Consider the following 55,455-nt stretch of genomic DNA (forward strand, 5'->3'; position numbering starts at 1 on the left):
ACCATCACGAGACCGGTCGGGGACGCCTGGAGCCACGCTGATCCCGGCTCTGTCATCCGGCGTCCCACTATCCGCTGTCCACCGTGCCACGCCATGTGCTCTTCCAGCTCCACGACCGTGCTCTTGCGGGTCTGCAAATAGCGGCGTCCATAGCGCAGCATGACGGCGAACGCCAGCCCGGAAACGAACCCGATCACCGTGATGACCGCTCCGACACCCCGGGCCACTTCCCGTGACCGCGCGCCCTCCTTGCCGAGGGTAAACGCCAAGGTGGCCGCGAGGCCGGCGGTGATGTAGAGGAAATTGTTGAGCTTGTTCCAGTTGAGGAGGTCCTCATGTTTGTATAAGTCGACCGCGATCTCGTACTGGGTCTGCAACATCGACTCCCGCGGCTTGCGCGAGACCCACACCACGCGCAGTCGGCCGTCCGGCGGTCGTAACCGTGTCAGTTCCTCGAAGCCCATCTTCCGGTGGAACTGGCTCGACGCCTCATTGAGCGGCTCATTGACCACCGCGGCGATCACCGGGTTGGCCGTCCAGCGCTCCAGCACATGGTGGTACAGCCGTGACGCGACGCCCTGCCGCGACGCGTCACGGGCCACGCACACCTGCTTGATCACCAGGAAGCTGCCGAGCGTGGTCTTGATCCGATGGTTCAGCCACTCGTCAGGTTCGATCTGGGCGTCGCTGTAGGCCAGGAGGAATCCCAGGACGTCGGTTCCCTTGACGGCCACGTAGAAGTGCTCGGCGCTCACCAATCGCCTTTGGTACATCTCGTCGGTGTACTCCGACACCAGGAATCCGTCCCGGCTGGCCTCAACCGGATCGATTCCGTCCAGATTCCTGGACTGTGCCAACGCGAAGATCATAGGGACATGCGCCGGAGTCGCTCGCACGATCTCGATCCCCACTTGAGCAGGCGCGGTCACGCGCTCACCTCCACTGAACAGGCGTTCACAGGGCTCCGCGCAAAGCGTGTCCTGACAGCCCGTCGGATGCAAGAGCGCATGAAGCGGCGTCATGGCGAAGGTGTGCAGCACCCGTCAGCGGGCCAGCTCGATCCCGGCGCTGCGCAGCAGCCGGGCGAGGGTGTTCGCGTGCTCCTGGGCCAGGGGGAGGGTGGGGAGCCTGGGAGGTCCGCCGGGGACGCCGACCAGGTCGACGCCGGTCTTGATCGCGCTCGTGTACGGGTGCGCCTCAAGGAATTCGCAGATCGGAAAGATCTTGTCCCCTGCTCCCGCGCCTCGGCGATGGCGCCGCGGACCGCGAGGGTCTCGTAGAAGTCCGCGCACAGGTGGGGGATGAGGCTCGCCGCTCCCCGGACTCCCGCCCGCGCGCCGGCGGCGATGCCGGAGAACGTGAGGGTGTCGTAGCCGTTGAGCGGCTGGATGACGTCCGCGTAGTGGTGAAGGACCGTGGCGAACTTCACCGCGTCACCCCCGGTGTCCTTGAACGACGTCACGCGGGTGCTCCGAGCGACCTCGGCCAACTGCCGAGCTCGTCGGTCGGCTTTCCCCCGCGGAGCGCGACGACTCCGTTGATGATCACGTGCCGCATCCCGTCGGCGTACTGGTGTGGGTGGGAGTAGGTGGCGAGGTCCCGGACCTTGTCGGGCTCGAAGCTCGCGTGATCCGCGAAGGCGCCTTCGCGGATCACGCCGCGGTCGGTGTGACGCAGCGTCCGCGCGGGCAAGCTCGTCATCCGTCGGACGGCGTCCTCGATCCGCAGGACGCCGTCCCTGACGTACGGACCGAGAACCCGGCGAAGGACCCGTAGGGCGCGGGCTTGCCGCGCAACACGTCCGGGCCGCCGTCGTGGAATCGCGGGGGGATGCAGGCGTCCAGGCCGGTAGCGACCGCCTCGTACGGATAGACGTTGGCCGTGACGGCGAGGCCGCTGGCCCTGGCTTCCTCGATGCGCTGGATCGCGGAGGCCATCAAGGGCCAGTTGTCCCGGCCGGCCGCCTTCAGGTGGTAGACCTCGACCCGGGCACCCGACCTCTCGGCGATGCCGATGAGCTCCTCCAGGATCGTCGATGTCGCGCTCAGCCTGACCGGCCGCCGAGCCGGCGACTCCTCTGGGCGGACGGCTGCCAGCGGGCTGATTTTCAGAAGGACTTGAGAAGTTGGCGTGGAAGGCTGCGATCTCCTTCCGAGCAGCGGCGGCCGGGTTGCCCGGCGGGCCCGCTGCGCACGCCCTCGTCTGTGGAGAAGCCCCCCATGAGTCTTACGCATATCAACGGCCTTCCGGCGCACGTCCTGTTCGTGCACTTCGTGGTGGTGCTGGTGCCGCTGACGGCCCTGGCCGCGGTGGTCTGCGCGGTCCAGCCCCGGTATGCCCGGCGCATGGGCCTGTCGCTTCCGCTGCTGGGGCTGGTGACCCTGGCGCTGGTGCCGGTCACGACGCATGCCGGGGAGTGGCTCAAGGCCCGTGTGGGCAACGATCCTCTGGTGCGTAAGCACGCGGAGTTGGGCGACGGTCTGCTGCCGTGGGCGATAGGGCTGTTCCTCGTGACGCTCGGGGTCTGGTGGCTGGGGCGCCGGACCGCACGGTCCGGGGAGTCGGCCGCCGAGAGCGTTCCGTCCGCAGGCACGCGGCGGAGTCTGCCGACGGCTCTGCGTGCGACCGCCGCCGTACTGGCGGTGGTCGTGTCCGCCGGTGCGGTCGTCGACGTGTACCGCATCGGTGATTCCGGCGCGAAGGCGTCCTGGAACGACAACTACGACAAGCACCCGTCGGGACACAACGGCTGACGGGCTCTCCGCACCTCGGCGCCGAAGGACTCCGATCGGCTGATGTCCACGGACCTCCCTGTTAGGTCAATTGGACGCCGTCGCGGCCCTTCGGTCACCCGCGCGAGTGAGGGTCGGCGTGGGGCGGTTCGCCCGGGTAATGGGGCGGGGCGCCGGTGCGTAACGTGGTGCCGCGGCCCGCCGTCGGCGCGTCGATGTCACCACATCCCCCCAGGTCAAGGGGCCTGTCATGAAGCGCTTCATCACCCTCGCCGTTGGCATGGCCGCCGTTGTGGCCACTGCCTCCGGATGCGGCAGCTCCAGTTCCACGACTTCCCTCACCCCCCATTCCAGCGCCGGCGCCACCACCGCGAGTGCCAGTGCCTCCGCGTCGACCGGCAGCGCCGCCACGGTGAAGACAGCGAGCTCGCCGCTCGGTCAGATCCTGGTCGACGCCTCCGGCAGGACCCTGTACCTGTTCAAGGCCGACACCGGGAAGACGTCGACCTGCAACGGATCCTGCACGCAGGCCTGGCCCCCGCAGACCACGACCGGAAAGCCCAACAACAGCGGCGTGACCGCCTCATTGGTCGGAACGAGCACCCGGTCGGACCACTCGACCCAAGTGACCTACAACGGCCACCCGCTGTACTACTTCGCCAAGGACACAAAGCCCGGAGAGACCAACGGCCAGGGCCTCACCGCATTCGGCGCGCTGTGGTACGTGGTCAGCCCCAGCGGCAACGCGGTCACCACCGCGGCCTCCACGTCGGCCTCACCGTCGACCGGCTCCACCACCGGCGGAGGCGGGTACTGAGGCGCGCTCCCGCCCATCACGCCGCTCACGAGATCCAGGTCGCCATCGGCTACTGCGCGGGTCCGCTTCCCGCGCACGGAGATGCCCCGGTGGGCGAATCCGGCGTCGAGCGGCCGGGCAAACGCAACGCGTCCGGGCCTTCCGGGGAAGCCGACGGCGGAGGGGAAGGGCGTGGTCACCAGCGCAGCAGGTCTGCGGCGGCGAGACTGAGCACGCCGTCGTGCCAGGCGAGGCCGCGCAGGTCGCGGACGACGACGGGGGCGTGGGTGGCCAGTCCTCGCCGCCCGACCCCGACGACAACCGCGCCTGCCGCGGCTCCGGCCGCCGCCCCCGCGGCGCTGTCCTCGAAGACGACCGTCCGGGCCGGGGCGAAGCCCAGCTTCCGGGCCGCGGCGCGGTAGCCGTCAGGGGCAGGTTTGCCGTGGCTGACGTCGTCCGCGGCGATGAGCACGGGCGGAGTGGGCAGTCCCGCCGCCGCGAGGCGCGCCCTGGCCAGGACGGTGACTCCGGAGGTGACCACCGCCCACCGGTCGCGCGGCAGGCTCGTGAGGAGGCCGAGGGCACCGGGGAGCGCTGTGGTGGTGGCTGCGGCCTCGACCTCCATACGGTCGATCGCGGCGAGTGCCGCCGGCCGCTCGTCCGGGTCGGTCACCAGGAGGGCTACGGTGTCGGCCGACCGGCGGCCGTGCACCATGGCGGTCACCTGTTCCGGCGGCAGGCCGCGGTCACGGGCCCACTGGCTCCATGCCCGGTCGACGCCGTGATCGGAGTCGACCAGGACTCCGTCGTTGTCGAAGAGCAGGCCGTCGCAGGGGATGTCGAGCGCGGAGGGCGGGTGGGGCTGTGCGGTCATGGACGGTCCCTCAGGTCACGGGGCGGTTGCGGTAGCGGCCGACCAGTTCACGGGCGGCGGTCTGCATCCGGGCGGGCGGAAGTCCCTGGGCGATGAGGGTGAGGTCGTCGAGAACCATGTCGCCGATGGTCTCGAAGGCCGCCGGGATGCCGCCCGCGCGGTGTGCGGACAGCACCAGACCGTCAAGGGAGCGGGCCGGGTCGTCGGGGGCGACAGGTTCGTCCGGCCAGACGTCGATGCCGGCCATGAGGCGTCCGCGCGCGACGTGGGAGAGGAGCGCCGGGTAGTCGACGACCGGGGCGCGGCTGACCAGGACGAGTCGGGCACCGTCCGGCAGCAGGTGGAGTTCGCGCTCACCGATGAGGTGGCGGCTTTCGTCGGTGACGGTGGCCAGCACGAATACGAAGCGGCTGCGGGACAGGGTCTCGTCCAACGAGGCGGGCAGCACACCGTGTTCACGCAGGACGCCGGGCGGCAGCCAGGGATCGTACACGCGGATGGTGGGCCGGAAGGGGGCGAGGAGCCGGTTGAGGCCGCGGCCCAGGTTGCCGAAACCGACCAGGCCCACGTCGGAGCCTTGCAGCAGTACGGCGTCGGCGTTGCCGTCGGAGACGTACCGCTCCTGTCCCGCGCGGAAGGCGCGGTCCTCCCGGCTGATGCCCCGGGCGAGGTCGAGCGCGAGGGCGAGCGCGTACTCGGCGACCGCCTGGGCGTAGGCGGGGCCGCAGCCCAGGACGTGGATGCCGCGCTCGAAGCAGGTCGCGTAGTCGACGTTGGGGAAGAAGTTGCCTTCGACATTCAGCAGAGCCCGCAAGCTGCCCGCGCGGGCGAGCCGTTGGGCCGGTAGGTCGGGCTGTCCGACGATCGCGAAGGCGTCGGGCAGAATCTCCTCCAGCGCTTCCTCGGAGGGGTCCTTCTCCAGGTCCACCACGGTGAAGCGGTCGCGGAGCGACCCCAGGGCGGCGGGGGTGAAGATGCGGTCCGTGCGCTGCGGGGCCGGGCGCAGAACCACAACTGGCTTGGTCGGCGCGGGGGTTGGGGCAGGGGCGGGGGTTGGGGCAGGGGCGGGGGTGCTCATAGGGCTCCTCGCGTACGTACGTCGGGACTTCGGACGACCAGGTCACGGCCCGCCGCCCCTGGCTTGGCGCCAGTGACCAGGAGGCTGTGACCAGCGGCGGCGACCTTGTCGGCACGGCCACACCCGCCAGCCTGCCATCGCGGGCGTCATCATGCGTCCGGGAGCGGGGACGGGGCTCAGGGGGGCGAGACGCGGCCTGTCGCTGATTTCCGACTCATGGCCGCCTGGTGAGGCCACCGACTGATCGGCCCGAGCCTCGAAGGGAGTTGCCCGCTCCCCCTTACGTGCTGGACCGTGACACCTCGCCAGGGCGCGCACAGCCGACTCTGGCGGCCGTCGTGCGGATCAGGCCGTGGGTGGTCGGCGGGCGCGGAGCTGACGGACGCCCTTCGCGGTCATGGCGGGGGCGGCAACCGCGAGGCCGACGAGGGTGAGCCAGAACCAGGATTCCGCGAGCAGGCTCAGCGGCAGACTGCCGAGGATCAGCAGGCCGCCGACGCTGTCCAGCAGGTCGCGACGCGCCTCGGAACGCACTGCGGAGTCGGTGCTGCGCAGCCGGCGGATGACGGGAACGAGGGCGAGGGCCGGTGTCAGGTGGCGCTGGCGATGAGAGCGGGAGGCGGTCGCTACGGGTGGACAACTCGCCGCTCAGGTCGCTCAGTTCGCGGTTGCAGGGGTCCCTTCCCGCTTCGGTGCGGAGCAGGGCCGCGGCGGAGGCGCGCTGTATGTCGAGTTCGGTCATGTACTGGTCGGCGCCCGGATTGAGGACGATCCGGACGCCGCGACCGCGTTCGAGACGCGCAACGTTCTCTACCACTACGGTCCCGAGCGGCTCGTCATCGGCAAGTACTGCGCGCTGGGGACGGGCACCCGGTTCATCATGAACGGCGCCAACCACCGTATGGACGGCCCTTCCACCTTCCCGTTCCCCACCATGGGGGGCTCCTGGGCGGAGCACTTCGACCTGATCACCGACCTGCCCGGCCGGGGCGACACGGTCGTCGGCAACGACGTGTGGTTCGGGCGCGGCGCCACGGTGATGCCCGGCGTACGCATCGGTCACGGCGCGATCGTCGCCGCCGGCTCCGTGGTCACCCGCGACGTCCCCGACTACGGCATCGTCGGCGGCAACCCCGCCCGGCTCATCCGCACCCGCCACGACGACGCCGACATCGCCCGGCTCCTCGCCATGGCGTGGTGGGACTGGCCGGTGCGGCACATCACCAGGCAGGTACGGACGATCATGTCGGGGACCGTCGCCGACCTGGAGGCCGCCGCGCCGACCGACCAGCCCTGACACCGCGCACACAGGTCACCTACGACGACGATCCGGCCGACCGTCCAGCAGCGGCAGGCCGATCCGGTCGGTGAGGGCGTGCGAGGGCGCCATCAGGTACTCCCCAGTGCCCGTCGAGGCCCTCGAGCGGTGAATCACCGGCGCGCTGTAGCCGATCTCGGCGGCGATCCGCCGGATGGTCACCGCCCGCCGGCCCTCGGTCTCGGCCATCCGGCCCGCCGTCTCGAGGATCTCGGCGAAGGTCCGCCGACGTGCCTCTTCCCTCCCGAACCTGTCAAGCCGGCGCGGCAGCCCGGCGGCGACCCGACCGCGATACGCAGACGCGCCGCGGCCTCACCCGGTGCCACTGAACCCGCCGACCGAGGGCAGACGAACTCGTACGCGTCACGTACGACGTCGCCACCGGGAGACAGGGGAGAACGTGTTCGGGAACGTCGCTCTGCCGATCGCGGCCGTCAACCGACCAGGACCCGGCCGACTGGCCCGCGCGCTGCCCGAGGCGGCCCTGCTGGCGGCGGTGTACGCGGGCTACAAATACGGCCGCAAAATCGCCAACGGCCATACGGACGACGCGTTTCCCCACGCGCACTCGGTGTGGGGCCTGGAACGCGCCCTGCATCTGCCGAGCGAACGGCTCGTCCAACGCGCCGTCATGCACTGGGAAACGGTGATCCACGCCGCCAACTACCTCTACGCGACGGTGCACTTCCCGGCGATGGCGCTCTTCCTCGGCTACATGTTCCTGCGCCGCCCGACGCATTACGTGTGGATCCGCCGCGCGATCGTCGTCCAGACCGCGCTGGCGCTCGTGGGCCACCTGCTCTACCCGCTCGCCCCGCCCCGGCTGCTCACCGGCTCGGGCATGGTCGACACCGCGGCCCGCTACGGTCCCGCCGTCTACCACGGCACCCCGCAGAACCACTCCATGTCCAACCAGTTCGCGGCGATGCCGTCCCTGCACGTCGGCTGGGCACTGGCCATCGCGGTCGGCATGATCGCCGCTCACCGCTCCAGGGCGCGCTGGCTGTGGTTGCTCCACCCCCTGATCACTCTCCTGGTGGTGGTCAGCACGGCCAACCACTACTGGCTCGACTGCGCCGTGGGCTGCGCTCTGCTGGGTCTGGCGATCCTGATCATCCCTTCGGCCACCCCGCGCCCGCGCGGAGTCGCGCTCCCCGCACCGGGTAGACGCCCCCGTATGACGCAGCCTGCCGACAACACGAGCCCTTCCCCGCTCTCCCCCGCCCCCTTCACGCCCGCCGCCGAGCCCGACCGCGGCACCCGCCGATGGGGCCAGCGCCTGTACGTGCTGGGCGCCCTCGTCTACGTCGCGGGAATCACCATCGCCCTCCTGACGGCCCACCCCACGGCCCGCGCCGCCGTGTGGACCGTCGCCTGGGCCGCCCTCGTCCTGGGCGCCGGCGGCGCGGGACTCCTCTGGATCCGCCGCCGCAAGGCGACGAAAGCCCGGGCCGAAGCGCTCAGCGAACCGCTGATGGAAGCACCGGCGGCAGAGCGGACCGAACTCCGGACGGAAGTCCGCCACGTCGACTGAGCCCCGCGCGCCGCGCCGCTGGCTCGCTTCTCCAGCGGCGCGGCTCCGTGCAGATCTCTGTGGGGCCGAACAGCCGAACCCCGGTCCTGCGCCCGCCTACGCACGCTTGCGCAGGACCAGCCAGGAGGAGCCGAGGACCCCGATCCCGGCCGCCGCGCCGAGGACAAGCAGCGTGGTCCGAGGGGTGAGGTACTGGAGCGCGATGCCGCCCGCCACCGCCGGTAGCGAGAGCCCGACGTAGCCGGCGAGGAAGAACCCGGAAAGGCTCTCGCCGAGCTTGTCGGGAGGCGAGATGGCGACGACGCTGCCGAGGGTCCCCTTGTACAGGATCGCGGCCCCGGCACCGATCACGCCGCCGCCGGCCAGGAACAGACCGAGGCTGGGAGTGGGCAGCCAGGCCGCCACGACGACCATCGCCAGGCCGGCGAGGTCGATCGGGAGGCCGACGACGAGCAGTCGCCTGACGGGCCACGTGCCGGTGGCGACCAGGGCCACGATGCCGACGGCGCACGCGATGAAGATCGCCAGCCCGGCCATCGCCAGCGAGGTGTCGCCGATCACCGTGGCCAGGAACGTCCCGGCCAGGCCCAGGAAGATGGCGACTCCGGCGTAGGCCACGAACACCTCGACCAGCAGCCCGAAGTACTGGGGCCTGGCATGGATCGGGACCGAGACCCGCTGGGGGCGGTACGGCGGCAGGGGCCGCGGCCGGTGGCGGGTCTCGGGGGACGCGATCAGGGCGATCGCCCCGATGACCAGAGCGGCGAGCAGCACCAGGTAGGGCAGTACGAGCGGGTGCGGCGCGTACTGGGCCAGCAGGCCCGCGCACAGGCCGCCGAGGCCGAGCCCGCCGAAGTTGGCCCCTGCTGCGGCCAGTTGGGGTCGCCGGATGGTCTCGGTCCCGGGGCGGTGTCCCGTGTGCAATTCGCTGAGGTAGGCGGTGGCGGTGGAGACGGTGAGGCCCACGGCCACCCCGGTCAGGACGCGCGCGACGAACAGCCCCGCCAGGCCGGGCCAGAAGATGAACACCACCGCGCTGACGCTCGACAAGCACACGGCGGCGAGCAGGTGGACGCGGCGGCCGTGGACGTCGGAGAGGTGACTGGCGAGGGACAGGCTCGCGACCACGCCCACCGCGTAGGCGGCGAACACGATCGTCACCATCAGCGACGAGAAGTGATCCCGGTCGGCGTAGAGCACGTAGAGCGGGCTCGGCGCGGTGGAGAAGGCGAGCACCGCCAGGAAGACCCAGGTCGCGGCCCAGAAGCCGAAATGGTGATGGCGCGGAGAGGGCACCGGTCGTAGAGAGGCGACGGGTTGCCCGGTTGTGGAAACGGTCATGAGTCCAAGATCGTCATTCCTGGCTCGACCTACCACCGGTATAGTGCCATGCGATGCCGGAAAGTAGCCACATCGTCGACAACGCGCTGGAGATGGGCAGCCTGCCGCTCCTGCACGGCGACCATGTCCCGTCGCACCGCCACGGGCAGGGCCATCTCGTGTACCCCGCCACCGGTGTGCTGTCGGTCACGACCAGGGAAGGCACCTGGATCGCTCCCGCGACCCGGCTGGCCTGGACGCCCGGCGGCTTCGAGCACCATCACCGGGCCTACGGGTTCACCGACATGCGCGTCATCTTCCTCCCGGCCGCCCTCGCCGCCCGCCTCCCCGACCGCCCCGCGGTGTTCGCCGTCTCTGCCTTGGTCCGCGAGGTCCTGCTCGCCCTGACCGACGACACCGACACGCCCCGGTCACCGACGGCTCGCGACCGGTTGCGAGCCGTCGTCATCGACGAACTCGTGCCCGCCTCCGAGGAACCGTTGCACCTGCCCGAGCCACGCGACGACCGGCTCCGCGCGCTGAGCCGCCTGCTGCACGACGATCCCGCCGACAACGCCACCTTGACCGAACTCGGCACGCGGGTCGGCGCCGGCCAACGGACCCTGACCCGGCTCTTCCACGACGAGCTCGGCATGAGCTTCCGGCAGTGGCGTACCCAACTGCGCCTCCACCACGCCCTCACCCTCCTCGCCGCCGGACACACGGTCACCCACACCGCGGCGGCCTGCGGATGGGCCAACCCGACCAGCTTCATCGAGGCCTTCACCGCCGCCCTCGGAGCGACCCCCGCCCGCTACCGCCACGATCCCGACGCCCGGCGGCCGATCGCCTCACCGCACCGGAGTCGAGGGTGAGGAACTGTCCGTAGTACCGGGTGACGTGCCATCCGTGGGTGCGTCGCCCGGTGTGTTGCGGAGCTCGGCGAGGGCCTGCTGGTCGGCGAGGGCAATGGCCAGTTCACCGGCGGCTGTGGGGTGCAGCGGGGCCTGGTCGGCGGCGTTCTGGACGAAGGGCTGCTTGCTGCACAGCCGGTGGCCTTCGAAGTCCGGCTGGGCGGTGGCGAAGTGGAAGGCGTCCGCGCCCTGCTGGAGCACGGCGTTGAGGTTGGCCAAACGGGATTTGAGGACCTTCACCTTCGCCTCGGTGAGGCCGTCCTTTTCGAGGCACCTGATGTCGGCGCCGAAGGGCTCGTAGTACTGGTTGATGAGCACGTCGGGTTGGTGAGGGAGGTCGGAGAGCTGCTGGAGCAGATCGAGGTAGTTCTGCGAGAATGTCGAGAGCTGCTCCTTGAAGTACGCCGTGGACGCCTTGTCGTCGCAGACGGGCGCCTTGGCGCACAGGCCCGTCAGCACGGCCCAGTTCATGTCATTGGCCCCGACGCTGACGATGATCACCGACGCGCTCGACGCGCGCTGCGCCACCGCGAGCTGCGGCGGTACGGCCTGGTCGCCGCGGAGCTGTACGCCGAGGAGGCCGTCGGTCACGGTCGCGCCCTGGCAGGCGAGGTTCAGCACGTTCCAGTCGTTGACCCGGCCGAGAACGGCGGCGAACGCGTCGGAACTGCGCCCGCAGGTCTTGTCCAGCGCGCTGGGGTCCTTGACCGGCTGGTTGCCGATTCCGGCGGCGGTGGAGTCGCCCAGCACCACGGCGTGCACGCCGGTCAGCTTCGGTCCCTTGGCCGGGGCGACCGGCTCCGTCGGCGCGCGCCCCACCAGGTCGTCGAGCGTACGCACCTGCCGGAGCGCCTGAGGAGTGCCGGAGGCCATGAGGTACACGCCGAGCGCGTTGACGGCGCTCACGGTCAGGACGCACACGCCGACCATCATCAGCGTGGTACGGCGCGGGGCGCGCCGGATTCCGGCCACAGCCACCGCGACGACGGCCGCGCAGCCGGCCGCGATGAGGAGCTCCCAGACGCAGTAGCGGATCCACCCGGCGGCCAGCTGCCGGCTGAGGGTCAGCTGGAGTGTGTCGTGGTCGTCGGACCGGACGATCTGGTTGACCTGCGAGTTGATGCTGATGTCCGCGAGCTTCAGGCGCGGCCGGATCGGTCCCTGGAAGTGCGGCTCGGTCGCCAGCGCTTCTCCGAACAGGTCGAGTTCGCCGGGTCCTGACAGGCTGAGGTCGGGCGCGACGGCGCCCACTTCGACGGTCTGGCCCGCCGCGGTGACGGACTGCATCGGGGTGAGACGTACCGCCAGCCAGATGGACGCGACGCAGACCGCGAGCAGCGCGACGACGGCCAGGAGGCTGTTCCGGCCGCGCCGGATCCATCGGCCTTTCGCGCTGCCGCGCCGGGGGCGGGCCACCGCCTCGTCGTCCCGGCGTTCTTGGAGGATCGGCAGTTCTGCTTTCGGCATGTCCCTCGCTCTCCGGCGGCGCCGGCCACTGATCGCACATCATCCGTTATATGGACGATACGACGTCCACCGCCCGGGATGTCGCGTCGGCGGGGCCCGCAGGGGGTGATCCGTTCCGCCGTCAGCGGGCCGATTCGGCGTCAGCGGGCCGATCCGCCGTCGTGCCCCCGGACGCCGCCCTGACGGTCCGGGGCCTCGGGCGCCCCTCCCATCATGCGGAGCATGGGGATCCCGCCGGTCCGCCAGAAGCGGATCACCAGTGCGGCGCCGACCAGGAGGAAGACGATGTTGAGCCAGGTCGTGCAGTCCCAGGAGATCCCGGCGGTGGGAATCCTCGCGTCGGCCTGATCGGGAACCAGGCCGAGCCCGCGGAAGACGAACTCGGCGGCGTACCCGGCGACGACCATGGCCGCGTAGAAGGCGCCGAGCAGGTACAGCGTCATGCGGGCGGCTGGGGCCTGTCGTGTGGATGTTCAGGACGGGCAGGATCAGCAGGTCGGCGAAGAGGAAGGCCACGACCCCGCCGAAGCTGTTGCCGCCCTTCCACAGCACCACCGCCAGCGGCACGTTCCCGATCGAGCAGACGAAGGACAGCACCGCCACCACGGGACCGATCAGCGGGCCCACAGCTTGGACGCCAGCGGGTGGCCTCGAAGAAGAACGCGCCCCAGACGGCGTCGGGTACCCAGGCCGCGGCGGCCCCCGCGACGAACAGACCGATCGCCAGGTCGCGCGCGATCGCCGCCCATTCCATGACGAAGACGTGCGCCACGGAGGTGAGGGCCTCGCCGGACATCAGCCGCCGGGCGAAGGAGCCCTGCCGCCGCACGGACATGTCCATCGCCGCGTGACCCGCCATCGAACCCGCCAGCCCGCGCCCGGCCTGTTCACGGGCCTGCCGCACCAGCCGCTCGCGCGGGTGAGCCGGAAGACGACCGCGAGTACCAGGATCATGACCGGGCCGCCGGTGAATTCGGCGGCGGTGAACTGCCAGCCCGTCAAGAGGGCGAGGATCACGCCGAGCTCGACCACCAGATTCGTGGAGGCGATCTCGAAGGCCATGGCCGCGGTGACGTCCGCGCCCTTGCGGAAGAGCGAGCGTGCCGGCGCGACGGCCGCGTACGAACACGACGAGGACGCCGCCCCGAGCGCCGAGGCCCGCAGGAGCGTACGCGACCGGTCGTCACCGAGCAGTCGTACGACCGTGGACTCGCGCACGACTGCCTGGGCCACCGCGGACAACGCGAATCCCAGGATCAGCGCCCACGTGATCTCCCACGTCATCGACCCGGTGATGGACAACCCGTGCAGGAGTGCGTGCATGGCCCCCATCCTCGTGGGTGGGGGCGTGCCATTCGGGCAATGACGTTTCCGCCCGCGTCACGGGAAGCGGCTTTTCGCGGGCGGAACGGATCGCTTCCGGCGGGCGGTCCAGATCCGGGGGCGGCGGCCCGTCGTTCTCGGCGTAGTCGAAGAGCCGGTCGGTCCCGGTCAGGCCCAGCACCCGCCGGACGGCCGGGCTGACGGCGGTCAGCCGGAGTGCCGCTCCGGTGCGCTCGGCCACGCGCCGGGCCCGGAGCAGCGCGTTGAGCCCGCCGCAGTCGAAGAAGGCGACGCCGCTCAGCTCCAGGCTCAGGCTGTCGGTCTCGCACAGCAGATGGTCGATGAGGACGCGTGCGAGGGTGTCCGCGCCGGTGAAGTCGATCTCGCCGCTGACCGTGATGACCGTGTGGCCGGCGCGCTGGCCCACCCGTACGGCCAGGGCGTCGGCCGGATCGGTGATCACCCGGGGGGTGTACACCGCCGCGCCGACGTCGTCGTGTGCGGAGAGTCCGCGATCCAATTCGGACATGTCGAGGGCCCTCGCCTTCCCGATCCGGTGGCCACCCCAAGTTTGTGCGCGGGCAGCAGAGACGTCAAGCAAAACGTGAATCTGCATTCAGGCTTTGCAGATCGTGAATCAGAGATCCTACGATAGGGCGATGGACGATTCTGAGCCACGCACCGCCACCGGATGGACGTTCCTGACCAATCACGCACGTGTCCTGGCCGCCATCGCCCGCGACCCCGGGAGTCGGGTGCGGGACATAGCCGCGCGCTGTCTGCTCACCGAGCGCGCCGTCCAGAAGATCATCGCCGACCTGGAGAGCGAGGGGTACCTCACGCACACCCGGGTCGGCCGCTCCAACCTCTACGAGATCCCGGCCGGCACCGCACTGCGCCACCCCGCCGACGTGGGCCCCACCGTCGCCGACCTGCTGGCGATCCTCACCGTCCACCGGAACACCTCAGAGCCCGGGTCCGGGTCCGGAGCGGGCTGACCTGCACCGACAGGCACCGCCCGAGCCGGGCCCGGCTGCTCGGCACCGTCTCGCGGGCGACCTCGCGGAGCATACTGGGAGGTAGTGGACCACGGCGGCCGACCGCCGCACACGGCGGGCGGGCGGGACGGGTCCGGCTCGCTTGAGATGAGGTGGTGAGCGGTGGTGCGCTCTCGGTTCGCGCCCGACTGGCGGCTCACGGTCCGTATGGTGACGGTGATGTTCCTGCTGGGCCTGGTGTTCGTGGCCTTCATCGCCGTGCTGGTCGCGCTGCTGAAGTCCGTGGTGGTCGTGGTGGTCATCGCGGCCGGCGTGCTGGCGGCGCAGTACTGGTTCTCCGACCGGATCGCGCTGTTCGCGATGCGTGCCCATGAGGTCACCCCGCAGGAGCAGCCCGAACTGCACGGCGCGGTCGACCGGCTGTGCGCCCTCGCCGACATGCCGAAGCCGCTGGTGGCCGTCTCCGAGATGGACCTGCCGAACGCGTTCGCCACCGGCCGCAACGCCGACCACGCCGTGATCTGCGTGACGACCGGCCTGCTGCGGCGCCTGGAACCGGGCGAGCTGGACGGCGTGCTCGCCCACGAGCTGTCCCACGTCGCCCACCGGGACGTCGCGGTGATCACCATCGCCTCCTTCATGGGCGTGCTCGCGGGGCTGCTGGTGCGCTTCGCTTTCTACTCGGAACTGTTCGGCGGGGGCCGCCGCGACCAGAACACCGCGGCGCTGCTCGCGATGATCATGACGGTGTCCGTGGTCGTGTACGGGTTGAGTTTCCTGCTGATCCGGGCGCTGTCCCGGTACCGCGAGCTGGCGGCCGACCGCAGCGCGGCCGAACTGACCGGACGCCCCTCCGAACTGGCGTCCGCGCTGGTCAAGGTGAGCGGCACCATCGCCCGTATCCCCACCGAGGACCTGCGCACCGTCCGGGCCTTCAACGCCTTCTTCTTCACCCCGGCCCTGAAGGAGGGCTCGGCCCTCGCCTCGGTCTTCTCCACCCACCCCAGCCTGGAACGCCGCCTGGACGCCCTGGCGAAACTCTCCACCGAGATGGGCCTGCACGCCTGAGCGGTCGGTCCCGAGCCGTCCGCGCGGGAAGCGGGTCCCCCGCAGGCCGCGATGGCGTACGGAGCGGCCGTGCGGAACCGCCGGAGCGCCGGGTTCGTCCTTGCGGGGTGGTTCCGGCGGGCGGCGCGGGAGTTCGGCGATGCGCGCGAGGCCCGCAAGCTCGTCACGTACCACGAGGGCGCGCGGCGACGCCGCCGAGGCGGCGCGATGGTTCGCCCTGCCCGAGCGACTGTCGGCGCCGCCCGTCGAGGTCGTGGGGATGAGCCGGCGCCCGGACGCCTGACCTGGGGTCGGACCGGCACAGAAGAGTGCCCCGCGCCGACGGCCGGTGCCAGAGCTGAGGTGGCGGGCCGTGGGCGCGGGGCGGTCTTCATGGGGGTTGGTCAGCCGGTGGCCGACGGCGGGTCAGCGCACGCGGACGTGCGTCTGGGTGGAGGAGCCCTCGATCGACGAGTTGCCGACGTAGACCACCTTCAGGGTGCGCAGGCCCCGGGTGCTCATCTTCAGCGAAGCCGAGGCGGTGCCTCGGGCCGTGAGTTTGAGGGTCTTGACCCGGCGCCCGTTCTCGTAGACCAGTACGTTCCCGCCGGGTGTGCCCGCCGTGGACGAGACCGTGACCTTGAGCGTCATCGACTGGTTCTTCTTCAGCGATGTCGCGGAGAGCCCGACGGCGACCCGCGACTTCGCCGCGGTGACCTTGGCGGTCTGCGGCGAGGTCGACGACGCGGAGGCCTTGCCCGACTTGGATGCGGTCACCGTCACCGACAGCCGGTGCCCGATGTCGGCCTTGACCGGCCGGTAGGCCGACGCGGTCGCGCCGCCGATCAGGCGGCCGTCGCGCCGCCACTGGTAGCGGAACGACAGGCCCGTGGTGTTCCACGAACCGGTGGTCGCGGTCAGCGCCGAACCGTACTTCGGTGTCCCGCCGATCTGGGGAGCGACCAGGGCCTTGATGGTGTCCACGTCCGCCAGGTCGACCACCACCGAGTGCACCGGCTCAGGGTTGCCGGCCACATCGGTGGAGAAGAAGTCGACCGTGTGCCGGCCGAATCCCTTGACCGAGGGGGTCTCCCCGGCCAGCACCTTCCAGGCGCTCCCGTCGATCCGGTAGGTCGTCGACGCGACACCGCTGAGCGCGTCCTGGGCGGTGAGGCCGACCGTGGCCCGGTCCGCCTCCGCCGTCCCGGACTTGCGGGTCACCGCGACCTTGGTGACGGGAGCGGTCCCGTCGATCCACACCGACGCCGTCCGCTGACCGGTGGAGTTACCGGCCGCGTCCTTCGCCCGGTAGGAGACCGCGTGCTTGCCGTCCCCGCTGACCAGGACGGGAGCGACGTACGCCTGCCAGCCGGCGGACCCGCCGACCTCGACCGTGGGAGCGGTGTCCCGGTTGTCGACGGCGGTGACGGCCACCGAGGCGTCGCCCCGGTACCAGCCGTTGTCGCCGGGCGCGGCGGCACTGGTCACCGTCGCGGAGGCCAGCGGAGCCAGGCTGTCGGCGGGCACCGGCAGCACCCAACTGTCGGCGATCGACGGGTCGAAGTAGCCCGAGGCGTCGAGCGGGAACTCGTACTTGATGCGTACGGTGCCGTCGTTGGCGAGCGCGGCGGGGGTGTCGATGACCGTCTGGTAGGTCTTCGTGCCCATACCAGTCTCGGTGCGCTTGAGCGTGTACGTCTTCACCAGGGTGTCGTTGACGTAGATGTTGTACTTCTTCGTCCTGGCGCCGTCGAACGTCTCCCGGTTGCGGAGCATGAACGGCTTGCCCGGCGTCACGTGCGCCACGGCCGAGTACCACGAGCCCGGGTTGGCCGAGTTCGCGTAGCGTCGGTCGAAACCGGCTTCGGTGTTCGTCCCGCTGGCCGGTGCGGCCATGATCGCGTGGGCCTTCTCCGAGGCCGCGTTGCCGAAGTCGATGTAGTCGAGGACTTCCTGGGTGGGCGGCGCCGGGAGGGTGACCGTGATCTTCGCGGCCTTGTCGGCGAGCGTCACACCCTGGTCGACGAAGGCGACCTCGGCGTCCTGGTCACCCGCGACGGTCTCCAGTCCGGGGAACAGCGGCAGGACGACGGTCTTGGTCGCCCCGGGCTCGATCGTGACCCGGTCGGAGGCGGGCGGGGTCTTCCACCCGTCCGGCACGGCCGCCGTGAGCTGACCCGACACCGCCGAGCCGCCGTTGTTCCTGACCGTCGCGGTCAGGGTCGCCTTCTCGTCCGAGCCGTCGACCGGACCGGCCGACGTCACGGTGGTGATCTCGACGCCCGACGTCACCGAGACCCACGGCGTCGAGTCGTTCAGGGTGAACGTCCCGTACTGGCCGGTGAAGGTCAGCTTGACCGACGCGTTGTACGTGCCGGGCTTCTGGTGCTTCGGCACGCGGACCGTGAACGGCAGTTGGACGCGGTCGCCCGCTCCCAGCGTGTCCTTGGCCGAAGCGGTCGGGTCGACATTCCAGTCGTCGACCGTCACGACGGCCTTCAGGTCGCGGATCGCGGCCGTACCGGCGTTCGCGATCTCGACCGTTCCGGGGATGTTCGCCCCGGGGCCGCCGGGCTCGGCGACGGGCGGGACGACCACCGAGATTCCGAGATTCGCGGCGACCGCCTTGCCGAACAGCGCCTCGATCGCGTCCAGGCGCGCCGTCAGGTCGTTCTTGACCGGTCCGTCGACCGACGAGCCGGCCAGCCAGGTCCTGAGGGTACGGATCGGCGCGACGCCCTCGCTCAGACGCTGCGACGCCTGACCGGAGTTGCCCGCGACGTCCGCCGCGACGGCGTCCTCGACCTTGCCGCTCGCGGTGTCGAGCGCGGCGCCGACACGGGCGCGGTCGTCCGCGCCCAGGTCGCCCGCCGCCGCCAGGTCACCGGCGTGCACGTCGGTCTTGTGGATCTCGGTGACGATGTCGCCGAACAGGGCGCGCTTGGCGTCGGAGTGGATCGCGTACGTACCCGAGCCGACGGTGAACGTCACGACGCCGTCGGCCACCGAGACGTCGCTGACGCCCTCGGCCTTCGTGATCGGCGTGCCGCCCTCGGTCACGGCCTCGATGTTGCGGGCCGGGACGCTGACGCGCGAGGTCGTGTTGACCGGGACCGTGATGTCCAGGGACATTCCCTGGTCGGTCTTCTTCCAGTTCGAACCGATCGTGCCGTACACGGACTCGTAGGTTCCCTGACCGCTGGTCAGGTCGCCGCCCACGGCCGGGGCGATCTTCGACTCCTTGTAACCGGCCTTGAGCGCCGAGATGCCGCCGATGTTCTGGTACATCCAGTCACCGACCGCGCCGTAGGCGTAGTGGTTGAAGGAGTTCATGCTGACATCGCCGAAGCTGCCGTCGGGGTTGATGGAGTTCCAGCGCTCCCACATCGTGGTGGCGCCGTGCTCGATCTCGTAGCCCCACGACGGGTAGTCCTTCTTCAGGATCATCGTGTAGGCCAGGTCGGAGCGCCCGATGCTGCTGAGCGCGGGGAGCAGCCACGGCGTTCCGAGGAAGCCGGTCGTGAGGTGGTAGTCGGTGGTCCTGAGCTTGGCGACGAACTTCTCGGCGACCTTCGCGCGCAGCGCGGGATCGGTCACGAGGTTCATGCCGAGCGCCATGGCGTACGCCGTCTGGCTGCCGCCCTGGACGGTGCCGTCGGCCGCCACGAGCTTCGCGGTGAACGCGGCGCGCACATCGGCGGACAGCTTGGCGTAGGTCGCCGCGTCGGCGTCCTCACCGATCGCCTTCGCCATCTCCGAGAGCATGCGCGCGTCTTCGGCGTAGTACGCGGTGCCGAGGACGTCCGTGCCGGTGTTGTCGTCGAGGTTGAGCCAGTCGTTCCAGTTGCCGCGCGCCGAGTCGATGAGGTCGTCGCCCGCGCCCTTCTTCACAAAGCCCAGGAACTTCGTCATCGACGCGTAGTTGGCCCGCACGATGGCGTTGTCGCCCTGCGCGTGCCACACCGCGTACGGCACCGTGACGGCCGAGTCGGACCAGCCGAGGCCGCTGCCGATGTCGATCGTCGGCACCGACGGCGCGATGCCCGGGTAGTTGCCGTCGCTGTAGGCGGAGTCCCGCAGGTCGGTCGTCCACTTGTTGAGGAAGGCGCGGGTGTCGCGCAGATAACTCGCGGTCGGCGAGAAGACGTTGATGTCTCCGGTCCAGCCGAGGCGCTCGTCACGGGCCGGGGTGTCGGTCGGGATCGACAGGAAGTTGCCGCGCTGTCCCCACGAGATGTTGCTCTGGAGCTGGTTGAGCATCGCGTTGGAGGTCGTCAGCGTTCCGGTCGCCTTGAGGTCGGAACCCCAGACGACGCCGGTGACGTCGCCGAGCGCGGGTGCGCTCTTGATGTTGGAGATCTCGAGGTAGCGGTAGCCGTGCTGGGTGAACTTCGGTTCGTAGACGACCGTGCCGGTCGCGCTGAACGTGTAGTAGTCGGTGACCTTCGCCGCGCGGAGATTGGCGGTGTAGAGGCTCCCGTCCTTGTTCAGGACCTCGCCGTAGCGGATCTTGAGGGTCTGTCCCGCGACGCCCTGCAGGCGCATCCGGGCGACGCCGACCATGTTCTGGCCGAGGTCGTAGATGTACGTGTCGGCTGCGGGACTGGTCCGCGTCAGCGCCGGAAGCTCGCCGGTCACGCGCACGGGCTCATCGGGCTGCGCCACGAGCTTGGCGGTGTCGGAGGCGCCGATCGTGACGGGGTTCCACGCCGCGTCGTCGTAGTCGGGGCGGTCCCAGCCGGGCTGTTCGGCCCGCGCGTCGTACGTCTCGCCGTCGATGTTGTCGGCGGCCGCGTAGGGACCCGAGTGGCTCTTCCACGTGTTGTCGGTCTTGACGATCTGGTGCGTTCCGTCGGTGTAGTCGATGCGCACCTGCGCGATCAGGCCGACGGAGTTGCCGAACATGCCGGGGCCCCACATACCGACCTTGCCGGCCCACCAGCCGTCACCGAGCTCCGCGCCGATCGCGTTCCGGCCGTTGCCGACCTGGTCGGTGATGTCATAGGTCTGGTACTGGACGCGCTTGCGGTAGTCGGTGTCGCCGGGGGCCAGGAACTGGTCGCCGACCTTCTTGCCGTTGAGCTCCAGCTCGTAGGTGCCGTGCGCCGAGGCGTACACCCGGGCCCGCGCGACCGTCTTGCCGGGTTCGGTGGTGAACTCCTTGCGCAGCAGCGGCAGATTGCTGTCGCTGGTCCGCAGGATCACGTCGAGCTTCTTCTCCACGAGCAGCCCGTCCGGCGTCAGGGCGCCGCCGGTGAACGGGTTCTCGGTCCCGGAGAAGTCGGTCCGGAACAGTACGTCACCGGCCTTCGAGGTGACCTTGACGGCATGGATGTGCGCCGCCTCCGGCCCCTCGTTGGCGAGGTCCTGGCGGAAACCGATGAAGCCCTTGGCGAAGGTGGTGTCGGTCCGGCTGTCGATCTGGGCGCCGTCGAGCTTCGTGGTGATCGTCGGGCCGTCCACGGTGAGCGACAGGCGGTGCGTACCGGTGAGCAGTTGGGCGGACGTCAGCGTCGTGATCGGGATGTTCCCGAGCAGGGAGAAGCCGCCGTTGACCTTCTTGTGCGGCCGGAACTTCGGGACTCCGGTCCCGTCCGCGGTGCTGATCTGCCACATGTACGCGTTGCCGGTGTCCGACGCGCGCAGGTAAACGCCCAGCGCCAGGTTGTCGAGGGTGAAGTCGATGTCCGTGGTGTAGTCGTTCCACTTGTCGATCTCACCGCCGGCGGACTTGCCGATCCAGTCCCCGGTCCACTCGGCCGCGTCGAGGATGCCGGTCTCGAACCAGCCGGGAGCGCTCCAGTCGCTGGCCCGGCCGTCCCCGTCCCAGACTCTGGCCTGCCAGTAGTAGCGGGTCTGCGAGGTCAACTTCGGTCCGCCGTACCGCACATCGAGCTGGTCGCTCGACGCGACCTTCCCCGAGGACCACACATCGTCGGCGTTCGCGCTGGTGCCGACCCGGACCTCGTACGCCGTCTGCACCACGCCACGGGCGCTCGACGTCGACTTCCAACTGAACGTCGGGGCGTCGCCCGCGATGCCGAGCGGGTTGGTCCGGGCGTTCGTCTGGAGAGCGCCGACCGTGAGGCCGTTCCCCTGCGCCGCGGCGGCCGCCGGGTCGGCGGCCAGGAAGGCGACGGCCAGCATGACGAGCGCTGCGAGCAGAGCGATCAGGCGTCGCCCTCCGGATGCGGCGGGTGGAGCGGGAAGTCCGGCAACTGGTCTGGCAGGCGTCATGTCGACGGGCCTTTCGTGGCAAGTTCGTGGCAAGAGAAAGCCCTCGCGGCTCTCACTGCGAGGTGAAACGTTCCAAAAATGATGTGACGGCCGTCTCATGTCAAGAGTTTGGACAAGATCAGCACGCGCTTGACCGTGCCAAGGTGCGAGACTGCACCACCTGACTCACGCTCATCGCCAATTGAAACGACACACAATTGAGCTGGACCAGCGGCGCGAAGCGTTTCTCAGAGGGCCGGGCGACGGATCGGGGCGCGAGGTCTCAGTAAGGAATCGCGAAGACGCGGTCGCGGGTCTGGCTCGCGACGCCGTCGGGGAGGAGAGGCGTTTGAGGAAGTCCGTGTCCCCGGTGTCCAGGCGCCATTGGAGCAGCGTCGCGCGCAGCCGTTCGCGGAGGGCGTCGTGGCTCTCCTCCACTGCCAGGTTCCGGGTCTCGCCCGGATCGGCGCGCAGATCGTGGAGTTGTTCGCGCCAGCGGCCCCAGCTGTAGACCGTGTATTTGTGACGTGCGGTGACCAGTGAGCGCCCGCGCGTCAAGGGCGGGTCCGGACGTTCGAAGAGGGTCTCGACCACGATGTGGTCGTGGCCCGAGGGTACTTCGAAGGACGGTCTTCTGGTTCCACGCGTGGGCCGCGTCGCCGTCGCCGTGGTCGCGCGTCGACTCCTCGTAGGGCACGTTCTTGTACATCAGACCGTGGCTGCCCAACTGCATGCCGTGGTCCGAGGTGAACACCACGAATGTGTCGCCGGTCAGCGGGTGCTCGTCCAGGGCGGCGAGCACCCGGCCGATCCGGTGGTCCACGCCGGTGATCGCGGCGTAATAGGAGGGCGCGGCGCGTGCGGCCTCGGCGGCCTCCGGCCGGTCCCAGTCGACGTTCGGCCGGGTCAGCAGTTCCCGCGCCGACCGTGTCGAGTAGCCGTCCAGGTACCGCTGCGGCACCTGGTCGAAGGGCTGGCGCGGCGGGTTGTAGGACAGTACGAGGGCGATCGGCGTGCCGCCGCGGTGGTAGTCGCGTGCCGCGCCGTCGAGGAAGGACAGGGCGACATCGGTCCCGTGCTCGGCCGACCACAGGTCGACCCCGGCCGGAGCCTCGCGAGGCGTGTCGCCGGTCCAGTAATGGGGCCGGGCGTGGTCGTCGCGGCGGTCGTGGGAGTACCAGAAGCCGAAGCCGTGCCTGCGGTCGGGCGCGGTGTACGCGTCCCAGACCCGGCCGTCCTCGCGGACGCCTTCCCCGGCTGCCGCGTCCGCCGGAACCGGGGCCTCCAGATGCCACTTGCCGATGTAGCCGAGTGCGTACCCCTCGTCGGCGAGGACGTCCGACCAGCACCGTGTTTCCGGCCGCATCCCCACGCCGGGTTCGGCGGTCGCGGAGTTGACGTTGAGGTGGACGCCGTTGCCGTACGGGTAGCGTCCGGTCATCAGCATCGCCCGACAGGGGCTGCACACCGGGTAGTTGCTCACCGCCCGCGTCAGCACTCTGGGCCTTTCGGCCAGTTCGTCGAGGGCCGGGGGGCGGACCGGGTCCTCGCCCAGGAAGCCGAGGCAGCCGGCCCGCCACTGATCGGCGATCACCAGGACGAGATTGGGGCGCCGTACGGAGCCGTCCTCCCCCGGCGTCATTTGCCCATCCCCAGGGTGAGACCTTCGGTGAGCCACCGTCCCAGCCAGATGTAGACGACCAGCATGGGCAGGACGACGGTGAAGGGCAGGCGCGCGGGGGCGGGGCGGGGCGCCTGCCCTTCACCGGGCAGCGGCGGCGGCCTCTCGGTCGGCCTGTTCGGGGTGACGGCTGCGCCAGTACGGGTTGTCGTGCGGGAGGCGGCTGCTGACGCGGCCGTACATCCCGAACGTGATGATGAGCAGGCCCATCACGAAGCTGAAGATGACATTGGGCATCCGGAAGTTCAGCACGTTCGCCGACCGGTCCAGGACGGCGAGATTGACGAAGCCGCTCAGGAGGAACAGGGCACCGACGGTCATGTTCAAGGTGGAGGCGAAGTTACCGCCGACAATGCCGCCGAGGATCAGGGCGGCGCCCACCACCAGGGAGATCACGCTCAGCGCGCCGTTGGTGCTCAGACCGGCGACTTTGGACCCGTGGGTGTCGAAGAAGCCCAGCGCGTCAGCGAACCCGAGTGCTCCGAAGACGATCAGCACAAGGCCGCAGAAGGCGGCGCCGAAGCGGTAGACGGTGGCCAGGTGGTGATCGCGCGGGAGTTCGTCCTGCAGCTTCATCGCCGTCTCCTCTGTGGGGCGGGGCCGCATGTCGCGGATGTACTGCTTTCGCACTATCCAGAGTGGCCCTTTTGTCCGGATCTCTCATCTCGCAGCGTTTTTGCAGCGTGTCGCGTATGGGCGCTACGGCCTCCGGGGCCGGCCCGAATCAGCCGAGCGCGGCGTCCGCCTGGAGGAGCGCCCGCAGTCTGCGCAGCCCGCGGCGCGAGTGGCTCTTGACCGTGCCCAGCGGCAGACCGGTGCGCTCGGAGATCTCGGCGTGGGTCAGGTCCCAGTAGAAGGCCATGCACAGCACCTGCTTCTGGGCGGCGGGCAGCTTGGCCAGCTCACGGGTCACGAAGACCCGGTGGAGGGCGGCGTCGGGCTGAGCGTCGGCGTCCGGCTCGGGCGGCAGGGCGGAACCGGCGTTGGCCACGAGTACGGAGCGGCGGGTGCGGGCGGAGAGCGCGTCGGCGATCTTCCGGTGCGCGATGCCGATCAGCCATCCGGCCAGGGACCCGCGGTCCGGCCGGTAGCCGTGCCGGCCGCGCCACGCGGCGAGGAAGACCTGCTGGGTGACGTCCTCGGCCTCGCGTGCGTCGCCGAGCGACCGGCGGGCGAGCGCGTGGATCAGCCCGCCCCAGCGGTGGTAGGCGGCGGCCACGCAGTCCTCGTTGCCCCGCACCAGACCGGCCGCCAGCTCCGAGTCGGCCAGGCCCAGCTCGGCCGGCTCCCACAGCGGCGCGTCGGACCCGCCCCGGCCGTCGGCGGAGCGGGCGGGCGTCGGTACGGCGGGGGAAGCGGGTGCGGCGGCAGCGGATGCGGACGCGGGCTCGTGCGCGGGTTCCGCGACGGTGCGTACGGTCATGGAGCTGCCTTTCTTCGGTCGGTTCCGGCCGGGCGGGCCGCGAGCCGCGGGGAAGCCCGGCGCGCGGGGGCGCTTGCCGCCGGTGCGGCAGGTTCGGCTCGTCCTAGCGTGCGAATCACCGGCCAGGTGGAGCAACTCGCACCGTTTCTGCGTCGTATATTGAAGAGATGAGCGAGGAGACAGGCGGAACGCAGGGGGCGTCGGGCCCGCGTGAGCCTGTCGAGGCCGGGATCGCCACGGGTGCGCTGGCGCGGCGGCTCGGGGTGTCCGCCACGACGGTGCGGTCGTGGGACCGGCGGTACGGGATCGGCCCGGCGGTCCGTTCGGACGGTCGGCACCGGCGATGGGCCCCGCGGGACGTGGCCGTTCTGGAGGAGATGTGCCGGCTCACCGCCTCGGGCGTGCCGCCCGCGGAGGCGGCACGCGCCGCTCAGGCCGCCACCGGCACCGCGCCCGCGCCCACGAGCCCGGCGTCGGCCCGGCCGCCCCGGCCCGCCACCCGGCAACCGGCCGCCGGGAGCGGCCTGCCGCTCGGGGATGTCCGGAAGGAGTGCCGCGGGCTCGCGCGGGCCGCGGTGCGGCTGGACGGCCCGGCGGTGGACGCCCTGCTGACCGACCTGGTCGAGCGGCACGGGCTGGTCGTCGCCTGGGAGGAGGTGATGGCGCCGACCCTGCGCGCCGTCGGCCGCAAGTGGCAGACCTCCGGGGAACGGTACGTGGAGGTCGAGCACCTGCTGTCCTGGCACGTCTCGTCGGCGCTGCGCCGGGTCCGCGCGGCGCCGACCGTCACCGGGGCGGCGCCCGTACTGCTCGCGTGCGTGCCCGGCGACCACCACACGCTTCCGCTGGAGGCGCTCACCGCGGGGCTCGGAGAGCTCGGCCTGTCGACCCGGATGTTCGGCGGGGCGGTGCCGGTCGACGCCCTGGACGAGGCCGTCCGCCGGATCGGGCCGGCGGCCGTCGTGCTGTGGTCCCAGTCCCGCTCCACCGCCGACCGCCCGCTCGCCCGGCATGTCGCGGCCAGTAGCTGGGGCGTCAAGGGCGCCCGTACCCACCCGATGGTCTTCCTCGCCGGTCCCGGCTGGGCCGGACCCCTGATGCCCGGCATGCTCAGACCCCAGGGCCTGCGCGACGCCCTGTCCGCCCTGAGCCGCATCGGCTCCCCCACCCCACCACCCACCGCCGCGCCCTGACCCCTTCCGGGGGGGTACGCCCGGAACGGTCCTCAGCCGAGGCCGACGCAGGCTCAGCGGCAGCCCGGGGGCGGCCCGGCCAGTCCTCAACCGAGACCCGCGAAGGCCGGTGGGCCACTCACCGACAGCCCGGCGGTACGGCCCCGCGCCGCATCAGCCCTCAGCCGACACCGCCGCAGGCCGACGGGCCGCTCACCGCCAGCCCCAGGGGTGGCGCGGCCGGTCTTCAGCCGGGACCACCGCAAGCCGACGCGCACTCACCGGAAGCCCCGGGACGCCGCCCCGGCCAGCCCTCAGCCAACATCACCGCAGGCCAACGGGCCGCTCACCGCCGGCCCGAGGGAGAAACGTCCCGGCCGGACGTCAGCCGCGGGTCGCGGCTCAGGCGCAGCCGGTGGTTCCGGGCGGGGCGGTGGCCAGGTATTCCTTGACCAAGGCGGCAGCCGTGGAGGTGAGGGTGTAGCCGGTGGTGACCGTGGCGCGGCCGCGCGCGGCGAGGGCGCGGGTGGCGGAGGGCGGCATGTCCAGCATCCGTTCGAGGCCGAGGCCCAGGGCGGGTGCGCAGGAGGTGTCCAGCAGTACGCCGTTGTCGCCGTCGCGCAGATAGTGGCGTACTCCCCCGCGTTCGGGGGCGGCGGTCGGCAGGCCCGCGTCCATGGCTTCGAGCACCGCGATCCCGAACTCCTCCTTGGCGCTCGGGCAGACGTACCAGGCCCGCGCCCCCGACGCCGGGTCGGCCAGCGCACGCTCCAGGCGGCGTACGCGGGTGTTGGACAGGGCCGTGAGCAGGACGAGCCGGTGAGCCGCGCCGGGGTGCCGGGCGAGCAGGCGGCCGATCCTGGCGCGCATCGCGGTCTCGGCGGCCGACGGGCGGGCGGACGCGCCGCCGATCAGCACGAGGGAGGACCGCCGGTACAGGCCCCGCTCCAGCCAGGCCCGTACCAGCATGTCCTGCTGCTTGACGGGATGCAGCCGTCCCACGGAGAGCAGCAGCGGCTCCCGCAGGGCGTCCGGGCCGAGCGGCGCCCGCCGCGCGCCGCCGCTACCGCCGCCCCCGCGGCGGCCCCCGCCGAGGACCATGCCCAGCAGATCCGCCCGGTCGGACGCCTCGGACGCGGCCGGCACGTACGGCTCGATGCCTTCCGGCGGTGCGGCCGGGCCCGCGCCGTCCCGTGCGGCGGCCAGTTGGGGGAAGTGGCGGACGAGTTCGGAGGCGTCGCCCTGCTGCCCGGGTATGCCGACCACGCGTGCGGCCCGTTCGACCAGCCGGTCGGCGACGAACACGCGGTGCAGGTCGTCGCGCAGGTCGCCGGAGGCGGCCGGGGCCCGGCCGTGGCGTACGGTCATCTGCCGGTGCGGATCGGGCGTCGCGGTGAACACCAGCCGGGCTCCGAGGCGTTGCGCGGCCTGGGCCATGGCGAGCGAGCCGTCGTCGGCGTACCGCGCGTGCAGCACGTCCAGCCGTGCGCCGAGGCCGCCGAGCAGCCGTAGGGCCCACCAGGCCAACGCCTCGCGGTGGACGCCCATCTCGGCCTGACCGAGGGGATGTTCCGCGTCCACGGGGAGCCGCAGCACCCAGTGCCCGGGGCCCTGGGCGTGCAACAGGCTGTCGTCGCGCGCCAGTTCGCTGCGGCAGGCGGTGACCACCGTCACGACGGCCGCGACCGCGCCGGTGTCGGCCAGCGCGTCCCCGAGGCCGCTGAGCAGCACGCTCAGGCCGCCGCTCAGCCCCTCCCCCGGAGTGTCGAGGCCGCCGAGCAGCATCGGCTGGGCGACGAGCAGACCCGGCCTGCGCGCCGCCGCGGGCAGCAGCGGGTCCTGGCCGGGGAGCAGCATCAGCCGCTCGTACGGGTCTTCCGCCTCGGCGGAGACCGGCAGCAAGGACGCGCCGCCCGGCACACCGGCGAGGTAGCGCCAGGCCGCGTGGCGGGTCGCGCGGTCGCCGGCCGCCGCGAGTTCGGCCGCCTCCTCCGGCTCCAGCGGCCGGAGGCCCTGGGCCGTGGCGACGTCCAGCAGGGCCGCCGTCGCGGGCCCGACCGGGCGGTGGCGCAGCGCCTCGCGCAGCGCGTCGCGCGCGCTGTCCGCGCCGTGCACCCGCAGCGCGTCCGGCCACGCCTCGGCCGCGGCGGCCCGCAGCCGGTCCGAGCCACCGGCGTGGCCGGTCAGCGTCTCGGGGCTGTGGGCCAGGCCCATCCGGCAGGCGCGGCGCAGTCGCGCCAGCGACAGGTCCTCCGCCTCCCAGGCGATGCCCTCGGGGAACGGCCAGCCGTACTCCGCCTGCGTGAGGTTCAGCAGCGCCCCGGCGCCCGCGCCCGCGGCGGCGGGCCGGATCCGCCCGGTCCAGAAGGTCGAACGAAGGTCGACGAAGACGTCGTCGTCCGGCGCGGGCCCCGTGCGAGCGCCCTGACCGGCGAAGACGTCCCCGGTGACCGTCCCGTCGCCGACCGCTCCCGTGGCGGGGCCCGCCGCGGGGGCGGTCGGCAGTGCGATGTCTTCCATGGCGGCCTCTCCCGTGCGAATGGGGCTACGGATCGTGCACAGTCATCGCTTCCGTACGGCCGGGCGGATTGGATGCACATCGGGCGCCGGTTCTGCCTCACAGCGCGCACGCCCCTGACCTGGCAGGATCTGCCGTCGCAGCAGCGCCGCACGCCGTCGTGGAGTTCCGCGGGGGCCGCGTCGCCGTACGCGGACACCGCTCGACCGAAGGAGTCCCGTGGCCCGGATCGTGGTGGTCAGCCCGCCCTTCCAGTCGCACGCCCGGCCGCTGTCGGTCCTGGCGGGAGCCCTGCGGCGGGCGGGCGACGAGGTGCACTTCGCGTGCGCGCCCGCCTTCGAGGAGCTGGCGCGGGACGCGGACATCGGTTTCGTGCCGCTCACGGTGACGCGGAACGCCAATACGGGGATCGCGGAGACGACCGAACAGGACACGGCGGAGGCGGCGCGTCTCACCGAATTCCTGGACGCCACCAGGGCGGGCGCGGTGCCCGCGCTGCTCGCCCAGGCCCGGCACCGAGGCGCCGACATGCTCGCCGATCCGGAGCGGATCCTTGCGGACCTGCGGAATCTGCACGACCGGCTGCGGCCGGACTGGTACCTGGTGGACCAGCTCAATTACCCGGTGACGCTCGCCCTGCACTGCCTCGGGCTGTCGTACGCCTCCTACTGTCCCGGACATCCCGGCTACCTGCCAGCGGGCCCCGACGCCTTCTTCGGCGAACCCTGTGCCTGGCCCGCCGGGATCCGGCCGCGCCCCGCCGAGCGGGCGGCGCTGCGCACCGCGGTACGGGCGAACGACGCGGCGTTCACGTCGCTGTTCGCGGACTTCGCCGCACTCCACGCGCCGCACCGGCCGCCGCCCGGCCGGGCGTTCGCGCTGACCTCACCGCACGCCGTCGTCTACTGCTACCCGCCGCTTCCCGGCCTGGCCGTACCGCCCGAGGGGCGGGAAGCCCTCTACGCCGGTCACTGCACCGCGCCGGACGCGCCGGTCCTGGACCCGTACTGGCGCGTTGAGGCCGACCGGCTGCGGACGACGGCGGGGAAGGTCGTTCTGGTCGCCTTCGGCACCTTCCTGTCGGCCAGGGACGACGTGCTGCGGACCGTGGCGCGCGGCGTGCTGGAGCGCTGTCCGGAAGCGGCGGTCGTCCTGGCGGCCGGGGACCGTACGGCGGCGCTCGCGGGCCTGGCGGCCGGGGACCGTACGGCGGCGCTCGCGGATCTGGCGGGCCCGCGGGTGTGCGTCGCGGCCTCCGTGCCGCAGCGCGCGCTGCTGGCGGAGGTGGACGCGATGGTGCACCACGGCGGCAACAACTCCTTCACCGAGTGCGTCGCCGCGGGCGTCCCGGCGCTCGTCCTGCCGTTCTCCAGCGACCAGTTCGCCGTCGCCCACGACGCCGAGCGGGCCGGGGCGGCCGTCGTCCTGGATCCGGCTGCGGCGACCGGGCGGGAGATCGGGGACGCCGTGGCCGCACTGCTCACCGCGCCGCCGCCCGGACTCAGGCCGTTGTCCGTCCGGGTCCGCGAGCGGGGTCCTGACTGGGCGGCGGTCCGGCTGCGGGCCGTGATGACCGCCTGCCAGGAGCGGCCGGTCGCACCGTAGCGGTCAGTGGGTGGCGACCGGCCGCGGGCTCGGGGCGGACCGGCCCTGTTCCGCCGCCTTGGCGATGTTGTGTGCCATCCCGCCGAAGACGAACCCGTGGAAGGGCGAGATGCTCCACCAGTACGCGTGGCCGAGCAGCCCGCGCGGGTGGAACAGCGCCCGCTGCCAGTACAGGGTGCGGCCCTGGTCGTCCCGGTCGGCGTGCAGCTCCAGCCAGGCCAGGCCCGGCAGTCGCATCTCGGCGCGCAGCCGGAGCATCCTGCCGCGGTCGATCTCCTCGACCCGCCAGAAGTCCAGGGAGTCCCCGGTCCGCAGGTGAACGGCGTCACGGCGTCCGCGGCGCAGCCCGACGCCGCCCGCCAGCCGGTCGAGCCAGCCGCGCACCGCCCAGGCCAGGCCGAAGGAGTACCAGCCGTTCGTGCCGCCGATGCCCTCGATCACGCGCCACAGGGCCTCGGGTGAGGCGTCGACCACCTGCTCGCGGCGGTCGGTGTAGAGGCTGCCGCCGGACCAGTCGGGGTCGGTGGGCAGCGGGTCGCTGGGCGCGCCGGGCAGCGAGGCGGAGGACCAGCGGGTGGTGACCTGGGCGTCCTGGACCCGCCGCAGGGCCAGGGTCAGGGCGCGGCGCAGCGGGAAGGGCTGCCCCTCGCCGTCCGGCACGTAGCGGGCGATGTCGTGCTCGGAGCAGACCACCTCGTGCCGCAAGGACTCCGCGAGCGGGCGGGCGATCGACCGGGGCACCGGGGTGACCAGTCCGATCCAGTGGCTGGACAGCCGCGGGGTGAGGACGGGGACCGGGACGATCAGGCGTTTGGGCAGACCGGCGATCGCCGCGTAGCCCTGCATCATCTCCCGGTAGGTGACGACGTCCGGGCCGCCGATGTCGAAGGGGCGGCTGACCTCCGGCGGCATGGCGGCGCTCCCGACGAGGTAGCGGAGCACGTCGCGGACGGCGATGGGCTGGATCCGGGTACGGACCCAGCTCGGTGTGACCATCACCGGCAGCCGTTCCGTGAGGTAGCGCAGCATCTCGAACGACGCGGAGCCCGATCCGATGATCACCGCGGCGCGCAGCGCGGTGGTGGGCACCCCCGAGTCCAGCAGGATGCGGCCGACCTCGGCACGGGAGCGCAGGTGCGGCGAGAGTTCGGCCTCCGGTACTCCGCCGGGGGTCAGGCCGCCGAGGTAGACGATGCGTCCCACCCCTGCGGCGCGGGCCTGCTCGCCGAAGACCCGGGCCGCCTCCCGGTCGGTCTTCTCGAAGCCGGAGCCAGTGCCCAGCGCGTGCACGAGGTAGTACGCCACGTCCACGTCGCGCATCGCCGCCGCCACCGAGTCGGGATCGGTGACATCGCCCTGGACCACCTCGGTGTCGTGCACCCAGGGGTGGTCGCGGAGCTTTCCGGGTGAGCGGGCCAGGCACCGGACCCGGTACCCGGCGGCCAGCAGTTCGGGCACCAGGCGTCCGCCGATGTAGCCCGAGGCCCCGGTGACCAGGCACAGCGGCCCGGGTTCGGTGGCATCGCTGATCATGAGCAGCTCCGTTCCGCGCGTTGTGTTCCCCCCACCGTCCCCCTTCACGGTCTCTTCCGCTCGGCCCGGTCGGCCGGATGCGGGCCGGACCACCCGCATGCGGAGATTCGTCGACAGTGACCCGATGTGGCGGCGTGATCGCGGTGGGTCACTCGTGGTGAGGTGTTTTCGCCCCTTCCGGCAGCAGTGGACGTCCGCTGCATCCGCGAGGGCGTCCCGGACGGAATGACGGAAGACGAAGCCGAACGACGCGAGGAGAGGAAGTCGATGAGGCGCATCGCGGCGGACGAGCACCCCTCCCCCGGTGAGCAGGCGGCCCGGGGCGCCCCGTACGACGCTTCCGCACGCGTCCTTGCCCCCCGCCCGCCGGACCCCGCGGCCGTGGACGCGGACGTCGCGGACCACGTCGGGCGGGTGCTGGCCCACGAGCTCGGCGAGCGGGTGGCGGCAGCGGCGGCGATCGACGCGGTCTTCGCGCGGGACCTCGCCGAGCGGGTCGCCGGGTTCACCCTGGGCGGCGGCAAGCGCACCCGGTCGCAGTTCCTGTGGTGGGGGCTGCGGGCCGCGGGCGGCGGTGGGTCCGCCGAGGAGGTGCACGCGGCGCTGCGGATCGCCGCCGCGGTGGAACTCGTCCAGACCTGCGCGCTGGTGCACGACGACGTGATGGACGGCTCCGCGCTGCGGCGCGGACGGCCCGCGGTCCATCTCGACCTCGACGCGCAGTACCCCTGCGCGCGCCGCTCCGGCCCCGCCGAGCCCTTCGGCCGGGCGGCAGCCGTCCTGGTCGGCGACCTGGCGCTGGCCTGGGCCGACGACACCGTCGCGGCCACCGCCCTGCCCGACGACACCTCCCGCAGGGTGCGCGTGCTGTGGCAGGCCATGCGCACCGAGATGGTGGCCGGGCAGTACCTGGATCTGCACGGGCAGACCACCGGTGCGCGGTCGGCCGCGCGGGCACTGCGCACGGCCCGGCTGAAGAGCGCGCTGTACTCCGTCGAGCGCCCGCTGGCGCTCGGGGCCGCTCTGGCCCGCGCGGACGAGGAGACCACCCGGGCACTGTGCGCGGCGGGCCGACAGGCCGGCATCGCCTTCCAGTTGCGCGACGACCTGCACGGGGTGTTCGGCGATCCCGCGTACACGGGCAAGCCGACGGGCGAGGACATCCGCGACGGGAAGCCCAACTACCTGATCGCGGTGGCCCGCGACCGCGCCGAGGCCGCGGACGACCGGCAGGCCCTCGCCCTGCTGGACACGGCCGTCGGCGACCCGCGGTTGTCCGACGGCGAACTGGACCGGGTACGGGACCTGCTCGTCGCGACCGGCGCGCGGGCCGCCGTCGAGCACCGGATCGAGAAACTGGCCGCCGACAGCGCCCGGTTCCTGGCGGGCGCGACGCGCGTCGGACCGGTTGCCAGGGCCCGGCTCCTCGACCTCTTCCAACGCGCCGCGGGCGTACGCCCGGACGGCCGGTCCGTACACCACGCCCCGCACCCGCGGGACCGGCCGGCAGCCGCCGGACCGGGCCCGCGGGAAGCCGCTGCCGCAGGAGACCACCGATGAGAACAGTGACGGGACGCACCGATCATGTCGTGGTGGTCGGGGCCGGGCTGTCCGGGCTGTCCGCCGCACTGCACCTGCTGGGCGCGGGACGCCGGGTGACGGTTGTGGAGCGCGCCCCGCTGCCTGGCGGCCGGGCGGGCAGGATCGAGCGGGGCGGCTACCGGATCGACACAGGGCCGACCGTGCTCACCATGCCCGACCTGGTCGCGGAGGCGTTCGCGGCCGTCGGCGAGACGATGACCGACCGGCTGGACCTGATCGCGCTGCACCCGGCCTACCGGGCCTTGTTCGCCGACGGCAGCCGCCTCGACGTGCACACCGGCGCCGAGGCCATGGAGGCGGAGATCGAACGCTTCGCCGGTCCGGCGGACGCGGCGGGCTACCGGCGGCTGCGCCGCTGGCTCACCGACCTCTACGCGGTCCAGATGCGGCGGTTCATCGACGCCAACTTCGACTCGCCGCTCCAGCTCGTCCACCCGGACCTGGCCCGGCTCGCGGCGCTCGGCGGCTTCGGCCGACTCGACGCCCGCATCGGCGACTTCGTCTCCGACGAGCGGCTGCGCCGGGTCTTCACCTTCCAGGCGCTGTACGCGGGCGTACCGCCGGCCCGCGCGCTCGCCGCCTACGCGGTGATCGCCTACATGGACACCGTCGCGGGCGTCTACTTCCCGCGTGGCGGCATGCACGCGCTGCCGCGGGCGATGGCGGACGCGGCGGCCGACGCGGGGGCCGACTTCCGGTACGGGCAGGACGTCACCCGGCTGGAGCGGTCCGGCGACCGGATCACCGCCGTCGTCACGGACCAGGACAGGATCGCCTGCGACGCGGTGGTGCTCACCCCCGATCTGCCGGTCGCCTACCGGCTGCTCGGCCGGGCCCCGCGCCGGGCGGTCCCGCTGCGGCACTCGCCCTCCGCGGTGATCCTGCACGCGGGCACCGACCGCAGCTGGCCGGAGCTGGCGCACCACACGATCTCCTTCGGCGCCGCGTGGAAGGACACCTTCCACGAACTGACCCGCGCCGGGACCCTGATGTCCGACCCGTCGCTGCTGATCACCCGGCCGACGGCGACCGACCCGGAACTGGCCCCGCCCGGCAAGCACCTGCACTACGTCCTGGCGCCGTGCCCCAACACCGCCATCGGTCCGGACGCGCGCGCGTGGGGAGAGCTCTCGCCGCGTTACCGCGACAGCCTCCTCGCCGAGCTGGAGCGGCGCGGCCTGACCGGGATCGGCGCCGCCATCGAGGAGGAGTCCCTGGTGACGCCCGCGGACTGGACGGCGGACGGGCACGCGGCCGGTACGCCGTTCTCCGCGGCCCACACCTTCGCGCAGACCGGCCCGTTCCGTCCCCGGAACCTGGTGCGCGGCACCGAGAACGCGGTGCTGGCCGGCTGCGGCACCACGCCCGGCGTGGGCGTGCCGACCGTGCTCATCTCCGGCAAGCTCGCCGCGGCCCGCGTCACCGGGCCGCGCCCGCGGCGGCCGTCCCCGCCCGCCCGGACCCGGCTCGCGACGGAAGGCACCCCGGCGTGACCGCGCGCGAGCTCGACGCGGCCGGAATCGACGCGCCCGCGCTGCGCGCCGCGTACGCGCGCTGCCGACAGCTCAACGCCCGGCACGGCAAGACGTACTTCCTCGCCACCCGGCTGCTCCCGGTCGAGCGGCGACCGGCCGTGCACGCGCTGTACGGCTTCGCCCGCTGGGCCGACGACATCGTCGACAGCCTCGACCGGACGCGGACCCTCCAGGAGCGGGCCGCCGCGCTCGACGCGCTCCAGGAGGAGCTGGCGGCCGGGCTGCGGCACGGGAACAGCAGGGAGCCGGTGGTGCGGGCGCTCGCGCACACGGCCGCCGTGTACGACATCGACCACCGGCACTTCACCGACTTCATGGCGGCGATGCGCAGCGACCTCGAAGTGCGCGACTATCCGACGTACGCGGACCTGCGCGGCTACATGCACGGGTCGGCTGCGGTGATCGGCCTCCAGATGCTGCCGGTGCTGGGCACGGTGGTCCCGCGCGCGGAGGCCGCCCCGCACGCCGCGGCACTCGGTGTCGCCTTCCAGCTCAGCAACTTCCTGCGGGATGTCGGCGAGGACCTGGACCGGGGCCGGGTCTACCTGCCCGCGGACCTGCTCGCCGCGCACGGGGTGGACCGCGGCCTGCTGCTGTGGAGCCGGACGACCGGCGCCCGCGACGCGCGGATCACCGAGGCGCTGCGGGCCGCCGCCGAACTGACCCGGGGCGTCTACCGGGAGGCGGCGCCCGGTCTGCCGATGCTCGACCCGGTGGCCAGGCCGTGTATCCGTACCGCTCTCGTCCTCTACGGCGGGATCCTGGACGCGATCGAGGACGACGGGTACGCGGTCCTGCACCGCCGTGCGGTGGTACCGCGCGAGCGGCGCGCGGCGGTGGCGCTCGACGGGCTGGTCCGGCTGGGCGCGGCGCGGCTTCGCGCCCGGGGCGGCGCGACGGCACCAGAGCCGGAGGACCGAGGGCAGGCGGGGCGGACGCACGGGCGGTCACGTCAACCGCCGCGTGAACGGCCGTCGTCGGTGGGCCCGTCGTGGTCCCGCTGGGAGAAGGAGAACATGTCGTGACCGACCACCGGCCCGGCCGCTTTCCGCTGCGGCTGCGCCGCGACCCGGCCGGCTGGGCGCAGCAGCCGCCGACCTGGCGCGACGCGGCGCCGCGGCTGATCGGCGACGCCCTGAAGCGGGCCCTGGCGCGGCCGTCCGGCAACTGGTTCGTCGTCGGCGGCTCCCGCGCCGTCAAGGACGGCCGCCCGTACGGCAGGACCGTCGGCGGCACCGAGGTGGTGCTGTGGCGGGACGCGGCGGGCACGCTGCGCGGCGGCCCCGGCGCCTGCCCGCACCTGGGCGCGCCGCTCAAGGACAGCTCCGTGCGCTGCGGGACGCTGATCTGCCACTGGCACGGCCTGTCCCTCAAGGGCGCGCCCTTCGCGGGCTGGGAGCCGTACCCCGTGTACGACGACGGGCTGCTGGTCTGGGTGCGGCTGGACGGGGTGGGCGGCGAGGAGCCGACGGCCGCCCCGCTGGTGCCGGTCCGGCCGGAGCCCGCGCGCGCCCTGGCGGCTGTCTACACGGGTTTCGGGGTGTGCGAACCGGAGGACGTGGTCGCCAACCGGCTCGACCCGTGGCACGGCGGATGGCTGCACCCGTACTCGTTCGTGGACCTCACGGTGGTCGGCACGCCCACTGGCGATGCCGACGCGGCGCACGACGCCTTCGCGGTGGACGTGTCCTTCAAGGTCGCCGGGCGGGCGGTGGTGCCGGTGCGCGCGGTGTTCACGGCGCCGGAGCCCAGGACCGTGGTCATGCACATCACCGAGGGCGAGGGGCGGGGTTCCGTGGTCGAGACGCACGCCACGCCGCTCGGCCCCGACCGGTCGGGGCGTCCGCGGACCGCGGTGGTGGAGGCGGTGGTCGCCGCGTCGGACCGCCGCGGGTTCGCGGTCGCGCGGGCCGCCGCCCCGGTGCTGCGTCCGCTGATGCGCGGGACCGCCGGACGGCTGTGGCGCGACGACCTGGCGTACGCGGAGCGGCGGTGGGCGCTGCGCGCCGCCGGCCGCTTCCCGGGCTGACGGCGCGCGGCCCGTCACGTGTCCCCGAGGGACGCCAGCGCCCGCAGTACGGCCGAGCGGCCCCGCTCCGGGACCGTCCAGAGCGTCTGGCCGCGCACGCCCCACCGCTCCAACAGGGCGTTGGCGGCCAGGAAGCCGGTGGTCGCCGCGCGTTCCATGAGGGCGACCGGGAGGTCGGTGCGGACCGCGTCGCCCGCCACCGTGACGGTCGGGTGCGGGGTGCGGACGGTGGGGCGGTCGTGGAAGCCGCCCACCGGGAACAACGGGCAGTCCGCGCGCCATTCGTGCCGCTGGTCGACGATCGAGGCGTGCGCCGTCTCCGGGTACACCCGGTCCATCTGCCGCACCAGCCGGTCCTGGGCGGCGGGCCGGTCGTCGGAAGCGTAGGCGTACGCGTGCAGTTCGACCACCGAGCCGCCGGTCCTGGCCGCCCAGCGCGCCGCCTCGCCCTCCCAGCGCTCCAGCACGCTGATGTTGTCGAGTGGGCCGAAGCCGCTGGTGCCGAGGAAACCCGGCCGGTCGGCGGCGACCGGGCGGTCCAGCCAGAGCCGGGAAACGAGGAACGGCGGCGCGGTGCGCAGCCGTTCGGCCCGCTCCCGCCACGGCGCGTCGCACAAACCGGGCGAGGCGGCGGCCAGGCGGCGCAGCCCGCCGCTGTCCAGGGCGAGGACGAGGGCGTCGAAGCGCCGCGTCCTGCCGTCGGCGGTGACCGTCGGGCCGTCGGGCCCCGACGACCCGGCCTCGCTCACTTCGGTGCCGGTGCGCACGTCCGCGCCGTGGCCTTCCAGGTAACGGCCGAGCGGCTCCCAGAGCGCCTGGGGGTACGGCTCGTCGGGGACATCGAAGAGCAGGCCCTCGCTGGAGCCGAGGAAGTAGATGTGGAACATCAGGACGAGCTCCGCGGCCGAGAGTTCGCGCGGGTCGGCGAAGAAGCTGCGGGAGAACACCTCGAAGGCGAGATGCTGCGCGGCGTCGGGGAAGCGGATACGGGCCAGGAAGTCGGCGGCGCTGACCGTGTCGAGGCGTGCGTAGACCTGAGGCACGCGCACGTCCAGCAGGGGCAGGGCGGCGGCCGGGTTCATCCGGAGCAGATCCCGCCAGCCGAAGGCGGGGCTGAGGGCGACGAAGCCGAGGGCGCTCCACGGCGGGGTGCGCGGAACGCGCGCGAAGCTGTCGTACAGGCCATTGCTGTGCCGCAGCGGGTAGTCGGGCAGCGCGGTGAGCACGCCGAGGGAAGGGTCGGCGCGGCGGAGCAGGCCGCGCAGGTTGTAGTACTGGCGGAAGAAGGCGTGGAAGCCGCGGCTCATGGTGACCGGTGAGCCGTCGGCCAAGTCGGTGGACCAGCCGGCCAATCGTCCGCCGAGGCTGTGCTCGCGCTCGTACAAGGTGACCCGGGCGCCGCGCTCCGCCAGGCCGGTGGCGGCGGCGAGCCCGGCGATACCGCCTCCGATGACGGCGACCTCGGGGGCGTCGGCGCCGAAGCGGGGGCGGCCGGGCGGCGCGGGGATCGTCCGGGCGCGCCGGTCGCGGCCACGGCGGGGCGCGGCGGGGCGCCCGGTCACCGCGGGTCGCCGTGCTGGTTCCGGGGCTGACGCCGGGGCTGCTGCTGGGCCAGATTTCGGGGCGGGTGGGGAGACCCCTGTTCCGGCTCGCCGCGCGGCGGGTCCTGGGGTACGCGGCCGAGCACGGTGTGGGTGATGCCGGTCTGCCAGCCGGGCAGCGGCAGGACACGGACGGAGCCGAATCCGGCGCGGCGCACCCGGTCGCCGAGGGCGGCGGCCGTGTCGAACGCGACGACGCTGGTGTAGAGGTGGCGGTAGAGACCGGCGTCGCCGGTGAGCCGTCCTGCGGGCAGCGCGACGCCCTTGCACACCCCCGCCCAGACCGCCCGGTGCGCGGCGCTCCCGCCGAGCGCGTACTCGTGCACGGCCAGCCGGCCGCCGGGGCGGAGCCGGTCACGGACGGCGGTGAGGACGAGGTCCGGGTCGGCGACGTTGCGCACGAGATACGCGGCGAACGCGGCGTCGAACCGCCCGGTGACGAAGCCCCCTTCGGCCAGTTTCTCCACGGGCGCGTGGAGGAAGGAGACGGTCGCGGGCCAGCGTTTGGCGGCTGCCCGCTCCAGCATCCCGGCGGAGGCGTCCAGCGCCGTGATCTCGGCGTACGGAGCGGCGTCGAGCAGCGCGGCGGTCGAGGAGCCGGTGCCGCAGCCGAGGTCGAGCAGGCGCAGCCCGGCCCCGCCGTGCGGCAGCCGCAGTCGCCGGGCGGAGCGGCGCAGGTGCGCGTGGTAGCCGGGGTTCATCGCGGTCAGCCGGTCGTAGCGGGCGGAGCCGTGGTCGAACGCCGACGACAACTCGTCGTCTCGCAGCAGGGGCATGGGGCACTGACTTCCTGTTGGGGGGGGCGGCATCGGGGCCGGGCGGCATCGACGGGGGCCGCGCCGGGGCGGCGGCTCACGGGCGCGACGGGGGCGGGTCGGGTCTGCGGGCGACAGATTCGCCGGGCACGTGCCTGCGGAGGAAGGGCAGTTCGGCCACGGTCCGCAGCATCGGGGCGACCGGGGTGCTCAGGCCGATCAGGAAGTCCTCCCCCGGTCCTGAGCCGCCGTCGAGGAAGCGCAGCAGACGCTCGGTCGGCACCCGGCGGAACAGCCCGGTGAAGAAGTCCGCGCCGTCCACCCGCCCGGTGTCCAGGGCCCGCAGCATGACGGCGTCCATCGCCCGGGAGCGGCGCGAGTGCGGGGAGGGCGGTACCGGGGCGCGGCGCGGCCCGCCGCCGACCGTGGGATCGCCGGTCAGGAGGGCGTCGGCGACGGCCTGGGTCTGCCGCTGGACGGCGGCGAAGGTGTAACCGGTCGACGCGCGGGTCGCGCCGCCCGCCGTGCCGATCCGGAACACCGAACGTCCGGCGCGCGGGGTGAACCGCCCGTCGGTCATCGGGATCACGCCCTGCTCCACGCCGGTCACCTCGAACCGGCCGAGCTTCAGCACGTCGTCGGTGTAGTGCCGCAGCGCCGCGTCGTACCGCGCCGTGTCCAGGACCCCGGCGGAGAATTCCGTGTACTCCACGAGCGCCTGCCGTGGCCCGAGCGGCAGCACGTAGCCGAAGGACAGCCCGTGCGCGGGCCGCGGTGTGCGGAAGTCCATCAGGTCGGCGACCGCGGGGGCGAAGGCGTCGTCCGCGGTCCGGACGAACCAGCCCCTGAAGTGCTGGAGCAGCGTCGTGCGGGCCGCGGGGAGCCGTGGGAGCGGGCGGGAGTCGAAGACCCAGCGGGCGTTCACCTCCAGGGGCCGACCTGCCGTGTCGTGCCCGGAGACCCGCGCGCCGGTGGCCGTGTCCTGGACGGACTCGACCGTCGCCTCGATCCGGCGGCAGCCGTCCGGTCCCGACAGGCGCTCGCCCACCAGCCGTTCGAAGGCGCCGGACCGCAGCATCTTGTAGCGGAACGGCGCGGGATCCGCCACAGTGGCCGAGCCGTCGGGTCCCCGGACCCGCAACCGGCCCCAGGACGCGGCCAGGACCGCGTCGTACGGGCCGCCGGGCGGCTCCCAGAAGCACCAGGTGCGCTCGGGCGGTCGCAGCGGACCGGAGGGTGCGTCGACCAGCACCACGGTGGGCCGGTGCCGGCCGGCCCCGGGCGCGCACAGCCGGTGGGCCAGCGAGAGCCCGGCGGCGCCCGCACCCACGATCACGACGTCCGCGTCCCGCACTCGTGCTCCTCCCGGCGCGACGAACACCTGGCCGTCCGGGCCCGGCTGCCGCGTTGCAGATCTTTCCGCAGCGAAGGCCCGGTTGGATGCACGCGGGGCGCGCGGCGAGCGGCGATCACGCAAATGGGGACGTCGTGCGGGGAGCGATCCCCGGGGACCGGCCGCCCTGGGATCGCGCAAGGCGGCTGTGGGGGGCGGGTGTTGGGGGCGGGTGTTGGGGGCGGCTATCGGCGGCGGGGACACCAGTCACCGGGGAGACGGCCCGGACGGCCGGGACAGGTCGGTGCGCCGAGCGCGGCGCACCGGGCGGCCGTAGCGGCGGCCAGCGGTCCGGCCGAGCTGATCAGCACCACCGGGAGGGCGACGAGGGCGGCCCACCGCACCGCGGCCTCCGCCGCCGCGCGCACCATGCCCGCCGCTTCCCGTCGTTGACGTCCGCGTCCGCTGTGCGCGCTCTCGGGGGACCGCCGGAGCCCGTCTCCTGCGTGGGCCCGCGCCGCGCCGCACGCCGCCCAGGCAGCGGCGTCCCGCGCGGTCGGCGGCCACCCCGACGATCCGGCTTCCCACCGCGCAGGGCACATGCGGGCCCGCGTCGGTCACGGCCGTCTCAGACGGACGGGCTCTGGGCCGCCACCAGGTCGAGCGCGATGTCGACGATCATGTCCTCCTGGCCGCCGACCAGGCGTCGGCTGCCGCACTCCATGAGGATGGTCCGGACGTCCACGTCGTAGCGGGCGGCGGCGGCCTCGGCGTGCCGGAGGAACGAGGAGTACACACCGGCGTATCCGAGGGTCAGGGTCTCCCGGTCCACGCGCACCGGGCGGTCCTGCAAGGGCCTGACGATGTCGTCGGCGGCGTCCTGGAGCCGGAACAGGTCGCAGCGGTGCTGGTATCCGGAGATGTTGGCGACGGCGATGAAGGCTTCGAGCGGGCAGTTGCCCGCTCCCGCGCCGTGGCCCGCCAGCGAGGCGTCCACGCGCCGGACGCCGTTCTCGACCGCGACGACGGAATTGGCGACCGACAGCGACAGATTCTCGTGTGCGTGGATGCCGATCTCGGTGGCGTCGTCGAGGACGTCCCGGTAGGCCCGTACGCGGGCGGCGACGTCGGCCATCGTGAGCCGCCCGCCGGAGTCGGTGACGTAGACGCACTGCGCACCGTAGGACTCCATCAACTTGGCCTGCCGCGCGAGCTGTTCGGGCGGGGCCAGGTGCGAGAGCATCAGGAAGCCCGAGACGTCCATGCCGAGTTCGCGCGCCGCGGCGATGTGCTGCGCGGAGATGTCCGCCTCGGTGCAGTGCGTCGCGATGCGCACGGATCGCACACCGAGTTCGTATGCCCGCTTCAGCTCGTGGATCGTTCCGACGCCCGGGAGCAGCAAGGTGGTCAGGCGGGCGTGCCGCAGGACGTCAGCGGCGGCCTCGATCCACTCCCAGTCGGTGTGGGATCCGGGACCGTAGTTCACCGATCCGCCGGCGAGTCCGTCGCCGTGCGCCACCTCGATCGCGTCGACTCCGGCGGCGTCGAGGGCGGTGACGATGCGTCGCACGTCCTCGGGGGTGATGCGGTGGCGTACGGCGTGCATGCCGTCCCGCAGTGTCACGTCCTGTACGAATATCGCAGCCGACATCTCAGACTCCTGCCTTCGCCGCGGCGATCCGCTCGGCGACCCTGAGGGCCGCCGAGGTCATGATGTCGAGATTCCCGGCGTAGGCCGGGAGGTAGTGAGCCGCTCCTTCGACCTCCAGGAAGACCGACACCTGGTGGGTGGGGCTGTCGGCTGCGGCGTCCAGCAGGCTGTGCACGGGGTGTCCGGCCGGAATGCGGTCGATCTGCACCCGCTGCTTCAAGCGGTAGCCGGGCACGTAGGCGGCGACGTCGGCGACCATCCGCTCCACCGACGCGCTGATCCGTTCCCGGTCCTCGGCGTCGGGCGCCCGGACGAGGGCGAAGACGGTGTCGCGCATCATGAGCGGCGGTTCCGCGGGATTCAGGATGATGATCGCCTTGCCGCGCCGCGCGCCGCCGACCTGCTCGATCGCGGCGGCCGTGGTCTCGGTGAACTCGTCGATGTTCGCCCGGGTGCCGGGCCCCGCGGACTTCGAGGAGATCGAGGCGACGATCTCCGCGTACGGCACCGGCACCACCCTGCTGATGGCGGCCACGACCGGGATGGTGGCCTGGCCGCCGCAGGTCACCATGTTCACGTTGGGCGCCGCGAGATGCTCGTCGAGGTTGACCGCCGGGACGACGTACGGCCCGATCGCCGCGGGCGTGAGGTCGATGAGCCGCTTGCCCAGCGGTGCCAACTTGGCGGAGTTCGCTTCGTGGGCCTTGGCCGACGTGGCGTCGAAGACGATGGCGATGTCCTCGATGCCGGGCAGCCGCAGCAGACCGTCGACGCCTTCGTGGGTGGTCGCGACCCCGAGGCGGGCCGCGCGCGCCAGCCCGTCGGAGGCGGGGTCGATGCCGACCATGGCCGCCATCTCCAGGTGCCGAGCGTTGCGCAGCACCTTGATCATGAGGTCGGTGCCGATGTTGCCCGATCCGATGACGGCGACTTTCGTCTTGGCCGCACCTGCCGTACGCGTCGCGCTCGTTGCCGTCGTCGCGTCTGTCGTACGCGTCGCGCCCGCTGTCTTCGTCGCGTCTGTCGTACTTGTCGTGCCCGCTGTCTTCGTCATGCCCGCTCTCCCTTGCCGAACCGCACTTGCACCGCGCCGAGCCCGGACAGCCGGGCGACGACGACATCGCCTTCGACGACGGGACGCATCGGACCGAGCGCGCCGGACAGCACGAGCTGCCCCGCGCGCAGCGGATCGCCGAATTCCCGCGCGGTCCGGGCGAGCCAGACGACCGCCGCGACGGGGTCGCCCAGGCACGCGGCGCCGGTGCCGGTGGAGACCTCGTCGCCGCCGATCGACATCGACATCCGCTGCTCCACCGGGCTGAACGCGTCGAGCGAGAGCCGCCGCGGGCCGATGACGTACGCCCCGGCCGAGGCGTTGTCGGCGACGGTGTCCGCGAAGCTGATGTCCCAGTCGGCGATCCGGCTCCCGCACACTTCGAGGGCCGCCGAACCCCAGGCGATCGCGCCCCGGACCTGAGCGTCGTCGAGCGGGCCTTCGGTCAGGTCGTCGCCGAGCATGAACGCGATCTCGGCCTCGACCCGCGGCTGTGTCACGCGGTCGATCGGGACGGTGTCCCCGCCGAGGAACGCCATGTCGTCGAAGAGGACGCCGAAGTCCGGCTGGTCGACGCCGAGTTGCTCCTGGACCGCCGGTGAGGTGAGGCCGATCTTGCGCCCCACGACGCGGGCGCCGGCCCGCAGGCGGTGCGCGGCGACGGCGGCCTGTACGGCGTAGGCGCTCGGCAGGTCGTCCGCGCCGATCAGGTCGCGGACCGGTGCGCAGGGCACGCCGCGCGCCGCGGCGTCGATGAGCCGGGCCACCGCGGCGGCGACGGCGGCCTCGTCGGCCGCGGCCGGCCGACGGGGCGCGCCGCCCCCGTGAGGGCGTGTGGATGATCGGGAAGAAACCATGGTGGTGTGCCACCCAACAGAACAGGGGCCACCGGAGGTCCGGTGGCGACGACCGAATGATTGGCAGAGGTTGTCGTCGGTGCCTTTTCGCCGCGCATCCGACGCGGTGGTGACCGGCCGGGCCGGGCGGCAGCGTCGCCCGGCCCGGCCCCTCGCTCAGGAGGTCAGTTGGTCGGCCGGTGCGCCGACGGACGGCTGCGCGGACGCGGGCACCCGTCCGCGGCGGGCGGAGTAGCAGATGAAGGCGACCAGGACATCGCAGCAGCCCGCGACGAGCAGACAGATCCGGAACCGGTCCTCGGCCGGCACCCCGGGGATGGCGGCGACACTCTTCGACTGGAGGATGCTCGAATAGATCGCCGGGCCGAGCGCGCCGGAGATCGTCATGATGATGCCGATCATGCCGATCCCCATTCCGGTGAGTTCCGCGCGGACGCTGCTCTGGATGGAGCTGAACAGTCCGACGCCCACCAGGCCGCTGCCGACGCCGTAGACGCACGCGGCGACCAGGAACGACGCCACGGAGGCGCCCCCGGACATGGCCAGGATCAGGGTCAGCGCGGCGGCGCAGTGACAGGTCGCGCCGACCCCCGCCACCAGCAGCGGCCTGGTACGAGCGCCGAGGACGCCCGCGCCGATACCGGCGAGCGCACCGAGCAGTGAGTAGGGCAGCAGCAACAGCCCGGTGTCCAGGGCGTCGTACCCGAGGCCGTATCCCGCGGCGGAGGGCGTCTGGACGTAGAACGGGATGAGGAAGGTGACCGACTGGATCGCCATGCCGATCGTGAAGCCCGCCACGACCGTGCGGGCGACGGTCCCGGATCTCAGGAGCGCCAGATGGAACACCGGGGTCTTCGACCGCTTCTCCAGGGTCACCCACACGGCCCCGCCCCCGAGACCGGCGGCGGCGAAACCGATCGCCTTGGCCGACGAGATGCCGTCGGATCCGGCCGTCTTGATGCCGTAGAGCAGCAGGACGATCCAGGCGACCAGGCCGATCACATTCCCGATGCCGAACGCGGCCGCGGCGTCGCGGGAACTCGACGGGATGACGGCCCAGACGCAGATCCCCACCACGACGTACACGACGGTCGCCCCCAGGAAGAAGTCCTGCATCGAGACCCGGCTCAGCGCCAGCCCGCCGGCGACGAGCCCGACTCCGGCCCCTACGGCCTGTGCGACCTGGCTGACGATCACCGCGGTGTGCACCGAGGAGCCCGCCAGGTGGCGGCGCAGGACGCCGACGCCGAGCTGACCGGCGGCGGAGCCGAGTCCCATGACCGCCGCGCCGATCAGCATCGCGGGGAAGGTGTGCGAGATCCCCGGCACGAGCATGCCGGCCGCGAGGAGCGCCGCGCCCAGTGTCGCGGCTCCGCGGTCGCCGAGCACGTCCGCCAGTCGCGGCAGCAGGATCGTGCTGACGCCGCCGCCTATCAGCAGCAGGGTGAGCACCCACGCGACGTCGCCGACCGTCAGGTGGAACTCGCGCTGCAACACGGGAAGCAGCGGGGTCAGCATGAAGGTCACGGCTGACGAGGTGAAGCCGAGCAGCGCGGCCACGGCGATCAGGGGATTTCTCCCGCGGGTACGGACGGGTCTCTCGACGCGCGGTCTTTCCTGGTGGTGTGTTTCGCTGTGCGTCATCGCACTGCCTCTCCTCATGTCATGAACGCCCCTGGGGCCATCCCCGCCGCGGTGTCGGCACCTGCGAGCGGAGGGCGGGCCGCTCGGCGAGCGACCGGTGACCGGAGTATGTGATTCGGCCAGGTGAGCGGCCAGCAATACGTTCTGCCTGGGGGAACGCGGCCGAAACACGTCACCGCCGGGAGCGGTGGGACGGCGCGCGGGACAGCGTTACGGCGCGGGGTCGGGGCGGCGCGGGGTGCCCACGGCGCTCACGTCGAGGACCGCGCCGGTCACGGTCGCGGACTCCTCGCGCGAGGCGAGCAGGATGTACGGGGCGACGTAGTCCTCAGCGCTGGGGGCCAGGTCGAGGGCGGAGTACCGACGGAGCTGGTCGCCGGTCGGCAGCATGTCGCTGATGGAGGTGTCGCCCAGCGCCATGGCCCGCGGCCCGCGCAGATCGGTCGCCATCCCGCCCGGCGCGACGGCGTTCACCCGCACACGCGGCGCGAGTTCGTACGCCAACTGCGCGACCAGTCCGACTCCGGCGTGTTTGGACGCGGTGTAGAGCACGCCACCGCCGCGGGGGTACAGGGCGGCGTTGGACAGGGTGAAGATCATCGATCCCCGCCGCTCGGCGAGCGCCTGGGCCGCCGCCCGGGCGCCGAGCAGGTAGCCCTTGACGTTCACGCCGAACAATTCCTCGTAGCCGCTCTCCAGTTCGGCCATCGACATGTCGAGCGCCGCCCGGCCGAAGTCCCACAGGCCCGCGTTGCCGACGAACGTGTCGAGTCCTCCAAAGGCCGACACGGCCGCTTCGACGGCGGCGGCGTTGTCCGCTCCCGAGGTGACGTCACCGCGTACGCCGCGTACGCGGTCGCCGTGCGCCTCCCGCAGGCTGTCCAGTTTCTCCGGCGACCGTTCGAGCACCGTGGCCGTCGCGCCCTCGGCGACGAAGCGGTCGACGACGGCCCGGCCGAGCCCCGAGCCGCCGCCTGTCACCAGCACCGACAGCCCGACGAGACGCCCCTGTCCGGCGGCCATCAGTGATGTTCCAGGAAGTGCTTGACCGTGGCGTTGAACTCGGTGGCGTGTTCGAGCTGCGCCCAGTGGCCGCAGCGGCCGAACATCAGCAGCCGGGAGTCCGGGATGACCGCGTGCGCGCGCAGGCTGGTCTCGTAGTGCACCGTACGGTCGTCCCGGCCGTGGATGATCAGCGTCGGCACGTCGGACCGCGCCATCTTCTCCCCCGCCTCCGCGAAGCCGGTCGCGCCGACGCCCGCGCGCATCACCTCCAGCCAGTTGCGCAGGTGCTCCGGCCTGCTCACGGCGGTGCGCGAACGCTCCTCGGCCAACTCGCGGGTGGCGTGGGCCGGATCGAAGCACATCACCTCGACCAGCTTCTGGAAGTTCTCCGGTGTGGGGTCCTCGTAGGTGTCGAAGATGATCCGGATGCCTTCGGACATCCCGTTCGGCGCCATCACGTTGACGCCCCAGATGCCCGAGCCCATGGTCACCAGGTGCGAGACCCGCTCGGGGTGCTCGGTGGCCATGACCATCCCGATCGCGCCGCCCATGGAGTTCCCGACGAAGGCGGCGCGGTCGATGCCCATGGCGTCCATCAACTGCGTGACGGCCGCGCCCTGGTCGCGTCCGGTCGCCACGCTCTGCGGGTTGGAGTCGCCCCAGCCCGGCATCGTCACCGCGACGCACCGGAAGTCGGCGGCGAGTGCGCGGATGTTGGCCTCGAAGTTCGACCAGCCGGTGGCGCCGGGCCCGGTGCCGTGGATCAGGAACACGGGATCGCCGTCACCGGCTTCGTTGATCTGGATCTGGTAGTCGGCGGTGTCGACCAGCCGGTAGGTGGAGTCGTGGGTGATCTCTGAGGTGACGGTCGTCATTGCGCGCTCTTTCTCACGAGGTGCTGTTTGAGTGTTCCGCGCAGGTCGAGGCCGGGGTCGGACAGCAGTCGGCTGTCGACCGGCACGTTTCCCGCGATGAGCCGCTTCACCACGCCGACCTCGCGGGCGGCGCCCATGCCCGCTGCCGCCGCGATCCGGCCGTGACGCAGCCAGAAGGCGAGGAACCGGTCGGGTACGGCGCCCTCCCGGAGGACGAAGTCGTCGCTGCGCCGGGGCCGTCCGATGATCTGCAACGTGGTGTCGTACTGGTCCGACCACGCGTAGGGCGGCGCGGTGTACCGCACCGGGCTGCCGGCGATCGTGCTGCCCACCGCCGTACCGTGCCGCTGCGCCGCCTCCCAGTGCTCTAGCCGGCCGCGGGCGGTCAGGTGCGGGTGCGGCTGGCTCGCGACATCGCCGGTCGCGTAGATCCAGGCCCGGCTGGTCTGGCCGAACTCGTTGACGGGGATGCCCCAGTCGTCGACGTCGATACGCGCCGTACGGGCCAGTTCCGTCCGCGGCCGTACGCCGATCCCGACGACGACCGTGGCGGCCGGTACGCGCTGTCCGTCCGACAGGCGCACCGCCTCCACGCCCGCCGGGGAGCCGAGGAATTCCGTGACCGTGACGCCGGTCAGCAACCGCACCCCGTGGTCGCGGTGCAGCCGCGTCATCAGGTCCGCCACCGCCGGTCCGAGCACGGAGGCCAGCGGATACGGCTGCGCTTCGACCACGGTCACCTCGATGCCGCGCCGACGGGCGACGGCGGCGAGTTCGAGGCCGATGAAGCCCGCGCCGATGATGACCAGCGGGCCGCCGCGGGCCAGCCGCGCGTGGAGCCGTACCGCGTCGGCGGCGTCCCGGAGCGACAGGACGTTGTCGGCGTCGGCGCCGGGCGTGGTGAGGTGGCGCGCCGCGACACCGGTCGCCAGCACCAGCCGCCCGCAGCCGAGGACGTCGCCGCCGCTCAGCCGTACGGCGAGCGCGGCCGGATCGATGCCGACGACGCGTTCGCCGAGCCGCAGCGCGATGTCGAGGTCCTGGTAGACCGACGGGGGCTGGATGGGCACGAGACCGGCCGACTCCCCGTCGAGCAGCCCTTTCGACAACGGCGGCCGTTCGTAGGGGAGGTTGGGGTCCGCGTCGACCAGCGTGACGGTGCCCCGGTAGCCGTGGCCGCGCAGGGCCACGGCCGCGGAGACTCCGGCGGCGCTGGCCCCGACGATGACGCAGCTCCGACCGGGCATGGCCGACGTGCTCAACTCCGCTCCGGTATCTCGACCATGACCTCGTCGCCGTCCAGCTTCACCTGGTAGGTGCACAGCGGGAGGGACGCGGGCGGCGACAGCACGGAACCGGTCCTGAGGTCGAACTTCGCGAAGTGCCAGGCGCATTCGACCTGGCCGCCGTCCACGTACCCGTCGGCCAGCGAGGACTGGCCGTGCGTACAGGTGTCGTTCAGGGCGAAGAACTCGCCGTCTGCCCTGAACACGGCGACGGGCGGCACCGTCGGCATCTGGAGTGCGTCACCGTCGTCGAGTTCGTCGACGGAACAGGCACGGATCCACGGCATTGCTGCACCTTTCGGTAGGCGCGGGACGGCGCGCGGGGGGCGGGTTGGGGTCAGAAGAAGTTGCTGAGGTTGCCGGACTGGAGCACCGTCTGGTCGAGGTAGACGAACCGCTTGGCGATCGCGAGCCCGTTCTCCGTACGCCGCAGCGTGTCCTCGCGCCGGCCGACCCACTGGTCGGTGTCGCTCTTGAGCCGGGTGCGGTAGAGCAGGAAATTGCTCTGCACCACGAGTTCGTCGCCGCTGTCCTCGGTCACCCGGACGTTGGTGATGAGGTGCCGGGTACGGGACGGCGGGTCCTCGGCCCACGAGGTCCCGGTGGCGAACTTCTTGGCCCGCGTCCGGAGGAACTGCTTGTCCTCGTCGAAGTAGGCCATCTCGCCGGGCTTGGTGAATTCCAGATGCAACTGCCGCCTGGTCATCGTCCGGCGCAGCGGCATGAAGTAGTGGGTGTCCTCGGTGAAGAGGCCGACCCACTCCTCGTACTGGTGGGCGTCGAGCAGGGCCGACTCGTAGGAGTAGAACTGCTCGACCTCGTGCTGCCGCAGCAGCGTGCCGAGGTCGACGGCGTGCGCGGCGGGTACGGCACGCGCTGCGGGTACGGCGTGGGTCGTCATCGCGGGCTCCTGGGCCTAGTAGCGGTCGTGGGGAACCGTGCTCTCGCGCAGCCCCTCCCACGTGGGGTTGCGGAGCCACTCGCGCCAGGAGTGGTAGGTCCACAACTGGGCGTGCTCGTTGATGGGCGCGTCGATGACGGCGAGGCCGTCGTCCTTGACGACCTCGGACGTGCCGAGACCCATCTTCAGAAGCTGGGGGATCTCGCGGCTCTTGGTGCCCTTGGTCTGGAGGGTGGACTGCGCCCAGTTCTCGCCGTCCTCCTGTTCGAGCATTCCGGCGGGCCCGAAGAAGTGGATCTGCGCGTGCAGCGCGGCGGCCTGCTGCTGCGGCGAGGCGTTCTTGTCGCGGAAGGAGTACCACCAGATCTCGGTGACGTCGGGGCTGCGCGGCACCCGCAGACTGAGCTGGGCGTTCGCCGTGACCCAGGCGGTCGGGAAGATGTGCGGGTGGCCGCCCACCCGGCTTCCGTGCCGCCCGAGCTTGGCCTGGGTCTGCGGTGTGTAGCGCCACTCGAACAGCTCCCGGCCCCCGGCCGTCACCTCCAGCGACTCCTGGTCGGGACCCGAGATCGCGTGCCCGTACTCGCCCACCATCACGACGTTGTGCAAGTCGCTGGGCAGGAAGGGGACTTCGAGGTCGGCGCCGGATTCGGTCCGGGCCCCGCCGTCGACGAACTCGTCCGGCGGGGCCGGGATGAGACCGACGGCGAAGGCCGACATGTGCGTGATCTGCGGGTGGTAGTAGTCGAAGACGTTGTCGACGGTGAACTTCCAGTTGGTCCTGACGGTGAACTTCTGGACGCCGGGAACGGCCTCCATGTCGCCGCGCTCGGCGAGCAGGTCCAGTCCGAGCCGGCCCGTCGCTCCGAGGTACTCCTCCAGGGGCGGCGCGTCCGCGTCCATGGTGGCGAACACGAAGCCGCGGTAGGAGTCGAGTTGTGCCACCTTGCGCAGCGGGTGCTTGGACAGGTCCAGCTTGTCCTTGTAGAAGAGGGACTTGCCCGGCACGCCGATGAGTTCGCCGTCCAGTCCGAAGGTCCACCCGTGGTATGTGCACATGAAATTGCGGACGTTTCCCTCCTCGGCCCGGCACACCGCGTTGCCGCGGTGCGAACAGGTGTTGAGGAAGGCGCGGATCGAGCCGTCCCGCTGCCGGACCACGAGGACGTTGTCCGATCCCATCGGGGCCTCGAAGAAGTCGCCGCGCTTGGGGATCTGCGTCTCGTGGCACAGGAAGAGCCAGGCCCGGCCGAATATCCGCGTCATCTCCAGATCGAAGATCTCCTGGTCGCTGAAGATGCGCCGGTCGATCTCGCCTCTTTCGAGCGAGACCAGATCATCGAGCTGGTCCACCGCGCGTGGGGAGTCGTTCATGGTGTTCTCCTTGGCGTACACGTCACCGTCAGTGGGTGTGATTGCGGTCGTGGCCCCAGAACTGGGCGGCGTCCCAATTCGTGATCGTCCAGGTCTCGTCGTCGATCAATTTGCCGGCCGTTCCGTACTCCACCCCGATCCCGGACGGCGACTTCATGTAGAACGAGAGCATCTCGTCGTTCGTGTGACGGCCGAGCGTCGCGGTGAGGGAGATCTCCTTCGCGCGCACCCGGTCCAGTGCGCGGCCGACTCCGTCGATGCTGTCGACCTCGAGCATGAAGTGGTCGATGAAGGGCTTTCTGCCATCCGGCGCGGGACCGAACGCGAGTGAGTGGTGCCGGGGATTGACGTGGGTGAATGTCAGAACCAGGGGCTTGAAGGTGATGTAGTCGCTCACCTTGAAACCGAGGATCTGGCGGTAGAAGGCGACCATCTCGTCCACGACGGACGAGACGAGCACGATGTGGCCGACCCCGAGGTCGTTGCCCTTGCCGTCGCGCGTCACGAACCGGACGCCGGTCGGGGAGACGAACGCGCAGGACACGGTGACGGCGCCGTAGAACAGCTCCAACTGGAAACCGGCCGGATCGGCGAACCGCACCAGTCGGCGGACTCCGCGCAGGTCGGCGAGGTGCGGATCCTCCTTGACGGCGACCCCGGCGCTCTCCAGGTCCCGCACCTGGGCGTCGAGGTCTTCCTCGGTCGCCACCTCCCATCCGACGTAGGACAGCGTGTCGTCCCCGGCGCGTACCGCGATGCGGTGGTGCCTGGCGTCCATCCGCAGAAACAGCGTCTCGACGTCGTCGGCGTCCCGTCCGCGGGTGACGTGCAGGCCCAGAATGTCGCCCGCGAAGTCCTCCCACGCGTCGAGGTCTTGCGCACCTATGCCGATGTAACCGAGCGCTTTGATGTAACTCACGCGCGATTCCTCCGATTCCCAATGGATGACGCGGAAGCCCTCGAAAAACACACAAGGGAAGGGCCTGCGCATAACTGTATTGAGTGCACGAAAGAAAGCCAGGATTCTGTTCCGTCAGACGGAAAGCAGTTGTTCCGGCGTGCTCCCCTGGGTCACTTGCGATGCAGCGCGGACGAGAGCTGCTGCGCGGTGTCGACGAGCACCGACTTGTAGCGGGCGGGGGTACGGCCGAGCACCGGGCAGGAAAGCGAGACCGCGGCGACCGCACGGCTGTGATCAGCGGCCCAGATCGGCGCCGCCAGGCAGGCCACGCCGAGGAACGACTCCTCGTGATCCGTCGCGATACCGGTCTCGCGCACCCGGAGCAGTGAGAGCTTCATCCGCTGGGCGTCGGGAATGGTGTATGCGGTGAACCGTTTGAAGGATCCGTCGAGAACGGTCCTCAGATGAAGGGAAGGAGCGAACGCGAGCAGCGCCTTCCCGAGCCCTGTGGCATAAGCGGGCCTGCGTCCGCCGATACGCGTGTCCATTTTCGGCGCGCCCAGCCCGGAGACTTTGTCGATGTACAGGATGTCCGCACCGCTGAGAATGGCGAGATGAATGGTCTGCCGGGTGAGGGCGAACAATTCGGCCAGATAGGGAGAGGCCAGTTCGCGCAGGTCCTTCGCGGCGCCGACCTGCACCCGGCTGCCCAGCTCGAAGACGCGCTCGGCGAGCAGATACCGCTCGCCTTCCTTGGCCACATAGCCGTGCTCGATCATCGCGCTCAGCAGCCGGTGGACGGTCGACTTGGCCATCCCGGTGCGGGCGGCGATCTCCGAGACGCCCAACGACTTCCGCGAACCGGACAGGGTGTCGAGCACGGCGAGCGCCTTGCCGACGGATGTGTCGCGCACTTCGCCGGCCGCCGCGGCAGCGTCGTGCACCCGCCGCGGGCTTTCCGGAGCAGGCATCGGGTTCCTCCTCAAGGTACGAGGTCACCAGCCGTTAAATGGGAGTAAACTCTCACTTGGCCGTCACAGTAGGCTGCCCGCAGTCGCATCGCAAGAGTGGGGAGCGGAGATTGCCGGACGAGTCCGCAGCACCGGTACCGGTACGCAAACGCGCACGTCGCGCCGACTCCCGGCGGAACATCGATCGCATCCTGGCGGCGGCCCAGACCCTGATCGAACGCGAGGGGCCCGACGTCACCCTCGACGAGATCGCCAAGGAGGCCGGGGTCGCGCCCGCCACCCTCTACCGGCACTTCCCGAGCAGAATGCATCTGTTCGAGGGCGTCTACCGCGGTCGCGTCGCGCGACTGGCCTCCATGGCAACGGAGTTGGCGCAGCGCGACGAGCCGGCGGCGGCACTCCTGAACTGGCTGCCCCAGTTCGTCGATCTGGGAGTCGAGGCGCAGGCAGTCCTCGCCGGACTGCTCGCGCAGGGGCTCCGTGAGACCGACCCCGTCGCCAACACCGAGTGGGGTGAGTCGCTGCTGGTGTCGGCGGCGGATCTGCTGCTGCGGCCCGCCCAGGAGCTCGGCGCGATCCGTGAGGACCTCACCGCCGGCCAGCTCGTGGCGCTGCTCACCGGCATCACCCTGGCCGTCCACACGCTCGGCCGCTCCGCGTCCGCTGCCCGGACCCTGGACGCGCACCACGCGCTGAATCTGCTGCTCGAAGGTCTCACGCCGCGGCCCTGACCGTCGCCTTCACGGCCGGGGGCCCGCGGCGGCGCGCACCGGGCCGACGACGTACCGAAGGCGTCAGCCCGTCAGCGTGTCGGCGGTCTTCGACGCTCCCGTCCCGTCCCGTTCGACATCGGTCGGCGCCCGCGTGCGCAGCATCACGGCCGGGACGATCGCGAGCACCGACAGGGCGACGGCCAGCCAGAACAACCCGCCGAAGGCGTCGGCCAGTTCGGGTGCCAGGCGCTGCCGCGCGGTGTCGCTCAGCGCGGCCAGGGACTGGACCCCGCCGCCGTCGGTGAAGCCGCTGAGCCGACGTTGGAGCAGAACCGCCGCCACAGCGGTGCCCATGGCCCCGGCGACGTACTGCACAATGCTCATCAGCGTCGACGCGCCGGGGATCTCGTGGCTGCGCAAACCGGCGTATCCGGCGGCGGTCAGCGGCGTGGCCGTGGCGCCGACCCCGACGCCGCGTACGAACCAGCACACCGACAGCCATACGTCGCTGGTGTCGGGCCCGATCATGGTGAGCGGAAGCACTCCGGCGGTCACCATGAGCAGGCCGAAGACGATCACCACCCGGGGACCTCGCTTGTCCATCACCCGGCCGGCCGTCGTCAGCACCAGCATCGCGCCGAAGGCCGACGGCGCCACCAGCAGGCCCGCCTTGATGGCACTGTCCCCCCGCGCGAACTGGTAGTAGAGCTGCACCAGGAACAGCACCGCGTTGGTACCGGCGAGGTAGAGGAACATCGCGGTCTGGGCCGATCTGAGGGTCGCGTGCTTCCACAGCCGCAGGTCGAGCAGCGGATGAGCGGCCCGCAGCGCGTGCACGACGAACGCGGCGGTCAGGGCGATTCCCAGACCTCCGGTGAGCGCGACGGACGGGGACACGCGCCCGGCATCGCCGAAATCGGAGATGCCGTAGACAAGCAGCGCCAGTCCCGGCGGCAGCAGGGCCAGACCGATGAGATCGAGCTTCCGGGGCACGCCGGGTTCGCCGCGGTCGAGGACGACCCAGGCCAAGCCGATCCCGAGAGCGCCCAGCGGCAGATTGACGAAGAAGATCCACCGCCAGGACAGGCTGGAGAGAATCAGTCCGCCGAAGATCGGCCCCAGCAGGGGCCCCAGCATGGACGGAATCCCCACCACGGCCATGACGCGTCCGAGTCGGCCGGGGCCAGCTTCCCTGGCGAGGATCGTCTGCCCGGTGGGCAGCAGCATCCCGCCGCCGATCCCTTGAACAGCGCGCGCGACGATGAGCAGCGCCATCGAATTGGCGAGTCCGCACAGCAGCGAGCCGAACAGGAACATGGCCATGGACGCGATCCACACACGTCTGGAGCCGAATCGGTCGTTGGCCCAGCCGGTGAGCGGCACCACCGTGGCGAGGGCGAGAAGGTAGACCGTGCTGACCCACTGGACGGTGGCGAGCGAGGTGTCGAAGCTCCTCACCAACGACGGCACGGCCACCTGGACGATCGTCGTGTCGAAGATGGATATCAGGGAGCCGAGAATCGTGACCGTCGCGACCAGAGTCATGCGTCGGTCGAAGACCTTCACCTTTTGAGAGCCGACGTCGTTCAACGAGTCTCCGATCGCACCGCACACACTTCGCGGCGCGTGTCATCCGAAAAGGCGCGGCCGCACCGCCTTCGGAGAGTGTCCGCTCTCCGATCCCGATGCGGTGCCGCGTCGTTCCGTCAGACAGAACCGGGCTGCCCGTAGTCCGACCGAGGACGTACGGGTGCCAGGTGGTGCCGGGTCAGACCGTGTGGATCTCGTTCACGAGCGTGCCGATCGGGGAACAGGGTGT

General features: G+C 71.9%; 47 protein-coding genes and 3 pseudogenes (2 of these 50 only partly in view). 14 read left to right on the forward strand and 36 right to left on the reverse strand.

What is annotated here, in order from left to right:
• From ACFZBB_RS22605 to ACFZBB_RS22625, 5 genes and pseudogenes are all read right to left on the reverse strand, one after another.
• Positions 1 to 1,040, reverse strand: partial view of a GNAT family N-acetyltransferase gene (locus tag ACFZBB_RS22605; RefSeq protein ID WP_391125148.1) — the 5' portion only. 64 nt of this gene lie to the left of the window's left edge; the window shows 1,040 of its 1,104 coding nt (coding positions 1-1,040); its start codon is at positions 1,038 to 1,040; its stop codon lies beyond the left edge, outside the window.
• A gap of 3 nt (positions 1,041 to 1,043) precedes the next feature.
• A complete protein-coding gene (locus ACFZBB_RS22610) occupies positions 1,044 to 1,292 on the reverse strand; it encodes a hypothetical protein (protein WP_391125667.1) in 249 nt (82 codons plus the stop codon).
• Positions 1,292 to 1,462 (reverse strand): annotated as a pseudogene (locus tag ACFZBB_RS22615) (dihydrodipicolinate synthase family protein); the annotation flags it as partial. The pseudogene ACFZBB_RS22615 and the gene ACFZBB_RS22610, both read right to left, overlap by 1 nt.
• The gene (locus tag ACFZBB_RS22620) at positions 1,459 to 1,701 is read right to left on the reverse strand and encodes a hypothetical protein (protein WP_391125151.1); all 243 of its coding nucleotides are present in this window, start codon (positions 1,699 to 1,701) and stop codon (positions 1,459 to 1,461) included. The pseudogene ACFZBB_RS22615 and the gene ACFZBB_RS22620, both read right to left, overlap by 4 nt.
• Positions 1,698 to 1,937 carry a hypothetical protein gene (locus ACFZBB_RS22625; protein ID WP_391125154.1) on the reverse strand — a complete coding sequence of 80 codons (240 nt, stop codon included), beginning with the start codon at positions 1,935 to 1,937 and terminating at the stop codon, positions 1,698 to 1,700. Before ACFZBB_RS22625 ends, ACFZBB_RS22620 begins: the two co-directional genes overlap by 4 nt.
• A 282-nt stretch (positions 1,938 to 2,219) precedes the next feature.
• Here ACFZBB_RS22625 and ACFZBB_RS22630 point away from each other — a divergent pair, with 282 nt between their 5' ends.
• Together ACFZBB_RS22630 and ACFZBB_RS22635 are read left to right on the forward strand one after the other, a co-directional pair.
• Complete coding sequence (locus ACFZBB_RS22630) at positions 2,220 to 2,753, forward strand: DUF2231 domain-containing protein (RefSeq protein WP_391125157.1); 534 nt, start codon at positions 2,220 to 2,222, stop codon at positions 2,751 to 2,753.
• Between the two features lie 229 nt (positions 2,754 to 2,982).
• A complete protein-coding gene (locus ACFZBB_RS22635) occupies positions 2,983 to 3,549 on the forward strand; it encodes a hypothetical protein (RefSeq protein ID WP_391125160.1) in 567 nt (188 codons plus the stop codon).
• A 175-nt stretch (positions 3,550 to 3,724) separates the two neighbouring features.
• On the opposite strand, the gene ACFZBB_RS22640 is transcribed toward ACFZBB_RS22635, so the two are convergent.
• The 3 genes from ACFZBB_RS22640 to ACFZBB_RS22650 form a co-directional block, all read right to left on the reverse strand.
• A complete protein-coding gene (locus tag ACFZBB_RS22640; RefSeq protein WP_391125163.1) occupies positions 3,725 to 4,402 on the reverse strand; it encodes an HAD-IA family hydrolase in 678 nt (225 codons plus the stop codon).
• A gap of 10 nt (positions 4,403 to 4,412) precedes the next feature.
• The gene (locus ACFZBB_RS22645) at positions 4,413 to 5,414 is read right to left on the reverse strand and encodes an NAD(P)-dependent oxidoreductase (RefSeq protein ID WP_391125165.1); all 1,002 of its coding nucleotides are present in this window, start codon (positions 5,412 to 5,414) and stop codon (positions 4,413 to 4,415) included.
• A gap of 411 nt (positions 5,415 to 5,825) precedes the next feature.
• Positions 5,826 to 6,014, reverse strand: coding sequence for a hypothetical protein (locus ACFZBB_RS22650; protein ID WP_391125168.1), 189 nt, complete (start codon positions 6,012 to 6,014; stop codon positions 5,826 to 5,828).
• 232 nt (positions 6,015 to 6,246) lie between these two features.
• On the opposite strand from ACFZBB_RS22650, the pseudogene ACFZBB_RS22655 reads away from it, so the two are divergent.
• A pseudogene (locus ACFZBB_RS22655) lies at positions 6,247 to 6,777 on the forward strand (CatB-related O-acetyltransferase); the annotation flags it as partial.
• 15 nt (positions 6,778 to 6,792) lie between these two features.
• Here the strand turns inward: ACFZBB_RS22655 and ACFZBB_RS22660 are convergent.
• The gene (locus ACFZBB_RS22660; protein ID WP_391125171.1) at positions 6,793 to 6,987 is read right to left on the reverse strand and encodes a hypothetical protein; all 195 of its coding nucleotides are present in this window, start codon (positions 6,985 to 6,987) and stop codon (positions 6,793 to 6,795) included.
• A gap of 211 nt (positions 6,988 to 7,198) precedes the next feature.
• Between ACFZBB_RS22660 and ACFZBB_RS22665 the strand changes: the two genes are divergently transcribed.
• A complete protein-coding gene (locus ACFZBB_RS22665) occupies positions 7,199 to 8,332 on the forward strand; it encodes a phosphatase PAP2 family protein (RefSeq protein WP_391125173.1) in 1,134 nt (377 codons plus the stop codon).
• A 96-nt stretch (positions 8,333 to 8,428) separates the two neighbouring features.
• Here the strand turns inward: ACFZBB_RS22665 and ACFZBB_RS22670 are convergent, their stop codons facing one another.
• Entirely contained in the window at positions 8,429 to 9,673 is a 1,245-nt protein-coding gene (locus tag ACFZBB_RS22670; protein WP_391125176.1) for an MFS transporter, read from the reverse strand.
• Positions 9,674 to 9,726: 53 nt separating this feature from the next.
• On the opposite strand from ACFZBB_RS22670, the gene ACFZBB_RS22675 reads away from it, so the two are divergent.
• Entirely contained in the window at positions 9,727 to 10,527 is an 801-nt protein-coding gene (locus ACFZBB_RS22675; protein WP_391125179.1) for a helix-turn-helix domain-containing protein, read from the forward strand.
• Here the strand turns inward: ACFZBB_RS22675 and ACFZBB_RS22680 are convergent.
• The 3 genes and pseudogenes from ACFZBB_RS22680 to ACFZBB_RS22690 form a co-directional block, all read right to left on the reverse strand.
• A complete protein-coding gene (locus tag ACFZBB_RS22680; protein ID WP_391125182.1) occupies positions 10,504 to 12,033 on the reverse strand; it encodes a GDSL-type esterase/lipase family protein in 1,530 nt (509 codons plus the stop codon). The genes ACFZBB_RS22675 and ACFZBB_RS22680 overlap by 24 nt on opposite strands.
• Positions 12,034 to 12,173: 140 nt before the next feature.
• Positions 12,174 to 13,317 (reverse strand): annotated as a pseudogene (locus ACFZBB_RS22685) (permease).
• Positions 13,217 to 13,972: an anti-sigma factor antagonist gene (locus tag ACFZBB_RS22690; RefSeq protein ID WP_391125185.1), complete on the reverse strand. Its 756-nt coding sequence runs from the start codon at positions 13,970 to 13,972 to the stop codon at positions 13,217 to 13,219. The pseudogene ACFZBB_RS22685 and the gene ACFZBB_RS22690 overlap by 101 nt, the downstream one beginning before the upstream one ends.
• 43 nt (positions 13,973 to 14,015) lie before the next feature.
• Here ACFZBB_RS22690 and ACFZBB_RS22695 point away from each other — a divergent pair, with 43 nt between their 5' ends.
• Together ACFZBB_RS22695 and htpX are read left to right on the forward strand one after the other, a co-directional pair.
• Positions 14,016 to 14,354, forward strand: coding sequence for a MarR family transcriptional regulator (locus ACFZBB_RS22695; protein WP_391125188.1), 339 nt, complete (start codon positions 14,016 to 14,018; stop codon positions 14,352 to 14,354).
• A 165-nt stretch (positions 14,355 to 14,519) separates the two neighbouring features.
• On the forward strand, positions 14,520 to 15,422 hold the full coding sequence (gene htpX, locus ACFZBB_RS22700; protein WP_391125655.1) for a zinc metalloprotease HtpX: 903 nt from the start codon (positions 14,520 to 14,522) through the stop codon (positions 15,420 to 15,422).
• Between the two features lie 405 nt (positions 15,423 to 15,827).
• Here htpX and ACFZBB_RS22705 read toward each other — a convergent pair whose 3' ends face one another.
• The 4 genes from ACFZBB_RS22705 to ACFZBB_RS22720 form a co-directional block, all read right to left on the reverse strand.
• Positions 15,828 to 21,548: a family 78 glycoside hydrolase catalytic domain gene (locus ACFZBB_RS22705; RefSeq protein WP_391125191.1), complete on the reverse strand. Its 5,721-nt coding sequence runs from the start codon at positions 21,546 to 21,548 to the stop codon at positions 15,828 to 15,830.
• A gap of 352 nt (positions 21,549 to 21,900) precedes the next feature.
• Positions 21,901 to 23,259 (reverse strand): sulfatase-like hydrolase/transferase, encoded by a 1,359-nt coding sequence (locus ACFZBB_RS22710; RefSeq protein WP_391125194.1) that lies wholly within the window; start codon positions 23,257 to 23,259, stop codon positions 21,901 to 21,903.
• A gap of 120 nt (positions 23,260 to 23,379) precedes the next feature.
• Positions 23,380 to 23,874 carry a DUF4383 domain-containing protein gene (locus ACFZBB_RS22715; RefSeq protein ID WP_391125197.1) on the reverse strand — a complete coding sequence of 165 codons (495 nt, stop codon included), beginning with the start codon at positions 23,872 to 23,874 and terminating at the stop codon, positions 23,380 to 23,382.
• A gap of 148 nt (positions 23,875 to 24,022) precedes the next feature.
• The gene (locus ACFZBB_RS22720; protein ID WP_391125200.1) at positions 24,023 to 24,721 is read right to left on the reverse strand and encodes a sigma-70 family RNA polymerase sigma factor; all 699 of its coding nucleotides are present in this window, start codon (positions 24,719 to 24,721) and stop codon (positions 24,023 to 24,025) included.
• Positions 24,722 to 24,888: 167 nt separating this feature from the next.
• Here ACFZBB_RS22720 and ACFZBB_RS22725 point away from each other — a divergent pair, with 167 nt between their 5' ends.
• Entirely contained in the window at positions 24,889 to 25,914 is a 1,026-nt protein-coding gene (locus ACFZBB_RS22725) for a MerR family transcriptional regulator (protein WP_391125203.1), read from the forward strand.
• Positions 25,915 to 26,295: 381 nt separating this feature from the next.
• Here the strand turns inward: ACFZBB_RS22725 and ACFZBB_RS22730 are convergent, their stop codons facing one another.
• Positions 26,296 to 28,413 carry a glycosyltransferase gene (locus tag ACFZBB_RS22730; protein ID WP_391125207.1) on the reverse strand — a complete coding sequence of 706 codons (2,118 nt, stop codon included), beginning with the start codon at positions 28,411 to 28,413 and terminating at the stop codon, positions 26,296 to 26,298.
• Between the two features lie 217 nt (positions 28,414 to 28,630).
• Here ACFZBB_RS22730 and ACFZBB_RS22735 point away from each other — a divergent pair, with 217 nt between their 5' ends.
• Entirely contained in the window at positions 28,631 to 30,016 is a 1,386-nt protein-coding gene (locus ACFZBB_RS22735; RefSeq protein ID WP_391125210.1) for a nucleotide disphospho-sugar-binding domain-containing protein, read from the forward strand.
• A gap of 3 nt (positions 30,017 to 30,019) precedes the next feature.
• Here the strand turns inward: ACFZBB_RS22735 and ACFZBB_RS22740 are convergent, their stop codons facing one another.
• A complete protein-coding gene (locus ACFZBB_RS22740) occupies positions 30,020 to 31,549 on the reverse strand; it encodes an SDR family NAD(P)-dependent oxidoreductase (protein WP_391125213.1) in 1,530 nt (509 codons plus the stop codon).
• A gap of 267 nt (positions 31,550 to 31,816) precedes the next feature.
• Here ACFZBB_RS22740 and ACFZBB_RS22745 point away from each other — a divergent pair, with 267 nt between their 5' ends.
• Genes ACFZBB_RS22745 through ACFZBB_RS22760 form a run of 4 tightly spaced genes read left to right on the forward strand, consistent with a single transcriptional unit; the run spans position 31,817 to position 36,715 of the window.
• Positions 31,817 to 33,109, forward strand: coding sequence for a polyprenyl synthetase family protein (locus ACFZBB_RS22745; RefSeq protein ID WP_391125216.1), 1,293 nt, complete (start codon positions 31,817 to 31,819; stop codon positions 33,107 to 33,109).
• Complete coding sequence (locus ACFZBB_RS22750; RefSeq protein WP_391125219.1) at positions 33,106 to 34,644, forward strand: phytoene desaturase family protein; 1,539 nt, start codon at positions 33,106 to 33,108, stop codon at positions 34,642 to 34,644. Before ACFZBB_RS22745 ends, ACFZBB_RS22750 begins: the two co-directional genes overlap by 4 nt.
• Positions 34,641 to 35,711: a squalene/phytoene synthase family protein gene (locus ACFZBB_RS22755; RefSeq protein WP_391125222.1), complete on the forward strand. Its 1,071-nt coding sequence runs from the start codon at positions 34,641 to 34,643 to the stop codon at positions 35,709 to 35,711. The genes ACFZBB_RS22750 and ACFZBB_RS22755 overlap by 4 nt, the downstream gene beginning before the upstream one ends.
• Positions 35,708 to 36,715 (forward strand): DUF5914 domain-containing protein, encoded by a 1,008-nt coding sequence (locus tag ACFZBB_RS22760; RefSeq protein WP_391125225.1) that lies wholly within the window; start codon positions 35,708 to 35,710, stop codon positions 36,713 to 36,715. Before ACFZBB_RS22755 ends, ACFZBB_RS22760 begins: the two co-directional genes overlap by 4 nt.
• 14 nt (positions 36,716 to 36,729) lie before the next feature.
• Here ACFZBB_RS22760 and ACFZBB_RS22765 read toward each other — a convergent pair whose 3' ends face one another.
• From ACFZBB_RS22765 to ACFZBB_RS22835, 15 genes are all read right to left on the reverse strand, one after another.
• Complete coding sequence (locus ACFZBB_RS22765; RefSeq protein WP_391125228.1) at positions 36,730 to 38,277, reverse strand: FAD-dependent oxidoreductase; 1,548 nt, start codon at positions 38,275 to 38,277, stop codon at positions 36,730 to 36,732.
• Positions 38,274 to 39,092: a class I SAM-dependent methyltransferase gene (locus ACFZBB_RS22770; protein ID WP_391125232.1), complete on the reverse strand. Its 819-nt coding sequence runs from the start codon at positions 39,090 to 39,092 to the stop codon at positions 38,274 to 38,276. The genes ACFZBB_RS22765 and ACFZBB_RS22770 overlap by 4 nt, the downstream gene beginning before the upstream one ends.
• Before the next feature lie 76 nt (positions 39,093 to 39,168).
• A complete protein-coding gene (locus ACFZBB_RS22775) occupies positions 39,169 to 40,425 on the reverse strand; it encodes a lycopene cyclase family protein (RefSeq protein WP_391125235.1) in 1,257 nt (418 codons plus the stop codon).
• Positions 40,426 to 41,032: 607 nt separating this feature from the next.
• Entirely contained in the window at positions 41,033 to 42,055 is a 1,023-nt protein-coding gene (gene dmpG, locus ACFZBB_RS22780; protein ID WP_391125238.1) for a 4-hydroxy-2-oxovalerate aldolase, read from the reverse strand.
• Between the two features lies 1 nt (position 42,056).
• Complete coding sequence (locus tag ACFZBB_RS22785) at positions 42,057 to 43,109, reverse strand: acetaldehyde dehydrogenase (acetylating) (protein WP_391125241.1); 1,053 nt, start codon at positions 43,107 to 43,109, stop codon at positions 42,057 to 42,059.
• Positions 43,106 to 43,966 (reverse strand): fumarylacetoacetate hydrolase family protein, encoded by an 861-nt coding sequence (locus ACFZBB_RS22790; RefSeq protein ID WP_391125244.1) that lies wholly within the window; start codon positions 43,964 to 43,966, stop codon positions 43,106 to 43,108. Before ACFZBB_RS22790 ends, ACFZBB_RS22785 begins: the two co-directional genes overlap by 4 nt.
• A 156-nt stretch (positions 43,967 to 44,122) precedes the next feature.
• The gene (locus ACFZBB_RS22795; RefSeq protein WP_391125247.1) at positions 44,123 to 45,610 is read right to left on the reverse strand and encodes an MFS transporter; all 1,488 of its coding nucleotides are present in this window, start codon (positions 45,608 to 45,610) and stop codon (positions 44,123 to 44,125) included.
• A 210-nt stretch (positions 45,611 to 45,820) separates the two neighbouring features.
• Positions 45,821 to 46,633 (reverse strand): 3-(cis-5,6-dihydroxycyclohexa-1,3-dien-1-yl)propanoate dehydrogenase, encoded by an 813-nt coding sequence (hcaB, locus tag ACFZBB_RS22800; protein WP_391125250.1) that lies wholly within the window; start codon positions 46,631 to 46,633, stop codon positions 45,821 to 45,823.
• Entirely contained in the window at positions 46,633 to 47,490 is an 858-nt protein-coding gene (locus ACFZBB_RS22805; RefSeq protein WP_391125253.1) for an alpha/beta fold hydrolase, read from the reverse strand. Before ACFZBB_RS22805 ends, hcaB begins: the two co-directional genes overlap by 1 nt.
• Entirely contained in the window at positions 47,487 to 48,737 is a 1,251-nt protein-coding gene (locus ACFZBB_RS22810; RefSeq protein WP_391125256.1) for an FAD-dependent oxidoreductase, read from the reverse strand. Before ACFZBB_RS22810 ends, ACFZBB_RS22805 begins: the two co-directional genes overlap by 4 nt.
• 11 nt (positions 48,738 to 48,748) lie before the next feature.
• Complete coding sequence (locus ACFZBB_RS22815) at positions 48,749 to 49,063, reverse strand: bifunctional 3-phenylpropionate/cinnamic acid dioxygenase ferredoxin subunit (protein ID WP_391125259.1); 315 nt, start codon at positions 49,061 to 49,063, stop codon at positions 48,749 to 48,751.
• Between the two features lie 50 nt (positions 49,064 to 49,113).
• Positions 49,114 to 49,677: a 3-phenylpropionate/cinnamic acid dioxygenase subunit beta gene (locus tag ACFZBB_RS22820; protein ID WP_391125262.1), complete on the reverse strand. Its 564-nt coding sequence runs from the start codon at positions 49,675 to 49,677 to the stop codon at positions 49,114 to 49,116.
• A gap of 15 nt (positions 49,678 to 49,692) precedes the next feature.
• Positions 49,693 to 51,051 carry a Rieske 2Fe-2S domain-containing protein gene (locus tag ACFZBB_RS22825; RefSeq protein ID WP_391125265.1) on the reverse strand — a complete coding sequence of 453 codons (1,359 nt, stop codon included), beginning with the start codon at positions 51,049 to 51,051 and terminating at the stop codon, positions 49,693 to 49,695.
• 28 nt (positions 51,052 to 51,079) lie between these two features.
• Positions 51,080 to 51,970, reverse strand: coding sequence for a VOC family protein (locus ACFZBB_RS22830; protein ID WP_391125268.1), 891 nt, complete (start codon positions 51,968 to 51,970; stop codon positions 51,080 to 51,082).
• Between the two features lie 152 nt (positions 51,971 to 52,122).
• On the reverse strand, positions 52,123 to 52,923 hold the full coding sequence (locus tag ACFZBB_RS22835) for an IclR family transcriptional regulator C-terminal domain-containing protein (RefSeq protein WP_391125271.1): 801 nt from the start codon (positions 52,921 to 52,923) through the stop codon (positions 52,123 to 52,125).
• Positions 52,924 to 53,033: 110 nt separating this feature from the next.
• Here ACFZBB_RS22835 and ACFZBB_RS22840 point away from each other — a divergent pair, with 110 nt between their 5' ends.
• Positions 53,034 to 53,654, forward strand: a complete 621-nt coding sequence (locus ACFZBB_RS22840) for a TetR family transcriptional regulator (protein WP_391125275.1) — start codon at positions 53,034 to 53,036, stop codon at positions 53,652 to 53,654.
• 63 nt (positions 53,655 to 53,717) lie between these two features.
• On the opposite strand, the gene ACFZBB_RS22845 is transcribed toward ACFZBB_RS22840, so the two are convergent.
• Together ACFZBB_RS22845 and ACFZBB_RS22850 are read right to left on the reverse strand one after the other, a co-directional pair.
• Positions 53,718 to 55,181, reverse strand: coding sequence for a DHA2 family efflux MFS transporter permease subunit (locus ACFZBB_RS22845; RefSeq protein WP_391125278.1), 1,464 nt, complete (start codon positions 55,179 to 55,181; stop codon positions 53,718 to 53,720).
• A 161-nt stretch (positions 55,182 to 55,342) separates the two neighbouring features.
• Positions 55,343 to 55,455, reverse strand: partial view of a fumarylacetoacetate hydrolase family protein gene (locus ACFZBB_RS22850; RefSeq protein WP_391125281.1) — the 3' portion only. Its footprint extends 202 nt past the window's final position; only the last 113 of its 315 coding nucleotides appear in the window; its start codon lies off the right edge, out of view; it ends in the stop codon at positions 55,343 to 55,345.

The sequence above is a fragment of the Streptomyces sp. NPDC008139 genome, assembly GCF_042957025.1.
Lineage (GTDB): Bacteria > Actinomycetota > Actinomycetes > Streptomycetales > Streptomycetaceae > Actinacidiphila.

Excerpts from the sequence above, each read along its gene's own strand:
- ACFZBB_RS22620 (WP_391125151.1), bottom strand. The coding sequence starts at position 1,701 with ATGACGAGCTTGCCCGCGCGGACGCTGCGTCACACCGACCGCGGCGTG.
- ACFZBB_RS22625 (WP_391125154.1), bottom strand. The coding sequence starts at position 1,937 with ATGGCCTCCGCGATCCAGCGCATCGAGGAAGCCAGGGCCAGCGGCCTC.
- ACFZBB_RS22630 (WP_391125157.1), top strand. The coding sequence starts at position 2,220 with ATGAGTCTTACGCATATCAACGGCCTTCCGGCGCACGTCCTGTTCGTG.
- ACFZBB_RS22635 (WP_391125160.1), top strand. The coding sequence starts at position 2,983 with ATGAAGCGCTTCATCACCCTCGCCGTTGGCATGGCCGCCGTTGTGGCC.
- ACFZBB_RS22640 (WP_391125163.1), bottom strand. The coding sequence starts at position 4,402 with ATGACCGCACAGCCCCACCCGCCCTCCGCGCTCGACATCCCCTGCGAC.
- ACFZBB_RS22660 (WP_391125171.1), bottom strand. The coding sequence starts at position 6,987 with ATGGCCGAGACCGAGGGCCGGCGGGCGGTGACCATCCGGCGGATCGCC.
- ACFZBB_RS22670 (WP_391125176.1), bottom strand. The coding sequence starts at position 9,673 with ATGACCGTTTCCACAACCGGGCAACCCGTCGCCTCTCTACGACCGGTG.
- ACFZBB_RS22675 (WP_391125179.1), top strand. The coding sequence starts at position 9,727 with ATGCCGGAAAGTAGCCACATCGTCGACAACGCGCTGGAGATGGGCAGC.
- ACFZBB_RS22680 (WP_391125182.1), bottom strand. The coding sequence starts at position 12,033 with ATGCCGAAAGCAGAACTGCCGATCCTCCAAGAACGCCGGGACGACGAG.
- ACFZBB_RS22690 (WP_391125185.1), bottom strand. The coding sequence starts at position 13,972 with ATGCAGATTCACGTTTTGCTTGACGTCTCTGCTGCCCGCGCACAAACT.
- ACFZBB_RS22695 (WP_391125188.1), top strand. The coding sequence starts at position 14,016 with ATGGACGATTCTGAGCCACGCACCGCCACCGGATGGACGTTCCTGACC.
- ACFZBB_RS22705 (WP_391125191.1), bottom strand. The coding sequence starts at position 21,548 with ATGCTGGCCGTCGCCTTCCTGGCCGCCGACCCGGCGGCCGCCGCGGCG.
- ACFZBB_RS22710 (WP_391125194.1), bottom strand. The coding sequence starts at position 23,259 with ATGACGCCGGGGGAGGACGGCTCCGTACGGCGCCCCAATCTCGTCCTG.
- ACFZBB_RS22715 (WP_391125197.1), bottom strand. The coding sequence starts at position 23,874 with ATGAAGCTGCAGGACGAACTCCCGCGCGATCACCACCTGGCCACCGTC.
- ACFZBB_RS22720 (WP_391125200.1), bottom strand. The coding sequence starts at position 24,721 with ATGACCGTACGCACCGTCGCGGAACCCGCGCACGAGCCCGCGTCCGCA.
- ACFZBB_RS22725 (WP_391125203.1), top strand. The coding sequence starts at position 24,889 with ATGAGCGAGGAGACAGGCGGAACGCAGGGGGCGTCGGGCCCGCGTGAG.
- ACFZBB_RS22730 (WP_391125207.1), bottom strand. The coding sequence starts at position 28,413 with ATGGAAGACATCGCACTGCCGACCGCCCCCGCGGCGGGCCCCGCCACG.
- ACFZBB_RS22740 (WP_391125213.1), bottom strand. The coding sequence starts at position 31,549 with ATGATCAGCGATGCCACCGAACCCGGGCCGCTGTGCCTGGTCACCGGG.
- ACFZBB_RS22745 (WP_391125216.1), top strand. The coding sequence starts at position 31,817 with ATGAGGCGCATCGCGGCGGACGAGCACCCCTCCCCCGGTGAGCAGGCG.
- ACFZBB_RS22750 (WP_391125219.1), top strand. The coding sequence starts at position 33,106 with ATGAGAACAGTGACGGGACGCACCGATCATGTCGTGGTGGTCGGGGCC.
- ACFZBB_RS22770 (WP_391125232.1), bottom strand. The coding sequence starts at position 39,092 with ATGCCCCTGCTGCGAGACGACGAGTTGTCGTCGGCGTTCGACCACGGC.
- dmpG (WP_391125238.1), bottom strand. The coding sequence starts at position 42,055 with ATGTCGGCTGCGATATTCGTACAGGACGTGACACTGCGGGACGGCATG.
- ACFZBB_RS22785 (WP_391125241.1), bottom strand. The coding sequence starts at position 43,109 with ATGACGAAGACAGCGGGCACGACAAGTACGACAGACGCGACGAAGACA.
- ACFZBB_RS22790 (WP_391125244.1), bottom strand. The coding sequence starts at position 43,966 with ATGGTTTCTTCCCGATCATCCACACGCCCTCACGGGGGCGGCGCGCCC.
- ACFZBB_RS22795 (WP_391125247.1), bottom strand. The coding sequence starts at position 45,610 with ATGACGCACAGCGAAACACACCACCAGGAAAGACCGCGCGTCGAGAGA.
- hcaB (WP_391125250.1), bottom strand. The coding sequence starts at position 46,633 with ATGGCCGCCGGACAGGGGCGTCTCGTCGGGCTGTCGGTGCTGGTGACA.
- ACFZBB_RS22805 (WP_391125253.1), bottom strand. The coding sequence starts at position 47,490 with ATGACGACCGTCACCTCAGAGATCACCCACGACTCCACCTACCGGCTG.
- ACFZBB_RS22810 (WP_391125256.1), bottom strand. The coding sequence starts at position 48,737 with ATGCCCGGTCGGAGCTGCGTCATCGTCGGGGCCAGCGCCGCCGGAGTC.
- ACFZBB_RS22815 (WP_391125259.1), bottom strand. The coding sequence starts at position 49,063 with ATGCCGTGGATCCGTGCCTGTTCCGTCGACGAACTCGACGACGGTGAC.
- ACFZBB_RS22820 (WP_391125262.1), bottom strand. The coding sequence starts at position 49,677 with ATGACGACCCACGCCGTACCCGCAGCGCGTGCCGTACCCGCCGCGCAC.
- ACFZBB_RS22825 (WP_391125265.1), bottom strand. The coding sequence starts at position 51,051 with ATGAACGACTCCCCACGCGCGGTGGACCAGCTCGATGATCTGGTCTCG.
- ACFZBB_RS22835 (WP_391125271.1), bottom strand. The coding sequence starts at position 52,923 with ATGCCTGCTCCGGAAAGCCCGCGGCGGGTGCACGACGCTGCCGCGGCG.
- ACFZBB_RS22845 (WP_391125278.1), bottom strand. The coding sequence starts at position 55,181 with ATGACTCTGGTCGCGACGGTCACGATTCTCGGCTCCCTGATATCCATC.